The following is a 55,227-nucleotide window of genomic DNA, read 5'->3' as shown; positions in this document are numbered from 1 at the left end:
CTGCGCATCGCCGTCTCGTTCCGGACGGCGTTCGGGGTCAGCGGCAAGCTCGATCCGGAGATCCGGGCGGCGGTCGAGCGGCTGGCCAGGAGGCTGACCGACCTCGGGCACAAGGTGTTCCCGGCGGACCCCGACTACGGGCTCGTCGGGCTCGGGCTCATCCCGCGCGGGACGTCCGGCGTCGCCGACTGGCTGGACTCGCTGCCGAACCCGAGGCCCGAGCCCCGGACGGAGGTCGAGGCGCGCATCGGGCGCGTCGTCGGGAAGCGGCTGCTGCCGCTGGCGAAGAGGATGGACCCCTACCTGCGGCGGAAGGTCGGCCGCATCTTCCAGATCGCCGACGTGGTGCTGACGCCCACGACGGCGAAGCCGCCGCTGCGGGTCGGGGCGTTCGACGGAGCCGGCTACCAGAGGACGCAGTCCGGGGTCGCGGCCGCCTGTCCCTACGCGTGGACGTGGAACGTGCTCGGCTGGCCGGGAGTGAACGTCCCGGCCGGGTTCACCAAGCGGGGCCTGCCGATCGGGGCGCAGCTCCTCGGGCACGACTCTGACGAGGCGACGCTCATCTCGCTGGCCGCGCAGTTGGAGGCCGTGGAGGGGTGGGTCGAGCGGCGCCCGTAGGCGGGGCGGCGGGCCGTCCGGAGGCGGCCCGCCTCCGTGTCAGTAGCCCGCGCCCGTGAGCATCCCGCCGTCGACCAGCACCTCGCTGCCGGTGCAGTAGGACGAGTCGTCCGAGGCCAGGTAGACGACCAGGCCCGAGACCTCCTTGGACTTGGCCATGCGGCCGAGGGGGAGGGAGTTCAGGAACGCGTCGGCGCTGTCGGCCTTGGCCGCGATGATGTCGTCCTGCATGAACAGCGGGGTGACCACGCCGCCGGGATGGATCGAGTTCACCCGGATCCCGTACTTGCCCAGCTCGCGAGCGGCGGACTTGGTGAGGCCGCGGACGCCGAACTTGCTGGCGCTGTAGGCGGCGAGGCCGGACGCGCCGATGAACCCCTCGGTGGACGACACGTTGACGATCGAGCCGCCGCCGGCCTCCCGCATCGGCGCGGTCACCGACTTCACGCCGAGCCACTGGCCGACCAGGTTCACGTCGAGGATGCGGCGGAACTCGTCGAGGTCCATGTCCTCGATGGTCTTGTGCCGGATGATCCCGGCGTTGTTGACCAGGACGTTCAGCGCGCCGAACGCGGACGTCGCGGTCTCCACGGCCGCCTGCCAGTCGTCCGGCGAGGTGACGTCCATCCGGACGAAGCGGGCGCCGTCCCCGAGGTCGGCGGCGAGCTTGGCGCCCTCCTCCTCCAGGACGTCGCCGAACACGACCCTGGCCCCCTCGTCCAGGAACCGGCGGACGTGCGACTTGCCCATCCCGCGCGCACCACCGGTGATCAGCGCCACCTTGCCGTCCAGCTGACCCATCAACGCTCCTCGTCGCCGCGTAGCCTGCGGCTAACCTAGCGAACGCTTGGTCAACGGAACAAGGCGGCCCCGGGCCGGAGATCAGGCGCGCAGGCCCGCGAAGAGCAGCGCCAGCATCCGGTCGGCGTACGCGGCCGGGTCGGGGGTGCGCTCGGACGCGACCCCGATCGCGTTGGTGAGCCGCAGCAGGTCGCGCGGGTCGACGTCGGCGCGGACCGCCCCCTCCCGCTGCGCCCGCTCCAGCAGCCGGCCGAGCGCGTCGCAGATGGCCGCCGCGGCGGCGCCGAGCCCGGTGTCGGCCCACTCCGCCGACATCGCCTCGATGATGACGGTGGAGGTGCCGCGCGGGGTCGCCGCGCCCGCGAGGTAGCTGCGCAGCCAGCGGCCGAGGGCGGCCTCCGCACCGTCCGGGCCGGGGTCGGCGAGCAGCCCGGCGGCATGCGCGAGGAGCCCGTCGATCCGCTCCCGCAGGACGGCGTGCAGCAGCGCGTCGCGGGTCGGGAAGTGCCGGTACAGCGTCCCGGACCCGACGCCCGCGCGCTTGGCGATGTCGTCGAGGGAGGCGCCCGTGCCGTGCTCCATGAACGCGGTCCGGGCGGTCGTGATGAGGCGCTCGTAGTTGCGGCGGGCGTCGGCCCGCATCGGGCGGGTGTCCATGGGCACCGTCCAGCGATCTGGCGGATGACCTGCGGTGGTCACCGCCTTGCGTTGGGACGAGCCTGCCACCTTCCAGGGTGGACGCGCTACCCGTGGCCGCCGCGGGACAGCGCGTCCCGCGACAGCCGGTCGGCGCGGCGGGTGGTCTCCGGCAGCCGGTATTCGGGCGTGAGGGCCAGGACGTTCCGGCACGCCGTGTCGAGATCGATGCGGTGCCCGACGGACACGAACACCGGCTTCACACCGTCCCGCGTGCGCAGTATTCGCCCCACGACCTCGCCGCCGTCCACCAGGGGGCTCGTGTCGCCGCGCTTCTCGCCCGGCTGCTCGTGGCCGCCGACGAACGCGGTCTTGCCGACGCCGATGGACGGCAGCCCGGTCAGCACGCCGAGATGGCACGCGAGCCCGAACCGGCGGGGGTGGGCGATCCCGAACCCGTCGCAGACCAGCAGGTCGGGCGTGGTCGCGAGGCCGCGCAGCGCCTCCAGCAGGGTCGGCAGCTCGCGGAACGCGAACAGGCCCGGGACGTAGGGGAACGCGGCCGTCCCGACGGCCACCGACTCCTCCAGCACCTCCAGGGTGGCGCCGTCCAGGACGACCGCGGCGGCGGCCAGCCGCGTCCCGGTTCCGCCGCCGTCGCCCGCGTAGGAGACGTCCAACCCCGCGACCGTGCGCGGCGCGGACGGGCCGGGGACGTCCAGTTCCAGCAGCGGGCGCAGCCGGTCCTGGATCGCCTCGGCCTCCTCGGCCGTGGCCGGCCAGTCGTGCAGGTCCCGTACCTCCATGCCCGGGACGCTACCGCCCGTCCGCTGAGAAGAGGGACGCGTTTTCAGGCCGGGGACGCGCCATCAGGCCGGGGACGCGCCGTCAGGACAGGGACGCGTAGGCCGCCTCGGTCAGCCGGAAGGCGCGCAGGTCGCCGGTCGCCTGGTCGCCCATCAGGTTCGGCAGGTAGGCGAGCGCGAGCCCGGCGTCCGGGTCGCCGAGGCCGATGGACCCGCCCGCGCCGGTGTGCCCGAACGCCGTCGCCCGCGCCGCCTTCGGGACGTAGTAGGTCTGCGCGGGGCGCATGAAGCCGAGCCCGAACGAGCTGTCGACGAGCAGCGTCCGGTCCGGGCCGCTGACGCGCGGGCGCATCGCCTCGCGCAGCGTGTCCGGGCGCAGGATCCGGCCCGCGACGAGGTCGCGGTAGAACGCGGCGAACGCGGGCGCGGTGGCGAGCATCCCGGCGGACGGCCAGCCCGCCCGCAGCACGACCGGGTTGTTGAAGCCGCCCTTGCCCGGGCTCGGGTTGCCGAGCGACCGGTTCATCGCGCTCTGCGGGTCGCCGTACGCGGCGGCGAGCCGGGTCAGCAGGCCGCGGTCGGTCGTCCGGGGCGCGTCGGCGGCGCCGCGCCGTCCCGCCGACAGCTTCGCGGCGCGCTCGATCACCTCGTCCGGTGCGCCGATCCACAGGTCGAGGCCGCCGGTGAACTCCTCCTTCACGAACGCGCCGACCGTCCGGCCGCCGAGCCGCCGGACGATCTCGCCGGCGAGCCAGCCGTAGGTCAGCGCGTGGTAGCCGTGCGCCGTACCGGGCTTCCACTCCGGCTCCTGCGCGGCCAGCAGCGACGCGAGCGCGGCGGGGTCCGCGGCCTCCTCGGCGGACACCGGGCGCGCGAACGCGGGCAGCCCCGCCTGGTGCGACAGCAGGTGCGCGGCGGTCGCGCCGTCCTTGCTCGCGGCGCCGAACTCCGGCCACCAGTCCGCGACCGGGCCGTCGACGTCGTAGGCGCCGCGCTCGGCGAGCAGCATCGCGGCGGTGGCCGTGACCGCCTTGGTGCAGGAGAAGCCGAAGCAGGGGGTGTCGGGCAGCCACGCGCGGCCGGTGCGGCGGTCGGCGGTGCCGCCCCACAGGTCGACGACCTTGCGGTCGCCCGCGTACACGGCGACGGCGGCGCCGAGCTCGCGCCCCTCGGCGAAGTTCTGCTCGAACACCTCCCGGACGCCGGCGAACGCCGGATCGCAGTGCCCCTGCACCACTGTGCTCATGCCGCTTCCTCTCCACGGGGACTCCATAGAATCACGTTCTAGGATCCCCGGCCGACCCCGCACCCGGTGCGCGTCCGGGGCCCGGCGTGCGCCGAGCGGCCCGGGTGCGCGTCAGCGGCCGAGGTGGTGCACGGGCTGGGGCAGCGGCTCCGCGGCCGGACGCGCCGGGCCGGTGCGGCCGAACTCCAGGGTGAGCAGGGCGGCGGCCAGCTGCACGATGTCGAACCACGAGCGGAACGCGACGTTGCGCGGCTTGTAGGACGGCCGGAACTTCTTGTTGAACAGGTACAGCGACTCGACGGCGATCCACGGGTCCAGCAGGTGCAGGGCCTGGTACCCGGCCTTCTCCAGCAGGCCGCGCTCGTCGTTGTCGAGCAGCTCCCGGAACGCGGCGAAGTTCAGCGAGACGACGCCGTGCCCGTGCTCGGCCGCGTACTCGATCATCTCGACGATGAGGCGCTCGTTCACGCCGTTCGGGCCGCCGGGGGCGCGGCGCATCGCGTCCAGGCTGATGCCCTGCCCGGCGGTGACGTAGCGCTGGAACGCGATGGGCTCCTTGTCCTCGCCGTAGGCGATCGCGACGACGGCCCCCGGGTGGTAGCCGGTGAGCAGCTCGTCGAGGTTCATGGAGAACCCGCGCTCCGCCGCGCCGCCGAGGGACCGGGACGCGACGTCCAGCAGCCGCTCGCGCAGGTCGGGGGTCAGCTCCCGCTCCAGGACGATCCGCGACGTGACGCCCGCGTTCCCGGTCCGCTTCACCGCCTGCCGGACGTTGCGCATCCGCCGTCCGGCCAGCGTGAACTCCCGCGGGCGGATGACCACCTCGTCGCCGAACCCGATCGTCCGGCACGGGCCCCAGGCGGGCAACAGCTCGTCGCTCGCGCCGAGCACGGCCGGGCGCCAGCCCGTCGTCCGGCACATCGCGAGGAACGCGCGGACGGCGTCGCCGTGCGAGGCGGCATCGCCGACCGGGTCGCCGCCCGCCACCGCGACGCCGAACAGGACGCGGTAGCCGATCGCGGCGCGCCCGTCCGCGCTGAACACGTACGACTTGTCGCGGCGCAGCGCGAACGGGGCCAGGGTGTCGGACCCGGGACGCGCGACCAGGCCCGCGACGCGGCGGCGCTCGGCCTCGTCGCCGGGCGGCGGCGCGGGGTCGGCCGCGAGCAGCGTGGTGAGCAGGACGAGCAGCCCGGCGGCGCCCGCGAGGCCGAGCACGCCGGGCAGCCAGGACGCGCCGTCCAGCGGCGCGCCGGTGGCGCCGAGCCCGGCGGCGACGGCGCCCACCGACCGGACCGACACGCCGCCGAACAGCAGCGAGCCGGCGATCGCGGCGGCCACCAGCAGTGCGCCGGTCTTCACCGCGGTGCGGACGCGCTCCTGGTGCGGCCGCACCGGGAAGCGGTCGCGTTCCAGCCACAGCGCGCCGAGGACGGCGGCGAGCAGCGGCAGCCGCCACAGCGGGTCCTCGCCGGTGACGACGGCGAGCAGGCCGAGGGCGACCAGCACCGCGAGGCCGTACCAGGCGGCGCGGCGGCGCAGCAGGACGCCGCGGGCGAGCAGGGCGAGCGCGAGCGCGACGACGACGGCGTGCGCGGGGGCGAGGGGGCTGCCGGTGACGATCCGGGACAGCCGGCCGAGCCACGGCGGCGTGCCGTGCAGGGCGGGCACCGCGACGAGCACGGCGACGAGCGCCGCGGCCGCGGCGAGCGGCCAGACGGGCCGGGCCGACGCGGGCACGGCCGATTTCCCTGGTTCCACGAAGGACACCTCCGCTGAGCCCCCAACCAAGATCCTTTGGAACTCATTCCCCTGGCCGGACGTTCTTCATCCCTCACTGCGCAGACTACGGCCCCCGCCGCCGCGCCGGAATGGCCGGACTCCGCCGCGGGCGGGCGGCGATCCGCGCCCCGGAGGCCGGGGTCTATAGGCTCGTGGTGATGAAGAGGCTGCTGCTCGTCCATCACACACCGTCACCGTCCGTCCAGGCGATGTACGAGGCGGTGCGCGCCGGGGCGTCCACCGACGAGATCGAGGGCGTGGAGGTCGTGTCCCGTCCGGCGCTGACGGCGTCCGCCGTGGACGTCCTGGAGGCGGACGGCTACCTGCTCGGCACGCCGGTGAACCTGGGCTACCTGTCCGGCGCGCTCAAGCACTTCTTCGACCAGATCTACTACCCGTGCCTGGAGGTGACCGTCCGCCGCCCCTTCGGCGCGTACCTGCACGGCAACAACGACGCGACCGGCGCCCTGCGCGCGCTCGACTCGATCACCACCGGGCTGCGCTGGAAGGCCGTCCAGCCGCCGGTCGTGGTGACGGGGGAGCCCGGCAAGGCCGACCTGGAGGCGTGCTGGGAACTCGGCGCGGTCACGGCGGCGGAGCTCGGCCGCTTCTGACCCGCCGGCCGGTAGCTTTCCCGCATGAGTGGTTTCCGGCATGTGGTGATGTTCAAGTGGGTCGCGGGCACGACGACCCTCCAGCAGGACGAGGTCGCGGCCAGGCTGCGCGAGCTGCCGGGCCGCATCCCGGAGATAGCGGCGTACAGCGTCGGGGCCGACGCGGGCGTGAACCCGGGCTCCTACGAGTTCGTGGTCGTCGCGGACTTCGCCGACCGCGACGCCTACCTCGCCTACCGCGACCACCCCGACCACCGCGCGGTGGTGGACGCCCACATCACGCCGATCACGGCGGAGCGCGCCGCGATCCAGTACGAGATGTGACGGAGAGTAAAACCGAGCAAGCGCTTGTGCCCGAATCGTTTTCGGGTTAGTTTCAGCAGAGACGCCCGCTGGGAACGGATCGCGCCCCGTTCCCGGCGGGCGGCATGCCTCCGCCCGGAGCCCGCCCGGAGCCCGCCTGGAGCCCGCGCGGCGGCGTTCCCGCACGGGCCGCCGGCGTCAGCCCCGGTGCCGCAGATTCATGATCTCGTCGCGGAGCTGCTGCGGCGTCGGCGCCTCCAGCAGTCGCGGACCGTCACGCAGCGGAACCAGTGCCCACCACGACCCGGTGGCCTCGCCGAACCAGACGCGCACCCCTGGAAACTGCTCCTGGAGGCCGCGCGCGGTGGCGGCGCGCATGGCCGCGGGCGTGGGCTCGTCGCGGCCCGCGGCGCCCCGTTGAGCCGTCATGCCCCCCTCCCCCCGTAGATGTCTCCAGTAACAGCGTCCCCACGGCCCAATGCGCCACCCCTACTCGGCAATTTGTGACTAAGCACACTATGGGGGTTGGCGCCCCCGCACGGTGGGATACCGCGCCGGATGTGCTCCAACGGATGTATTCGGGGGTGAACCGAACGCCCTCGCCGCACGCATGACCGGCGCGGACCGCGCGATGGCCAGGGGAGACGGCGGGGGAGGGCGGCACCGCCGCGGCGACCCGTGCCCGGACGCGGCGCGGCGCGGCGGGCGGCGTCTAGTGCAGGTTGATGCCGTCGAACATGACCTTGAGGTAGTGCTCCGCGAGCCCCTGGGCGTTCAGGCGGCCGCCCGGCCGGAACCAGCGCACCGCGACCCACACGGTGTCGCGGATCATCCGGTAGGTGAGCTTCGGGTCGAGGTCGTGCCGGAACAGCCCCTGCTCCTGGCCGGCCCGGAGCGTGTCCACCCACATCTTCTCGACCTCGTCCTCGGACTTGATCAGGTAGGCGAACCGGTCCATGCCCTTGAGGTAGTTCCAGTCGTTCTGCATCACCGTGATGGCGGCGCGGTGCGGCTCCAGCGTGCCGAAGGCGACGCGGACGAGTCCGGCGATGGTGTCGCGCGGGTTGCGGCCCTCGGCGATCACCGCCTGGTAGGAGGCCATGATCTCGTCGAAGAAGCCGGACAGGATCTCGTCCACGATCGACTCCTTGGAGTCGAAGTGGTGGTAGAGGCTGCCGGACAGGATGCCCGCCTCGTCGGCGATGTTGCGGACGGTGGTGGCCTGGAAGCCCTTCTCCGCGAAGAGTTCGGCGGCGAGTCTGACCAGGTGCTCGCGCCGTTCCGACGCCAAGGCGGGCGAGCCCCTGCCACGGCGGCGGGCACCGCCCTCGCCCGCGGCACGGGTTCGGGATCGTCCGGACTTAGCGCTCGTGGTCGTCACCCTCTCATTATGCCGTGCCCGCCCAACCGCTTGCTCGATTGCGCCGCCGCCCCAGGTTACGGCGAACACCAAGCGCTTGCTACGTCTGCGGGCGGGGCATCGGCGGCGGGCCGCATAGGCTCGGGCCCATGGCCGATGTGATCGTGTTCGACCTGTACGGAGTGATCGCCCGCACCCAGACGCCCGCGGCGGTCCGGCGGATCGAGGGGATCGCCGGGGTGCCCGGCCCCGCGTTCTGGGAGGCCTACTGGGCCTGCCGCCCCGCCTACGACGCGGGGCAGGAGGGCGCGGCCTACTGGGCGGAGGTCGCCGCCCGGCTCGGCGTGTCGTTCCCCGACGTCCCCGCGCTGATCGAGGCCGACCTCGACAGCTGGACGGACGTGGACGACGTGATGGCCGGCCTCGTCGGCGAGCTCGCCGACTCCGGCCGCAGGCTGGGCCTGCTCTCCAACATCATCGGCGACCTGGTGCCCCGCATCGAGGCCCGGCACGGCGCGCTGCTCGACCGCTTCGACGCGCTCGTCTACTCCTGCCGCATCGGCGTCGCCAAGCCCGACCCGCGCGCCTTCGAGATCTGCGCCGAGCGCCTCGGCGTCGAGCCGGGCGACGTCCTGTTCTTCGACGACACCGAGCGCAACGTCCTCGCCGCCCGCGAGGCCGGGATGCGCGCCGAGGTCTTCGCCGGGCCCGACCAGGTCAGGGCCCTCGCCGGCTGAGCCGCCGCGCCGGGCCCGCGGCACCGCGCCCGTCGCGCGGGTGCCCGGGAAGGGCGGCCGCGACCGCCGCCGTCGCCACCATGAGGCCCGCCATCACCGCGAACGCGGCGGTGTGGTCGTCCGCCACGGCGACCAGTGCGGCGAGGCCCAGCGCGGCGCCGGTCTGCTTGGTCGTGTTCATCAGGCCGGACGCGGCGCCGGCGTCCTCCCGCGGGACGCCCGCGGTGACGGCGTTGGTGATCGGCGTGTTGAGCAGCCCGCCGCCCGCCGAGATGAGGACCGCCGGGCCGAGGACGTCCGGCAGGTAGGCGCCGCCGGGGGACAGGCGGCTCTGCCAGGCGAACCCGGCCGCGGCGATCAGGGACCCGGCCGCGATCAGCGCGCGGTCGGGCAGCCGCCCCATCAGGCGGGGCGTGACGCGCAGCGCGACGGCCATGGTCAGCAGCGTGTGCGGGAGGAAGCCGAGCCCGGTCTCCAGGGCGCTCAGCCCCAGGACGTCCTGCATCGACAGCGCCAGGAAGTACCACATCGGGTTCAGGCACGCCCCGGCGAGCAGCATCGCCGCGTTCCCGGCCGCGACCGCGCGCAGCCGCAGCAGCCCGAGCGGCAGCAGCGGCGTCCGGGCCCGCGACTGCTGGACGGCGAACGCCCCCAGCGCCGCGGCGCCCGCGATCAGCGCGGGTGCGTTCCAACCGCGCGTGACGCCGTAGGTGAGCGACGCGACGCCCGCGGTGGCCAGCACGGCGCCCGGGACGTCCAGCCGCCGCCGCTCGCCCTTCGCGTTCTGGACGAGACGCGCCGGGAGCAGCGCGAGGACGCCGACCGGGACGTTGACGAGCAGCGTCCAGCGCCAGGACAGCACGTCGGTGAGCAGGCCGCCGGCGAGGTTGCCGGCCGTCCCGCCCGCGAGGCCGACGGCGGTCCAGGCGGCGAGCGCGCGGGGCCGGACGTCCTCGTCGAACGCCGTGGTGAGGACGGTCAGCGTCGCGGGGGCCAGGAGGGCGGCGCCGATGCCCTGAAAGGCGCGCGCCGCGATGAGCGGGCCGGGCGCGCCCGCGAGGCCGCCGGCCAGGCTCGCCAGCGTGAACAGGGCCAGCCCCGCGGCGAACACGCGCCGCGGCCCGTGGACGTCGGCGAGCCGTCCGCCGAGCAGCAGCAGTCCGGCGAAGGCGAGGGCGTAGGCGTTGACGACCCACTGGAGGTCGGCGGGCGCGAAGCGCAGGTCCGCCTGGATGGACGGCAGCGCGACGTTCACCACCGACACGTCCAGCACGACCATGAACTGCGCGGCGCACGCCAGGGCGAGCACGGCTCGCTGCCGCGATGTCATGGGACTCCTCTGGTACGGATGTATCATTATGGTACATCGGTACCATGAAGGCATGCCGAGGACCGCCGACCACGACGCCCGCCGCGCGCAGATCATCGACGGGCTCGTCCGCGTCGCCGGGCGCGACGGCCTGCACGCCGTCACCATGCGCTCGGTCGCGGCCGAGGCCGGGGTCTCGCTGCGGCTCGTCCAGTACTACTTCGAGACCAAGGCACGGCTCATGAACGCGGCGCTGGAGCGGCTCGAACGGCAGAGCAACGAGCGGTGGGCGGCCCGCCTCGCCGACCTGCGCGACCCGGCACCGCGCGAGACCGTCGAGGCGCTGCTCGCCGAGGCACTGCCGACCGACCCGGAGAGCCGCCTGTTCCACCAGGTCTGGACGTCCTACGCCGTCCTCGCCCTGACCGAGCCGTCGCTCGCGGCGCAGCCCTTCGTGGATGGCCCCGACCGTCTGGAGCGGCGCTTGGCGGAGATCCTCACCGGCACGTGCGAGGACCCGGCCACGGAGGCGGCGCGCCTGCTCGCCCTCGCCCACGGGCTCGGTACGAGCGTCCTGGTCGGACGGCGGAGCCCGGAGTCGGCGATGGAGATCCTCCGCCACCACCTGGACGAGATCTTCTAGCGCGGCCGCCCTGCGGGCGGCGGCCGGTCAGTGCGGGCCGGTCAGTGCGGCGGGGGGAGCTCGCTGGCGGCCTCGGCGGCCTTGGTGAGGCGGTCGCGGAGGGTGCGCAGCAGCTCGTCGCCCTGCTCGGTGAGGCGCTCGATCGCGGGCAGGGCCAGGTCGTCGCGGACGGTCGCGGCCAGGAGCTCGTCGTACTCGCCTGCCTTCTCGGCGATCGCCTCCAGGTGGCGCTGGGCGCGCAGGACCTCGTCCGCCTCCCTGGCGCGCTCCGCGTAGCGTTCGAGCGCCTCCACGCGGCGGGTCACCGCCCTGACGGAGATGTCCAGCTTCTCGCGCAGCGGGCGGAGCGCCGCCTCCACCTCGGGCAGCGTGCTCTCCCCGGCCATCTCGGCGTGGTCGGCGCGCAGCTTCGACTGCTTGGCCAGGACCTGGGCGATCTCCCACTCCTGGCGGGGCAGGGTGACCGCGTTGTCCACGGCGTCCAGCAGCCCCTCGCGGTTCACCGCGGAGTCGCGGACGGCGTCGATCGCCGCCTGGACGCGGGCCAGCAGCGCGCGGCCGTCGGCGTCGAGGTCCTCGGGGGTGAGGTAGCGGTCGCGGCGCCGCTCCAGCTCGCGGGCGCGGCGCAGGTCCAGCGACAGCGACGGGGTGCCGAGCGCGACCAGCACCGCGAGCATGCCGAGGCCGATCAGCCACAGCGAGCCGAGGAGCGGCGAGCCGAGCAGGCCGAGGGCGAGCACGGTCAGCGGCGCCAGCCACAGCAGCGGGCGGTGGCGGTCGACGATCGTGTCGAGTTCGGCGCGCAGGGTAGGGTCGGCGACCGGGCGCGGCTCCGCGGCCGAGCCGTCCGAGGGGGCGCTCGGGGGCGCGATCCGCCGCCAGTCCGTGGAGACGTGCGTCTCGAACGCGAAGTCGGTCCGCGCGATCTCGATCTCGGTCGGGCCGGCGGGCAGCGGCCACGAGCCGACGGGGTCGCCCCCGCCGGGCCCGGTGAAGCGGACCCACCAGCCGCCCTTGCCGTCGTCGCATCGGTAGCGGCCGGGGGCGACGTCGATGCCGACGAAGTACGTCCCGATACCCGGTATGGAATCACTCCACGAGCCACTGGTCACCGGTGACCTCCCGTACCTGAACGACGTCCGGGGGACGGTAAGAGTTGCATTACCCACATCCGCCCAGGGGAAGCCGCCTCGGGTTTGGAATACTCCAGCGGGTGCGACCTGACTACGACCCTCTCGATGATCCCCCCTGGGCGATGCAGTTGGTGGTACGGGCCGAGAAGGCCGATCCGCCCGGCCACGGCGCGGTCTGCGAGGCGGCCGCGACCGCCGTCGTGCGGCTGCTCACCGACCCCCGCGCGGTCGAGGGCGAATGGCGGGACGCCGTGCGCGAGTGGGAGTCCCGGCGCATACGGAAGGTGACGCGGCGGGCGCGGGGCGTGCGCTGGCCGGAGGTGGAGGCGCTGCCCGGCGTCACCGTCGAGCACGCGGGCGCGCAGGTGCGGGCGTTCCCGCCGGGCCCGGTGTCGGACGTCCCGCCGCAGCTCGCGAAGCTGCAGGTCGCGGGCCTCGACCTCGCGGACGGCGAGCCGGAGCCGGCGCCGGAGCCGCCGTACGCCGCGATCGCCCTCAATCCGGATGTGACGATCACGACGGGGAAGGCCGCCGCGCAGTGCGGGCACGCCGCCCAGCTGCTGCTGCGCCAGGGCCGCCGCAAGGACGTGGCGGCGTGGGTCGAGGCGGGGGCGCCCGTCCGGCTGGCCCGGGACGTCCCGTGGCGCGACTGCGTGAAGAAGGCGACCGTCGCGGTGCGCGACGGCGGGTTCACCGAGGTGCCGCCGGGCACGATGACCGCGATCGCGTGGATCGTCCGCAAGTAGCCCTTGCGCGGCGCGGCGTGCCGGGCGTTCCGGCACGCCGCGCCGCCGGTCAGGGCAGGGTGACGGCGATGGGCGCGATGCCCGCCGCGCGGATGGCGGACGGCAGGCGGCCGGCGAACGGGTGGTGGTCCACCGGCAGGCCCCGCGGGTTGTCGACCACGTAGTGGACGGTCCCGCCGGCGCGGCTCTCGGCCCACGTCGCGCCGAGCGACCGCAGCACGGAGGCGGCCTTCGCGGCGTCCGCCGCCTTCACCGACACGCGGATCGGCGACTCGTAGGACGGCAGCTCGGCGGCCTCCCGCACCGCCTTCGCCGTGCCCTGGGGCGCCGGTGCCGCCGCCGGGTCCGGGCCGAGGATCGCGTTGTAGAGCAGCTTGGCCGTGCCGTCGCTGAACGCGCGGAAGTTCGGCTCCGCCGCGAACAGCACGGAGCGTCCCGCGCCGACCGGCTGGTCGACGACCGCGGCGGTGCCGCCCAGCTCGGCCGCGCCGCGCTCGAAGCCGGAGGTGAACCAGTCGGGCGAGTCCACCGGCGGGTACGCCACGGCGACGCCGCTGGAGGCGTGCATCACCAGGTCGTAGGAGGTGAAGTTCCACGCCGTCGGGCCGACGCCCTTCGCCAGCGGGCTCGACCCGTCCACCTTCACCCGGAACAGGGTGCCGGGGATGTCGGACGTCGGCTCGGCCAGCGTCGCGGTCGTCAGGCCGAGCCGCGCCGCGAGCTGTGTGCCGCCCTGCCAGCCGATGTAGCGGCCGCCGTCGCGCGTCCACCGCTGGAGCGCGGCCCGGCCCGCGTCGCCGAGCGCGGTGTAGGCGGACGACGCCGGGCCGTCGGGCGTGACCAGCACCTCGATGCCGTCCAGCTTGCCCGCCGCGACGTCCGCCGGGGTGAGCAGGGTGAACGGCAGTTCCCAGTCGCGGTCCAGGCGGTGCCGCAGCCAGCCCGCCGACTGGCGGGCGGCCGACGACGTCGCCGACAGCTGCAGGACGCCGAGCTTCGGCGCCTTCCCGTCATGGCCCGGACGCGGCGCGGGCAGCGGCGGCACCGGGACGGCGCGCGGGCGCAGCACGGCCCCGGACGACCCGCCCGCCACGTTCCCGAGCAGCGGCAGGCTCCACGCCGTCACGTCGTAGAAGTACGGGAACGGCGTGTAGGAGTCCTCGTTGAGCATGGCCTGGATCCAGTGCTTCTGGCCCTGCGCCATCGAGATCCAGTACGTGCCCGCAGGAAGGGTCGTCTTCGCCTCGGCGCGCCCGTACGCCTTGAAGTCCGGGACGGCCAGCGGCCGGACGAGCCTCTTCACCTGCACGCCCATGCGCTGCAGCCGCCGCACGACCAGCCGGACCTCGGCGCGCTTGGCCGGGTCGTCGTCGCGCAGGAAGTAGCTCCGCACCTTCCGGTCGGGTACCGGCCGGTCGATCGTGTTCGGCGGGTTGTAGATCTGGTTGGGCTCCAGCTTCCCCGCCTCGCCCTGGGCGTGGGCGTCCACCGTCATCCGGCGCCACTCGGCCAGGACGCGGTGCCGGTTGCGCGCGGCGGCCGACAGCGCCGTCCACTGGGTGAGGTACTGCTCCTTCACCCGCTCCGGGTACGGGCTCCCGTCGCCCTTCTCGAAGGTCATGCCCGCGGCGTGGAACGCGCTGGTCGGGACGGAGTCCCCGTAGCCCTGGTAGAAGAGGTCGTAGACGTCGCGGTTGAAGAAGTCGATGCCCTGCCGCGTGAACTCCGCGGCCAGCGCGCCGCCGTACAGGTCGTTGATCCAGCCGACGGCCTGCTCGGGGGTCTCGTGGTAGACCGGGTCGGCGTTCGGCGGGAAGAAGTACGACGTCCCGCCCATCTCGTGCGCGTCGATGTAGAGGGCCGGCGGGTACTGGTTCAGCATCGCCAGCTTGCCGTCGGTCTCCGGCTGGGTGCGCGCGAACCAGTCCCGGTTCATGTCGAACCCGTAGGCGTTCTGGCGCGTGTTCAGTTCCCGCCCGTCCGGGTTCTGCGTCGGCAGGACGACGACGAGCGCGTTGTCGAGGATCGCCGTCGCGGCGCAGTCGGCGCGGTCGCCGAGGTCGCGCAGCACCCGCAGCGCCGCGTCGGTGCCGCTCGGCTCGTCACCGTGGACGTTGCCGCTGATCCACAGGATCGGGACGCCGCGCTCGGTGATCCGCTCCGCGAGCGCCCGCGGGGTGCCCGGGTCGCGGAGCAGCGCCGCCTCCCGCCGCACCTCGGCCAGCCCCGCCTTGGACATCAGCGCGGGACGTCCCGCTATCGCGTACTTGAGCGGGCGCCCCTGCGCGGACGTGGCGAGCGTCCCGGACACCACGCGCTCGCTCTTGGCGGCGACCGCCTCCAGGTAGGCGTCGGACTCGGCGGCGCTGACGGGCCGCTCGCCGAGCTCGAAGCCGAGGACCTGCTCCGGAGCCGGGACCCTGCCCCGGTAGACCGGTGCGGTTCCGGTCGGGTCACAGGCCGCCGCGGGGGCGGCGGGACGTGCCGATGCGGGTGCCGCGAGGGCCGCGGGCACCGCGAGGGACGCCGCCAGGACCACCGGCAACGCCAGTTCTCGGGCTCTCATGAGCCACAACGTGGCATCGTGCGGGGGCCGCACCAACGGCAAGATCTGCCAAGATCAGTCGCGCTGCCCGTCGTGCTCCGGCGCCTGCGGCGGCTCCGGGACGGGCGACGGCTGCGTGGCGTCCTGTGACCCGGCCTGGGGCGCGTCCTGCTGGGTGGCCTGAGGCGCGTCCTGCGGCCCGGCCTGCGGGGCGGCCTTGGGCGCCGCCTTCGGGGCCGGGCGCGGGCGCGGGCCGGTCAGGGCGACGGCGCGCTCGATCGCCTGGAGCGCGAACTCCTGCGTGCGGGTGAGGCCGCGCGGGCCGACGGGGGAGGAGCCCGGCTCGGCCGCCTTGCGGCGCGCGCCGGCGAGCTGGGCCTTCGCGCTGAGCCCGTAGGACAGGAACAGCAGCACGACGAACGCCGCCAGGTAGACCAGGTGCTGGATCAGGCCGCCCCACCGGCCGGTGAACACGTCCAGGACGGCGAACATCGCGAACCCGGCCATCCAGCCCGCCAGCGGCGGCACGAACAGCATGTCGCGGCGCAGCGCCACGCCCGCCGCCGCGCAGAGCAGCAGCAGAACCTCGGCCGCCTTGACCGCGACGAGGACGCCCGTCGCCGGGCCCGAGCCGAAGTAGCCCTCGGCCTCGTCCACCCGGTCGCCCCACAGCAGCACGCCGCTGGCCAGGACCGCCACCCCGTAGGCGAGGAGGAAGACGCCGACCGCGTAGTGGAACCGGTGCCAGGTCCGCGCGCCCCGTCCGAGGCCGCCCGCCGGTGCGGCGGCCGGGCCGGCTCCTGGCTGGGCACCAGCGCCCACCGTCATAGTCGCCCCCATGTTCCCGGTTCATGTACTACGCGCAAGATATCCCGGATAGGGTCCCCTGGACCTCCGAACGCGGGCCGCCCCCGCCGCCCGTCCCGCCGCCGCACCGCGCTGACCAGGCGATGTGCTTGCACCCGGGCCGGTGAAGCGGGAGGGTGAGTACCGTACACGTCGGGCCGCGCGGAGTCCGTGAGGAAGCAAGGATGACGCCTGACGATACGGGAACGGCCGCGCCGTCGAAGACGCGGATCGAATATCTGGAAGAGCTCGGGGGCGAGCTGACCAAGCGCGGGCTCCGGGTCCGGCTCACGCTGCCCCGCGGCCAGTCGCCGAGCCTGCACGTCCTGAACCCGGACGCGGCCGCGCTCACCGAGAACATCATGGCCGAGCAGGGCGCCGACGGCTGGTGGTACTGGTGGTCGTGGTCGGAGCGCATCGCCGCCGCCGACGACGTCGCCACCGCGGCCGACCGCGTCGCCGCCGTCCTGGCCGCCCGCTGATCCGCCGTACGCAGAACAGCCGCACGCGCCGGTCTCCCGCCGCGCCCTGACGCGCGGCCCCGCGCCGCGCCCTGGCCGTGGCGCCGTGTCCGCATGCCATGTGCCGTGCGACGTGCCGCCTGTACCGCAGCACCGCACGCCGTACCTTTGTGCCTTTGTGCCCTGCGCTCGGTGAATGTTGGCCCGCGAAACATTTCGGTGGCGCCGCGCGGCCCGCTCCCGCCGGAGGACGCCCGCGCCGGGCCGCCGCCATGTCCCGGCCGTCTCGCGCCCCACCCTTGTTGATCTCGTGTTACGTGATTGTTACCGCTGACAACAAATCAACATGCTGACAGGTCTGGCGTGACGGGCAAGCGCGACATAAGTTGCGGGACACAACATTCAGCCCGGCGGGCGTGTGATCTCGCTCACCGGCTCGAGAGACCCCCTCGGCCGCGGCACGGCGGCCGCCCCCCAGAAAGGACCCGGGCAATGCGCAAGGGCATCCTCGGCCTGATGGCCCTCACGACGGCCGCGGCGCTCAGCCTCACCGCGTGCGGGGACGACGGCAACGACTCCGGCGGAGACGCGGCGAAGGGCAAGGTCGGCGTGATCCTGCCCGACACGGCCTCGTCCGCGCGGTGGGAGAACTTCGACCGCCCCTACCTCGAGCAGGCCTTCAAGGCGGCCGGCATCCAGAGCGACATCCAGAACGCCGAGGGCTCCGCCCAGCGGTTCCAGACCATCGCCGACCAGATGCTGACGAGCGGCGTCACCGTCCTGCTCGTCACCGGACTCGACTCCAACTCGGCGGCCGCCGTGCAGCGCAAGGCGCAGGCGCAGGGCGTCAAGACCATCGACTACGACCGGCTCACCCTCGGCGGCGTGGCCGACTACTACGTCTCCTTCAACAACGTGAAGGTCGGCGAGACGATGGGCGCCGGCCTGCAGAAGTGCCTCGGCGAGAAGGACGCCAACATCGTCTACCTGAACGGCTCGCCGTCCGACAACAACGCGACCCTCTTCGCCAAGGGCTCGCACAACGTGCTCGACAAGGTGTCCACCTACAAGAAGGTCGCCGAGCAGCCCGTCCCGGACTGGGAGGCCGAGAAGGCCGCCACGCTGTTCGAGCAGATGTGGACCGAGCAGCACGGCAAGATCGACGGTGTGCTCGCCGCGAACGACAACCTCGGCAACGCGGTGATCTCGATCCTGAAGAAGAACCAGCGCGCGGGCAAGGTGCCGGTCACCGGCCAGGACGCCACCGTCCAGGGCCTGCAGAACATCCTCGACGGCACCCAGTGCATGTCGGTCTACAAGCCGTCCAAGCTGGAGGCCGACGCGGCGGTGAAGCTGGCCGTCTCCCTCATCAAGGGCGAGAAGGGCGAGACCACCGCCACCGAGCACGACCCGATCGGCAAGCGCGACGTCCCGTCGGTGCTGCTCGAGCCCATCGGCATCACCAAGGAGAACGTCAAGAAGGTCGTCGACGACGGCGCGGTCAAGGCGGCCGACCTCTGCAAGGGGGCGTACGCGGCCAAGTGCGAGGCCGCCGGCATCACGGTCCAGTAACGCCCCGCCGACCTCGTGGCGGGCCCCGACCGCTGAGGGCGTCCCGGGCACCCGGAAGCCCGGGGCGCCAGGGGCCCGCCACGGGCGCGCGACACACAGTGGAAGGAACCACGTGGCTGAAAACGGAGACCCCGTCCTCCGCCTGACCGGGCTCAACAAGAGCTTCGGTGCCGTCCACGTCCTGCACGACGTGGACTTCACGCTGCGGCTGGGCGAGGTCATGGCCCTCGTCGGCGACAACGGAGCGGGCAAGTCGACCCTCATCAAGTGCATCGCCGGGATCCACCCGATCGACTCGGGGCGGATCGAGTTCGACGGGCGCGAGGTGACGATCGACGGGCCGCGCACCGCGGCCGACCTCGGCATCGAGGTCGTCTACCAGGACCTCGCGCTCGCCGACAACCTCGACATCGTGCAGAACATGTTCCTCGGCCGCGAGCGCAAGCACGGCCTCATCCTGGACGAGGCGTCGATGGAGGAGTCCGCCCGGGAGGTCCTCGCCCGGCTGTCGGTCCGCACCGTCAAGTCCGTCCGCCAGCAGGTGTCGAGCCTGTCCGGCGGGCAGCGGCAGACGGTCGCCATCGCCAAGGCCGCGCTGTGGGAGTCCAAGGTCGTGATCCTGGACGAGCCCACCGCCGCGCTCGGCGTCGCCCAGACCCAGCAGGTGCTCAACCTCGTCCGGCGCCTCGCCGACAGCGGCCACGCCGTCGTGCTGATCTCGCACAACATGAACGACGTCTTCGAGGTGGCCGACCGCATCACCGCGCTCTACCTCGGCCGCGTCGCCGCGGACGTCGCCCGCTCCGAGGTCACCCACGGCCAGGTCGTGGAGCTCATCACCGCCGGCCGTTCCGGTGATCTCGGCCTCGCGCCGACGACCGCCGCAGAGAGCATCTGAGGGGGGACCACGACGTGTCCACCGACATCCCGACTCCGAAGGACACCGCCATGAAGCTGGCGGACGCGGACTTCGCGAACGACCGGCGCGAGCACGACATGAGGTCGGCGGCGCGGGACTACTGGAACAAGATCAAGGCCGGTGAGCTGGGCGCGCTCCCCGCCATCCTCGGCCTGATCTCCCTCGTCGTCCTGTTCACCGCGCTGAAGCCCGACACGTTCCTCAGCAAGGCGAACATCGCGAACCTGTCCACCCAGGCGCTCCCGATCACCATCCTCGCGATGGGGCTGGTGTTCGTCCTGCTGGTGGGCGAGATCGACCTCGCCGCGGGCGTCGCGAGCGGCCTGAGCGCCGCCGTCATGGCCAAGCTCCTGGTGGACGGCGGCCAGCCCTGGTACGTCGCGATCATCAGCGCGGTGGCGACCGGCGTCATCATCGGCACCGTGATCGGCTGGCTCGTCTCGGTGCTGCGGATACCGTCGTTCGTCGTCACGCTCGCGTTCTTCCTCGGCCTGCAGGGCATCACGCTGCGGCTGATCGGCGAGGGCGGCACCGTGCCCGTCCGCGACGAGGTCATCGTGGCGATCGCCACCAAGAACATGCCGATCTGGCTCGGCTGGACGCTCGCCGTCGCCTGCTCCGTCGGCTACACCGCGACGCAGGTGCTGCGCTGGCGCCGGCAGCGCGCCCGCGAACTGCACTCCAAGCCGCTGGAGTTCGTGCTCGCGCAGTCCGGCGTCGTCGCCGCCGCGCTGCTGATCAGCACCGCCGTGCTCAGCCAGGACCGCGCGCCGAGCCCGCTGATCACGCTCGGCGGCATCCCGTGGGGCGTGCTGCTGGTCGGCATCCTGCTGATCGTCTGCACGTTCGTGCTGGGCCGCACCGCCTACGGCCGGCACATCTACGCCGTCGGCGGCAACGCCGAGGCCGCGCGCCGGGCCGGTATCAACGTCGTCCGCATCCGGATCTCCGTCTTCATGATCGGGTCCGGGCTGGCGGCGGTCAGCGGCATCGTGGCCGCGTCCCGGCTGAACTCGGTCGCCGTCAACGCGGGCGCGGGCAACACGCTGCTGTACGCGGTCGGCGCCGCCGTCATCGGCGGGACGAGCCTGTTCGGCGGGCGCGGCAAGGCCCGCGACGCCGTCCTCGGCGGCCTGGTCATCGCGATCATCGAGAACGGGCTCGGCCTGCTCGGCACCAAGGCGTACCTGAGCTTCCTCATCACCGGGGTGGTGCTCCTGCTCGCCGCCACCATGGACGCGCTGGCCAGGCGGCGGCGCACCGCCGCCGGGCGATGAGCCCGCGGGCGCGGTGACCCCGTGAACGCGGCCGGAGGCGCCTGGGAGCCGGTGGCCCGCACCATCGGCTCCCCGGCGTGGCCGGGCGCGGATTCCGCGCGTACCGGCGCCGCGAGCGCTGCTGATACGCTCACGGATCACGACCGCCTGGCGCGCGGCGGCGGTGTGGCACGGTGGGAGCCCCTCGGCATGTCAGTGACGCCAGCCATCGACCTGCGCGGCATCGAGAAGAGCTTCGGTTCCGTGAAGGTCCTGCACGACGTCTCGTTCTCCGCCTACCCCGGCGAGATCACCGCACTGGTCGGCGACAACGGCGCCGGCAAGTCGACGCTGGTCAACTGCATCGGCGGCATCCACGCGTTCGACCGCGGCGAGTACCGGTTCCAGGGCGAGCGGGTGCGGATCTCCAGCCCGCGCGCCGCGGCCCGGCTCGGCATCGAGATCGTCCACCAGGACCTCGCGCTCTGCGAGAACCTCGACATCGTGCAGAACCTCTTCCTCGGCCGCGAGCGGCGCAGCGGGCCCGTCCTCGACGAGGACCTGATGGAGGAGACGGCGCGCGCCGCGCTGTCCGAGCTCGCCGTCCGCACGCTGGGCTCGGTCCGCCGCCGGGTCGCCACGCTGTCGGGCGGGCAGCGGCAGATCGTCGCCATCGCCCGCGCCGTCCTGCAGGACGCCAAGGTCGTCGTGCTGGACGAGCCGTCCGCCGCGCTCGGCATCGCGCAGAGCCAGCAGGTGCTGGAGTTCGTCCGGCGGCTCGCCGACAAGGGCCTCGCGGTGGTGCTGATCTCGCACAACATGAACGACGTCTTCGCGATCTCCGACCGGATCGCCGCGCTCTACCTCGGCCGGATGGTCGCCCAGGTGAGGACCGCCGACGTCACCCACCGGCAGGTCGTCGAGCTGATCACCTCGGGCACCGGGGGAGAGCTGGGGCTGCGCCGATGATGAAGGCGGGCCCGTCACAAGAGGACATCCGGCGGCACAACCTCGGCACCCTGCTGCGGTTCGTGCACCTGCGCGGCCCGGCGTCGCGGGCGACGCTGGCCGAGTCGCTCGGCCTCAACCGCAGCACGATCATGGCGCTGACGTCCGACCTCACCGCGGCCGGGCTCGTCCGCGAGGAGCTGCCGCGCGGTCCCGGGCGCCGCGCCGGGCGGCCGTCCCTGGTCGTCCGGCCCGAGTCCACCCGCGTGTACGTGCTGGCGTTCGAGGTCGGCGTCGACCGGCTCGTCGTCGCCCGCGTCGGCCTCGGCGGCGTCGTGCTGGACCGCCGGGAGGGCGTGCGGGCCCGCGACTCCGACCCCGCCGACCTGCTCGGCGTGCTCGTCGCGGGGGCCCGCTCGCTGGTCCGCAAGGCCGAGCGCGACGCCGTCTGCGTCGGCGCCGCCCTCGGGTTCCCCGGCACCGTCCGCCGCGCCGACGACACCATCATGTTCGGCCCGAACCTCGACGTCGGCGACCTGCGGCTCGGGGACGCGCTGTCGCGCCGCCTCGGCCTCGGCATCCCCGTCTCGGTGTGCAACGACGCCAACCTCGGCGCCCTCGCCGAGCACGAGCGCGGCGCCGGGGTGAGCTGCGACAACCTCATCTACCTGCACGGCGACGTCGGCGTCGGCGGCGGCATCATCGCGCACGGCCGGCTGCTCGGCGGCGACGAGGGCTTCGGCGGCGAGATCGGCCACATGATCATCAACCCGGGCGGGCGGCGCTGCGCGTGCGGCTCGAAGGGCTGCCTGGAGGCCGAGGTCGGCGAGCGGGCCCTGCTGCACCACGCGGGCCAGGAGGAGCACCCGGGGCAGTCGGGCCGGGACGCGGTCCGCGCCGTCCTCGCGTCCGCCGACGCGGGCGACATCGTGGCGCGGGAGGCGCTGCACCGGGTCGGCACCTGGCTCGGCGTCGGCGTGGCCAGCCTCGTCAACGTGTTCAACCCGGGCATGATCGTCTTCGGCGGGACGCTCCGCGACATCTACCTCGGCGCCGCGGCGCAGATCCGCAGCGTCCTCGCCACCGGCGCGCTCGCCGCGCCCCGGGAGAAGGTCAAGCTCCGCACGGCCGCGCTCGGTGACGACACCACCCTCGTCGGCGCCGCCGAGTTCGCCTTCGCCGAGGTGCTGTCCGACCCGGTCCAGGTGCTCACCAGGCTGCGGGCCCCTGAGGACAGCCCCGTCTGAGCGTCCCCGTCCGGCCTCCCGCTAGGGGCGCCGGGCCTCCGGAGCGTGCAGGGGCACCGTCGTGTACGGAGTGACGAACGCGAAGGCCGTCACGCCGTCCATCAGGAGACCGCCGGCGCCGGCGAGGCGCGACTTCAGGCGCTCGCCGAGGCGGGCGTGCTCGTGCAGGCCCGCCCACGCCAGCCAGCCGACCGCGACGACGGCCCAGTAGGACACCAGGCGGTACAGGCCCACGGCCGCGGCGGCGGGGGAGAGGGCCGCACCGAACGCCACCAGGGACGCCGCCATGCTGCCCTCGATCGCGCCGAGGCCGCCCGGCAGCAGCGGCAGCGCGCTGCCCGCGGCCTGGGCGGCGAAGTAGGTGAGCGCCACCCCGTTCGGGGAGACCTCGATCCCGACCGCGTTCGCCGCCGCGAGCAGCGCCAGGATGTCGAACACCCAGTTCAGCAGCGCGAGCGCGGCGAGCGCGGCCCAGTCGCGGCCGGTCGGGCGCAGCACGTCGCGGACGCCCGCCAGCCGCTCGGCGTACGGGGCGATCCGCGGATGGGCGACCGCCCACCGGTGGGCGCGGCGCAGCGGCGCCACCAGCAGGGTGCGCGCCCGCCGCCACAGCAGCGCCGGGACGAGCAGCACCGCGAGGGCCAGCGGGACGGCCAGCCCGGCCAGCGCCGGTCCGCGGGCGTGCGGGTCGGCGAGCAGCGCGAGCAGGCCCACCAGCGAGTAGGCGGAGGTGGTGATCACCCCGCCCACCAGGATCACCGCCGTCGCCAGGGGCGCCGACGCCCCGCCGCGGCGGAACTGCCGGAACGAGTAGACGACGCTCACCGCGGGGCCCGCCGGCAGCGTCGTGGACAGCGCGTTGCCCGCGTAGGTGATCGCGAACGCGCGGCGCAGCGTCATCCGCAGGCCGCCGACGCGCAGCAACCGGCGCTGGAGCCGGGCGAACGCGCCCATGGACCCCGCCACGCCCAGCACGACCAGGGTGAGCCAGCCCGGGTCGGCGTGCGCGGCGGCCGTCCAGATCGAGCCGAGGTCGGGCAGTTCGTCGCCGTAGAGGGGGAAGGCGGCGAGCGCTCCCAGGAGCAGCGCCCACTGGACGAGCAGGCCCGCCTTGCGCCGCCACCACGGGCGCTCCGCGGCCGCAGGGTCGTCCCGCTGGCCGGCGAGCGGGAACGGGGCATCGGCGTCCGCGTATGCGGGCTGGGCGGCCGCCGATGCGGACCGGGCGTGGGGAACAGGCGCCTCGGGGGCGGTCGGCGGCGGCCCGGAATCGGCCGGAGGGCGGACCGGTGCCGCGACTGTCTCATGCATGTCCCGGTCACCTCGCAAGCTCGCCCGCACAGCGCAACCTATGGCGCGCCTATGACATTCCCCTGGGTCCGGAAACGAACCGCAAAGAGACCCCTGCCACACGCGTCACCGGGCCGCGCCCCCGCGGACGGGCGGTCAGGGCCGGCGCGTCGGGTTGACGGCGTCGGATTCGGCGGCGGTGTTCGGGTGGGGGCGCTCGTCGTCGCCGTCCCGCGCGGTCTGCCGCTCGTACTCGGTGATGCCGAGCCCGTCCCGGCTCTGCTCGGGCTCCTCGATCACCAGGTCCTCGGGCGGGTCGTTGACGTACTCCTCGGTCAGGCCGATCTCCTCGTCCTGATCGTCGTCGCCCATGTCGTCGATGTCGTCGCGGAAGTCGCGTGTCTCACCGGGCCTGCGTGCCCTCATCCATTCCTCCCGGTTCGTCTGCTTTCTTGCTGATCGAACCGGTATCCCCGCTGACCGGGCCGTTACTCGTGACCCCGGCCGCCCTACCCATGGTCGCGGACTGCCCTACCCCCCGTCGCGGACCGCTCTATCCCCGGTCGCGGACGGCGACGAGCCCGCCGATCACGCCGATGTACGCGCTCCCGTTCGGGCCGATCGTGATGGGCGCCCAGTTGTTGTCGAACCACTTGCCCGTACCCGTGAGCACCTTGTAGACCGTCCTGCCCGTGTGGACGTCCACCGCCGTCAGGTACCAGGCGTCGATGAGGTCCCGCCGGGGCTCCTTCGTGTACAGGTACAGCAGCCCGTTCGGCACCGACACCTTCGGCACGGTGGAAGGCGAGCGCTCGGGGCTCGTCCAGACGGTCTCGCAGCCGTTCCCTCCGGGCTTCACGTCCACCCGGCTGACCCCGCCCGTGGACGACCCTCCCGCCGGGAGCTCGAAGAAGTTCCGGTAGCCGTAGTTGTTCTCGACGAACAGGCTGTCGCCGTAGCCGATGAGGGAGTTGTCCGTCGCGCCGGCACCGCTGCCGAACACGGGGATCTGGCAGACGAGCCCGCCGTCGGCCCGGCGCCGGACTATGACGTGCATGCGGTCGTCGGCGTTGTCGGTGATGGCCACATAGCCGTCACCGAAGAACGTCGGAGTCGTCCCCGAGCCCTGGTCGATCTGGCCGGGCTTGCGTCCGGTACCTCTGTCATAGGCACGGCGCCACACGATCGCCGGCATGCCGCTCGCGTCCGCCCTCATCTGGTACAGCGCGTGGTCGGAGACGATGGAGACGCCGTCCTCGGCGGCGGCGAAGGAGTTCTGGATGCTCTCCCCGGTCAGGCGCGTCATCCGGACGGTGCCCGACTCCGGGTCCACCGTGCCGACCCGCCCGTTCCGGGTGATCCACCAGATCAGGCCGCCCCAGTCCGGCCCGACCGCGGTGATCGGGTCGCACTCGCCCTTCGGCCACGGATTCGTCCACGTGGCGCAGTCATGGGGCAGGTGGCCGCTCAGGTCCCAGTCGTCGGTCACCGTGAAGCGCCATTTCCCGTCCGGCCCCTTCCCGTGCGCGAACCGGCGCAGGTGGAACGCCGAGTCGGCCAGGACGGCCCGGTCCTGCGGATCCAGGTAGTAGTACGCCCCGCCCGAGGTGTCGGTGAGCACCTTGTCGAGGCTCAGCGAGAACACCGCCTGGACGGTCGACGGCCTCGGCGGCAGGTCGTAGGTCGCGAGGTCCTTCAGCGTCCTCGGGTCGATCAGCCGCAGGACGAAGTTCTGCCCGCGCGTGCACTGCGCGACGATCAGGCCCGTCCGGCGCGCGAACGTCACCGTCGAGCACAGCCCCGGCAGGCCGCCGCCCTTCGCCTCGTTCAGCACCTCGGGATCGCGCCCGAGCGGACCGGGGAACGGGTAGGCGTCGGACGCGTAGCTGTCGGCGTGCATCGACGACGTCCCCACCGGGCCCTGGTGCGGGTTGGCCGGAACAGGCCGCCCGGCGAGCGGCCGCGGCGTCGCCGGCCCGCCCTCGTACGCCGGGACGAAGCCCCGTCCGGGCCCCTCCGGGACCGGGTCGGCCGCCGCGGGGGCCGCGAGGGCCGCGGCGAGGCCCGCGGCCAGGAGGGCGGCGATGAGGGGTCTGCGCATGGCGGGCTCCAAGACGGGACGTCGGCGGCCCGGTCGCGCCCTCCGGGTGATCCACAGCGTAAACGGTGATCGTCGATCGCGCCCGGATGGTTACCATCCGGTCATGGGCGTACAAGCAGTGATCTTCGACTGGGGCGGCACGCTGACCCCGTGGCACGATCTCGACCTCACCGACATGTGGCGCGCGATCTGCTCCGCCCACCTGCCGCCGGACGACGTCGAGAAGGCCGCCGCCGCGCTCGCCGGGGCCGAGCTTGAGCTGTGGCGGCGCGGCACCGAGGAGCACCGCAGCGCCACGCTCGCCGAGGCGTTCGAGATGGCCGGGGTGGAGCCCACCGAGGACCTCCTCGCCGCGCACTTCGAGACCTGGACCCCGCACACCCACACCGACCCCGCCGTCCCCGGCCTCTTCCACGCCCTCCGCGAGCGCGGCATCAAGATCGGCGTCCTGTCCAACACCATCTGGAGCCGCGAGTGGCACGAGCGCGTCTTCGCCCGCGACGACGTCCTCGGCCTGCTCGACGGCGCGGTCTACTCCAGCGAGATCCCCTGGACGAAACCGCACGCCGAGGCGTTCCGCGCCGCCATGGACGCCGTCGGCGCCACCGACCCCGCCTCCTGCGTCTTCGTCGGCGACCGCCCCTACGACGACATCCACGGCGCCAAGTCGGCCGGCCTGCGCGCCGTCCAGATCCGGCACCAGACCACCCACGCCTTCGAGCGCCCCGGCCTCACACCCCCCGACGCCCTCATCCACACCCTCGACGAGCTGCTCCCGCACGTGGAGCGCTGGTACTCCTGACCGGCGCGAGCACCGGAGCGCCGGCTGAACCGGCGGTGCCGGTCAGGGGCGGCGGGCGACGATCAGGTCGCGGCTGATGGCCTGGTCCACGCGGTGGCGGAAGCTCCGGTAGGCGTCGGAGTCCTGGACGTCCAGGCCGGCGCCCCGCAGGATCTCGGCGAGCTGCTCGCGGCGGCCGACGAAGGTGTTCCAGGAGATCCCGATGGCGCCGCCGGGGCGCAGCAGCCGCGCCCACTCGGGGACGGCCGCCGCCAGCAGGTCGACCGGGCTGCGCGACAGCTGCGGCTTCCCCTTGCGGCCCGGCTGCGCGCCTTTGGCCCTGCTGCCGTGCTGGACGCCGTACGGGGCGTCGGTGACGATCAGGTCGAACGAGGCGGGCCGGAAGAACTTGCCCGCGCCCACCGAGTCGGCGTTCACGACGGTGATCTCCATCGTCTCGCCGCTCTTGTAGCGCTCCTTGGACGCCCCCAGCGTCACGTGGAGGCGGCGCCCGAGGACGGCCTTCTCCCGCCGGATGCCGGCCGTCTCGGCCTGGTGCTTGACCCGGTTGTTCTTCAGCCAGGTCTTGATGAAGGCCGCGTAGGCGTCGAAGTCCTTGCCGTCGATGTCGATGCCGGCGGCGTCGAACCCGTACATCATGGCCTGGTTGAGGGTGGTGCCCCGACCGCACATGGGGTCCAGGACGCGGGGGCGGCCGTCCACCAGGTCCATGGGCGAGTCCATCGCCATCGCGGTGACGTTCAGCAGCAGCTTGGTGAAGTACTCGTTCGTCTTGCCGGAGTACTTCTGGATGGTCAGCAGATCGCTGCCGAACAGGTCGAGGGGCTGGAGCGTGACCGGCCGGAGCAGCTCGCCCTCGATCTGGAACAGCGCGTAGAGCCCCGACAGGTTCGACAGCAGGCGGACGTCCCGCTCCGTCAGCTCGTCGGCGGAGAACGTGATGTAGGGGACGCCGCCCATGGCCGTCTCACGGATGTCGCTCAGGCGCCCGTCCAGGGCCCGCTCGCTGAACACGGTCAGCTCCGCCTTCAGCAGGTCGGCGGCGGCCTGGGCGTAGACGCGGTTGTGCGAAGGGGTGACGAGGAGGCCGTACGCGGTCATTCGCAGAACCCTATTGGAAGGTCGGAGCGGAGACCGCCCGGACGACGCCCCGGCGGTCTCCGCACCGCCCTTGCGGGTCGCTCCCGCCGGTCAGGCCGCCCGCGCGGGACGTTCCTCCCGCGCGGGGTCGTCGGCGGTGCCGTCCGGAGCGGCTGGCAGCGCCCGTGCGGTTTCGTCCGCTCCCGCCCGTGCGGCATCGCCCGGCTCCTCAGCGGCGGGCAGCGCCCGCGCGCTCTCGTCCGGGCCCTCGGCCGCGGGCAGGTCCGGAAGGTGCCGCGCGGCCGCGGTCAGCAGCTCCTGCACCCGGGCCTTCAGGCTCGCGAGATCGGCCCGCGCCACGTCCGCCTGCGCCTGGGCGATGCGTGCCTGGCGCCGCGCGGCGTCGCGCTCGGCCGCGAGCCGGTCGAGCTGTTCGCGGTAGGTGTCCCGCAGCTCGTCGAGGGCGGTCCGCCCGCCCTCCCGCGGAGTGGTGGTCACGTCTGGGCTCCTCCCCCGAGTCGTCCCTGCAGCGGGATCAACGCGATCGGTGCCGCGCTTCGTTCCCGCCGTGCGCAAGATCACTCACCCGGTTCGGGGCGGGGCGCGAGGGCCGCCGGCGGCAGCCCGGGGAACGCCTCCGCCGGCGGAGCGGCGCCCGCCCGCGCGCGCCAGCGGGCCGACCGCGCCATCGCCCGCTGCGCGCTGTCGGCGGCGAACGCCCGCAGGTCGGGGGCGGAGAGGCCGGCGAGGCCGACGTAGGCGGCGGCGAGGCCGTCCTCCAGCGCCGAGGCGAGCCGGGCGGCGCTGCGGGCGTCGGTGACCTGGACGGGCAGCCGGTACGCGGCCGCCGCCGGATCGGGATCGCCGGACAAAATCGACACCAGTTCGTCCCGCTGCGCCCGGTGGTCGTTCCACATGTCCTTCGCGGTCTGCCGCAGCGTCCCGCGCAGCCGGGCGCCGAGCACCCCGTACCCGTACACGGCCGCGTGCTCGGCGGACAGCGCCGTCCGGACGGCCTCCGCGCCGGACGTCGAGCGGACGGCCGGAACCTCCCCTTCGACCGTCCTGGCATGGCCCGCTTCGCACGCGCCGATGCTCGCGACCAGCTGCGCCAGCGCCGGGCCCGCCTTGGCGGCATCGGCCGTCCGCGCGCTCGCCGCGTCCACCTCGGCGTCGCGCAGGAAGGCGAGCGCTCGCGCGGCGCCCGCCGGGACCGGGGGAGCGGGACCGGCGGACGGCATGGCGCCGCCCTCGTCCGCCCTGTCGCCCGAACCGGGCACGTAGTGCCGCCGGAGCACCTCGAGGTGCCGGCGGTGGTGCGCGAGGGCCGGTTCGAGCCGGTCCGCCGGCGCGGCGCCCGCGGACCGCACCGCCTCGTAGGCCGCGATCAGGTGCTGCTCGGACGCCATCGCGGCGACCAGCACCGCGACGTCGGTACGCCCGGCCGGGGACGACGCCGACGACTCCGCGGCACAGCCCGCCAGCCACGGCAGCAGCAGCGCGCCGCCGCCGATCGCCGCGCCCAGCACGGCCCCCCGCCGCAGCAGGGCGCGCCGCGACATCGCCGCCGCGGGCGGGAACGTCCCCTCGGGCGAGCGCGGCAGGGCGTTCGGCAAGGGAGTCTCCTCACCCGGTGGCGTGGTGGTGGCGGCCCGCCGCGGTCGCGGTTGCGGTCACGCTCCCCGGACACGTCCATCGGGCCAGCTCAAGCATTCCATATCCGCCGCGCCGGTGAGCCTCCGGAAAGACCGACGCGGTCCTCCGCTGTCGATACCCTTGAGATGTCGACGGACTTACGGCGGCATCCGCGATCGCAGGCGTGACAACAGAGGGAACACGAGGAGGGCCCATGAGCGTCGAGTCCAGCGGTGGCCGCGCTCAGGGCGGGCGCGGCCCCGGCAGGCGCGCCGACGCCTCCGGGCGCCCCACGCGCGACACCGCCATCGCCCGGCTGACCCGGCTGGTCGCGCCCGCCGTCGAAGAGGCGGGCCTCGACCTGGAGGAGGTCGACGTGCGCCCGGCCGGGCGCCGCCGGCTCGTGAAGATCGTGGTGGACGGCGACGACGGGGTCGACCTCGACGCCGTCGCCCGGGTGAGCGAGGCCGCGTCCCGGCTGCTCGACGAGTCCGACGTGATGGGGACCTCGCCCTACGTGCTGGAGGTGACCTCGCCCGGCGTCGACCGACCCCTCACCGAGCCGAGGCACTGGCGCCGCGCCGTCGGCCGGCTGGTCGTCGCTCCGCTGGCCGAGGGCGGCCAGGTCGAGGGCCGCGTGGTCGCGGCCGACGACGGCGGCGTCGAGATCGACGTCGTCCAGAAGCGGCGCGGCAAGGGAGCCGGGACGCAGACCGCGCGGCGCAGGTTCGGCCTCGACGAGCTGGGGCGCGGCCGGGTCCAGGTGGAGTTCAAGCCCCTGGAGCGGACGGCCGACGATAAGCGTTCTCCGGCTGAGCCGGACTAGAGGGGGGAACCTCGTGGACATCGACATGACCGCCCTGCGGGGCCTGGAGAGCGAGAAGGACATCTCGCTCGACGTGGCCGTCAAGGCCATCGAAGACGCCCTGCTGATCGCCTACCACCGGACGGAGGGCGCGGCGCCGAAGGCGCGCGTCGAGCTGGACCGGCAGAGCGGGCACGTGACCGTCTGGGCGACCGAGACCGACGAGGAGGGCAACGACCTCCTCGAGTACGACGACACCCCGACCGGTTTCGGCCGCATCGCGGCGACCACGGCCAAGCAGGTGATCCTGCAGCGGCTGCGCGACGCCGAGGACGAGCTGACCTTCGGCGAGTACGCCGGCCGCGAGGGCGACATCGTCAGCGGCATCATCCAGCAGGGCAAGGACCCGCGGAACGTGCTGGTCGACCTCGGCCGGATCGAGGCCGTCCTGCCCCCGCAGGAGCAGGTGCCCGGCGAGCGCTACGAGCACGGCGAGCGGCTGCGCGCCTACGTGGTGCAGGTCCGCAAGGGCCACCGGGGCCCGTCGGTGCAGCTGTCGCGCACGCACCCGAACCTCGTCCGCAAGCTGTTCGCGCTGGAGGTCCCGGAGATCGCCGACGGCACCGTGGAGATCGCCGCGATCGCCCGCGAGGCCGGCCACCGCACCAAGATCGCGGTGCGCTCGCGCAAGTCCGGCGTGAACGCCAAGGGCGCCTGCATCGGCCCGCTCGGCGGCCGGGTCCGCAACGTGATGGCCGAGCTGCACGGCGAGAAGATCGACATCGTCGACTGGTCGGACGACCCCGCCGAGCTCGTCGGGAATGCGCTGTCGCCCGCGCGGGTTTCCCATGTCGAGGTCGTCGACCCCGACGCCCGGGTCGCCCGGGTGATCGTCCCCGACTACCAGCTGTCCCTCGCCATCGGCAAGGAGGGGCAGAACGCGCGGCTCGCGGCCCGGCTGACCGGCTGGCGGATCGACATCCGGTCCGACACCGAGCCGGTGCGGCCCCCCGCGGAGTCCGCCGAGCCCGGCCAAACCGGATCTTCTACGTCAGGAGAGCATGCGACAGGCCCCGCGGACGCCTCGGCGCGGTAGACTCATGAAGCGTGGCCGGGCGGCCCCTGTTCGCACGTGTGTGGGCTGCCGGGTTCGCACGGCCAAGTCCGGCCTGCTGCGCCTGGTGGTGGTCGAGGGCGTCATCGTCCCCGACCCTCGTGGGCGGCTGCCGGGACGGGGTGCGCATCTGCACCCCGACCTGGAGTGTCTCGAGCTCGCAGAGCGGCGTCGGGCGTTCCCGCGGGCGTTCCGCCTGCCGGGTCCGCTCGGCACTGATGTGCTGCGGGCACGGCTTGCGGCGCACGCCGCGCGGCAGCAGGATGGCCGAAGTGAAAGCGACGTCTAGTCGGAAGCAGGTCGAGATTGCTATGAGCGCTCGATGAGCACGCCGCGATGAGTACGGCAAGTTAGCGACGGTCCGGAGGCCGCACCCCCGGACCGAGTAGGGAGTGCAGTGGCGAAGGTCCGGGTTTACGAGCTCGCCAAGGAGTTCGGTGTAGAGAGCAAGGTCGTCATGGCCAAGCTCCAGGAAATGGGCGAGTTCGTACGTTCGGCGTCCTCCACGATCGAGGCGCCGGTCGTTCGCAGGCTCACAGAAGCCTTCTCAAGTTCTTCGTCCCCCAAGCAGGGGGACAAGCGGGGCGCGCCGAAGCGACCTTCGGGTCCGCGTCCCGCCGCGCCGCGTCCGGGTCCGCCCGGCGGCGGCGCCTCCGACGGGCAGGGAGCGCGCCCGCAGGCCCCCCGGCCCGCCGCGCCGCGCCCGCCCGCGCCCAAGCCGGGTCCGACCGGACCCGGCGGCCAGGGCGGCGCGCCCAAGCCGGGCCCGCGCCCGCCCGTCCCGCCGGCGCCGAGCACGCCGGTGAACGCGCCCGCGGCGCAGGGCCCGAGCGCCCCGCCCGCGGCGGGCCCCGCGGCCGGCAACGGCGCGGGCACCCGCGCCCCGGGCGGCCCGAAGCCGGGTCCCCGCGCGCCCAAGCCGGGCCCGCGTCCCGGCCCGCGCCAGGGCGGCGGAGGCGGCGGCCGGCCGCGTCCGGGCAACAACCCGTTCAGCTCGACCAACACCGGCATGGGCCAGGCGCCCAAGCCGGGCCCGCGTCCCGGTCCGCGTCCGGGCGGCGACCGTCCGGGCGGCGACCGTCCCGGCGGCGGTCCCGCCGGCGGCCCGCGTCCCGGCGGCCGCAGCGGCGCGCCCGGTGCGGGCGGCCCGCGGCCGAGCCCGGGGAGCATGCCGCCCCGGCCGGGCGGCCCGCGGCCGAGCCCGATGAACATGCCGTCCTCGCGGCCTGCCGGCGCCCCCGGGCGCGGCGGTCCCGGTGGCGGCGGCCGCGGTCCCGGTGGTGGCGGCGGCCGTCCGGGTGGCGGCGGCCGCGGTCCCGGTGGTGGCGGCCGTCCCGGCGGTGGCGGCGGCTTCGGCGGCCCGCGCGCGGGCGGCGGCGGCCGTCCCGGCGGCGGCTTCGGCGGACCCCGCCCGGGTGGCGGCGGTCGCGGCCGCGGCGGCACGCAGGGCGCGTTCGGACGTCCCGGGGGCCGGCCGGCCCGCGGGCGCAAGTCGAAGCGCGCGCGCCGTCAAGAGTTCGAGAACATGCAGGCGCCCGCCGCCGGCGGTGTCTCGGCTCCGCGCGGCAACGGCAAGACCATCCGGCTGCCGCAGGGCGCGACCCTGACCGACTTCGCCGAGAAGATCGGCGCCAACCCGGCGTCGCTCGTCGCGATCATGATGCATCTCGGCAAGATGGTCACCGCGACCCAGTCGGTCGACCCCGACGACCTCATGGCGCTCGGGCTCGAGCTGGACTTCGACGTCCAGGTCGTCAGCCCCGAGGACGAGGACCGCGCGCTGCTCGAGTCGTTCGACATCGAGTACGGCGAGGACGAGGGCGGCGAGGAGAACCTCCAGCCGCGTCCGCCGGTGGTCACCGTCATGGGCCACGTCGACCACGGTAAGACCAAGCTGCTGGACGCCGTCCGGCACGCCAACGTGCAGGCGGGCGAGGCCGGCGGCATCACCCAGCACATCGGCGCCTACCAGGTCGAGACCGAGGTCGACGGCGAGGAGCGCAAGATCACCTTCATCGACACCCCGGGCCACGAGGCGTTCACCGCCATGCGCGCCCGCGGTGCCGACACCACCGACCTGGTGGTGCTGGTGGTCGCCGCGGACGACGGCGTCAAGCCGCAGACCACCGAGGCGATCGACCACGCCACCGCGGCCGGGGTGCCGATCGTCGTCGCGGTCAACAAGATCGACGTCGAGGGCGCGGACCCGAACCGCGTGCGCGCGCAGCTGACCGAGTACGGCCTGGTCGCCGAGGAGTTCGGCGGTCAGACGCAGTTCGTCGACGTGTCCGCCAAGCAGGGCACCAACATCGACGGGCTGCTGGAGGCGATCATCCTGACCGCCGACGCCGAGCTCGACCTGAAGGCCAACCCCGACATGCCCGCCCAGGGCTCGGCCATCGAGGCCCACCTGGACAAGGGCCGGGGCGCCGTGGCGACCGTGCTGGTGCAGCGCGGCACGCTGCGGGTCGGCGACTCGATCGTCTGCGGTGTGGCCAACGGCCGCGTCCGGGCGATGCTCGACGAGAACGGCAACAACCTCGAGGAGGCGGGCCCGTCCCGTCCGGTGATGGTGCTCGGCCTCGCGGCCGTGCCCGGCGCGGGCGACAACTTCCTGGTCGTCGACGACGACCGGATCGCCCGGCAGATCGCCGACAAGCGGGTGGCCCGCAAGCGCAACGCCGAGCTGCTCAAGAGTCGCAAGAGCAGCTCCCTGGAAGAGCTGTTCAAGGACTTCCAGGAGGGCAAGCGCCAGGAGCTGCTGCTCATCCTCAAGGGCGACGTGTCCGGTTCCGTCGAGGCGCTGGAGGACTCCCTCCTCAAGATCGACGTCGGCGAGGAGGTCAGCCTGCGGATCATCCGGCGCGGTGTCGGCGCGATCACGCAGGACGACGTCAACCTGTCGCTGGCGTCCGAGGAGGGCGCGGTCATCATCGGCTTCAACGTGCGGCCGGAGCGCAACGCGCAGGAGCTGGCCGACCGCGAGGGCGTCGACATCCGGTACTACTCGGTCATCTACCAGGCGATCGAGGAGATCGAGGCGGCCCTCAAGGGCATGCTCAAGCCGGAGTTCGAGGAGGCCCAGCTCGGTACCGCGGAGGTCCGCGAGATCTTCAAGGTGCCGCGGATCGGCAACGTGGCCGGCTCGATGGTCACCTCGGGGATCATCCAGCGCAACGCCAAGGCCCGCCTCGTCCGCGACGGCGTCGTGGTCGCCGACAACCTCACGGTGTCGTCGCTGCGCCGCTTCAAGGACGACGCGACCGAGGTCCGCGAGGGCTTCGAGTGCGGCATCGGCGTCGGCTACAACGACATCAAGCTCGGCGATGTCATCGAGTGCTTCGAGATGCGGGAGAAGCCCCGCGTCTGAGGCCCGGCGGCCCGCCCGCGCGGCCCCGCCCTCCGGGCGCGGGCCGGGCGGGCGGCCGGCTCGTCGCCGATGATCGTTAAATCGGATGACAGGACGCCAGGCGGATCTTCTAGCCTGGCGTCCGTCATGTCCGGCCCCGTCCGCCCGCCCGGCGGCGCGGGCCGGGAACCCGGCGGGTGATCCCCGTCGTTCCAACCAGACAGATCCCGAGGTGATCGACCAGGTGTACGTGGGTGCGCTGACGCTCGACCTGCTGCTGGGGGACGTCCGCTCGCTGAAGCAGAAGCGGTCCGTCGTCCGGCCCATCATCGCCGAGGTGCACAAGCACTTCCCGGCGGTGGCCGTCGCCGAGACCGGCGGCAACGACCTGCACCGCAGGGCGGAGATCGGGGTGGCGGTGGTCTCGGGCACCGCCGCGAACTGCACCCAGGTGCTCGACCAGTGCGAACGCCTGGTGGCCGGACGGCCGGAGATCGAACTGCTGTCCGCCCGCCAGCGGATCTTCCACGACGAAGACTGAACGGCGTCCGGAACGGAGCGCCAGCGGAGTGGAGGACGACGCTCAGTCTCCCGTTCGGGGGTGTGGGGGTCGTCCCCCACAAATGAGCCCGACTGCACTGGGGTTCGGCGGCGGGGGAGTGTGGGGGTGGCCCCACAATGGAACTCCGGCGCCGGCGCCGGACCACAGCGGGGTCGGCAGACCATAGAAAGGGAGTGCGATCATGGTGGACGCAGCTCGGGCGCGCAAGCTCGCCGACCGCATCCAGCAGATCGTGGCCGAGATGCTGGAGAGGCGGATCAAGGATCCGCGGCTCGGCTTCGTGACCGTGACGGACACCCGCATCACCAACGACCTGCGCGACGCGACCGTCTACTACACGGTGTACGGGTCGGACGGCGAGCGCGCCGAGACGGCCGCCGCGCTGGAGAGCGCCAAGGGCGTCATCAGGTCGGAGGTGGGCAGGAAGACGGGCGTGCGGCACACGCCCAGCATCACCTTCGTCATGGACTCCCTGATGGAGAACGCGGCGCACATCGACGACCTGCTCGCCAAGGCCCGCGCCCGGGACGCCGAGGTGGCGCGCGCCGCGCAGGGCGCGTCCCCGGCCGGTGAGGCGAACCCGTACCGGGAGCCCGCGGCCGAGGAGGACCTCGACGAGGACGCCGACGACGAGGACGGCCGTTCCGGGCCCCCGTCATCGTGAACGGCCCCGAGGGCCGTGCGCACGCCGCGGCCACCGGGGGGCCGCAGGAGTGCCGGCTGCACGACGCCGAGGGCCACGCTACGGGCGGCCACGACATCGTTCCGCGGGGCGGCGGGGGCGGTGGGGCGCGCGGCGCGATGCGCGGCGGGTCCGCCGCGCCGGCCGTGCCCGCGGGGGCTGCCGCCGATCTCGAATGGGATCGCGCGGTCCAGCTGATCCGGGCGGCGGAGGAGATCTGCCTGGCCTGCCATGTGGCCCCGGACGGTGACGCGCTGGGCTCCATGCTGGCGCTCGCCCAGGCGCTCCGGTCGCTCGGCAAGCGGTGCGTGGCGTCGTTCGGGGAGCCGTTCACGGTCCCGGCGATCCTGCGCTTCCTGCCGGGCCAGGAGCTGCTGGTGGAGCCCGCGCGGGTGCCCGCCGCCCCGGAGCTGATGATCTCCCTGGACGCGGCGGGCCGGGCGCGGCTCGGCGGGCTGGCCGGGCACGCCGACCGGGCGGGGGCGCTGGTCGTCGTCGACCACCACGCGTCCAACACCGGGTTCGGCGGCGTGCGGCTCGTCGACCCGGACGCCGCCGCCACGGCGGTGCTGGTCGAGGAGCTGATCCGCAGGCTCGGCGTGCCGCTGGACCGCGACATCGCGCAGGGCCTGTACGCGGGGCTCGCCAGCGACACCGGCTCGTTCAAGTACCCGTGCACGACCCCGGAGGTGCACGACCTCGCGGGGCGGCTGCTGACGGCGGGCGTCCGGCCGGACGCGGTCAGCCGCGAGCTGTGGGACCGGGCGCCGTTCGGCTACCTGCAGGTCCTCGCGGGCGCGCTGGCGCGGGCCCGGCTGGAGCGGGACGCGGCGGCCGGCCTCGGCCTGGTGTGGACGACGGTCGCCCGCGCCGACCGGGCCGCCCGCGACGTCGAGTACGACCAGCTCGAAGGGGTCATCGACCAGCTCAGGCGCACCGACGAGGCCGAGGTCGCGGTGGTGTGCAAGGAGAACGACCGGGGCGAGTGGTACGTGTCCACCCGCTCCAAGGGCGCGGTCGACGTCGGCCGCGCCTGCGTGGAGCTCGGCGGCGGCGGGCACCGCACGGCCGCCGCGTTCACCATGGGCGGGGAGCCCGCCGCCATCATCGACCGGCTGCGCGCGGCGCTGCGCGCGCCCGGTGACCCCGACGACGACTGATATTCGGAGCGCGCGTGGACAACTCGGGACTCGTCATCGTGGACAAGCCCGCCGGCTGGACGTCGCACGACGTCGTCGGGAAGATGCGGCGGCTGGCGAAGACCCGGCGGGTCGGGCACGCGGGCACCCTCGACCCGATGGCGACGGGCGTGCTGGTCCTCGGCGTCGGCAAGGCCACCCGGCTCCTCGGCCACCTCGCGCTGACGGAGAAGGGGTACGACGCGACGATCCGCCTGGGGCAGTCGACCAACACCGACGACGCGGAGGGCGAGACCACCGCGACCGCGTCCGCCGCCGCGGTCTCCGACGAGGCGCTGGCCGCGGGCGTCGCGGCGCTGACCGGGCCGATCCAGCAGGTTCCGCCGCAGGTCAGCGCGATCAAGGTGAACGGGGAGCGGGCCTACAAGATGGCCCGCAAGGGCGAGGACGTGGCGCTCGCCGCCCGCCCGGTGACGGTGCACTCCTTCACGATCACCGGGGTGCGCCGCGAGGGCGACCTGATCGACGTGGACGCGTCGGTCTCCTGCTCGTCCGGCACCTACATCCGGGCGCTGGCCCGCGACCTCGGCGCGTCCCTCGGCTGCGGCGGCCACCTGACCGCGCTGCGCCGCACCCGGGTCGGGCCCTACGACCTGTCCATGGCGCGGACCCTCGACCAGCTCGCCGGGAAGCTGGAGATCCTCCCGATGGGCGAGGCGGTCTCCGCCGTGTTCCCGCGCCGGGACGTCTCGGACGGCGAGGCGCGCAGGATCGCGCACGGCGGGCGGCTTCCGGCGGCCGGGCTGGGCCCGGGACCGGTCGGCGTCTTCGCGCCGGACGGGACGCTGCTCGCCCTCGTCGAGGAGAAGGGCGGGCTGGCCAGGCCCCTCGCCGTCTTCGTGGCCTGAACCGCCTCGTCTCTCGAACTTTCCGCCTCCCGGCCCCGCGGCCGATGCCTGCCTCGGTCCCGAGTGGGCAATACACCCGTGGTGCGCATCACCGGGAGAAAATGCTGCGCGGGAACCTACGGTCGCGTAACCTACGAGAGAGTAAGTTAGTGAGGCAGGAGGTGTCCGTGACCACTGTGAAGGACCACCCCCCGGTGGCGTCCCCCACCCGGCCGCGGCTGCGCGGCTGGCTGCACCTCGGCGCGTTCCCCGCGGTGCTGGTCGCCGGGCTCGTGCTGGTGGCGCTCGGCCCGAGCGCCCAGGCGCGGCTCGCGTCGGCGGTGTACGTGGCGACATCGGGGATGCTGTTCGGGATCTCGGGGACGTACCACCGGCAGCGGTCGCACCGGCTGCTGGAGGTGCTGCGCCGCTTCGACCACGCCAACATCTACCTCATCATCGCGGGGACGTACACCCCCTTCGCGGTCGTGGCCCTGGACGGCGGAGTGCGGCTCGCCGTGCTCATCACGGTCTGGTCGGGCGCCGTCGCCGGCGTCATCTTCCGCACCACATGGATCGGCGCCCCGCGCGCGCTCTACGTGACCCTCTACATCGTCCTCGGATGGGTCGCGGTGTTCTTCCTGCCGCAGTTCCTGGACGGCGCCGGCGTCGCCGCGTGCGCGCTGGTCGCGGCCGGAGGCATCTGCTACAGCGTCGGAGGCGTCGTCTACGGGCTGCGCCGCCCCGACCCGTCGCCGAGCTGGTTCGGCTTCCACGAGGTCTTCCACGCCTGCACGCTCGCCGCCTACGTGCTGCAGTACATCGCGGTGTCGCTGGTCGTCTACCGGTCGGGCTGACGGGTACCCCCTGGGTGCGACCTCGCGGCCCGGGGCATGGCACCCTTGAGGGCGGCAGGAGAATACCGGCAGGCATGCCCTACACGGGGAGAGAATGGTGCGGCGTTGGAATGGCCTCGACGAGGTTCCCGCGGACTGGGGCCGTTCAGTGATCACCATCGGGGTGTTCGACGGCGTTCACCGCGGCCATCAGCGGATCGTCGGCGCCGCGGCGCGGGAGGCCCGGCGCCGCGGCCTGCGCTCGGTGGTCATCACGTTCGACCCGCACCCTGACGAGGTCGTCCGGCCGGGCACCCACCCGCCGCTGCTCACCACGACCCGGCGGCGCGTCGAGCTGCTGGAGGGGCTCGGCACGGACGCGGTCGCGGTCGTCCCGTTCACCCTCGAGCTGTCGAAGGTGCCGCCGGACGAGTTCGTGCAGTCGGTCCTGGTCGACCGGCTGCACGCCGCCCACGTCATCGTCGGCGAGGACTTCCGCTTCGGCCACAAGGCCAAGGGCGACGTCGCGCTGCTGCGCGAGCTCGGCGAGAAGTACGACTTCACCGCCGAGGGCATGCCGCTCGTGGCCAACGGCGGCACGATCTCCTCCACCTACATCCGGGAGCGCCTCGACGCGGGCGACGTCGAGGCGGCGGCGCAGGCCCTCGGCCGGCCGCACCGCGTCGAGGGCGTCGTCGTGCGCGGCCACCGGCGGGGCCGCGCGCTCGGCTTCCCGACGGCCAACCTGGAGACGGCCGTGAACACCGCGATCCCCGCCGACGGCGTCTACGGCGGCTGGCTGGTCTGCGACTCCGAGCGCTACCCGGGTTTCCGCTGGCCGGCCGCGATCTCCATCGGGACGAACCCGACGTTCGAGGGCGCCGGGGAGCGGACCGTCGAGGCGTACGCGCTGGACCGCGACGACCTCGACCTGTACGGCGAGCACATGGCCGTGGACTTCACCGCCCGCATCCGCGACACGCTGAAGTTCGACTCGATCGACGCGCTGATCGAGGAGATGCGCCGGGACGTGGACCGCGCCCGCGAGATCACCTCCGGCTGATCCGGGCGGAGCGTCCGTTTCGCCGCGTACCCTGCGACAACACCGGATGTCGCTTCGTGACGGGGCGGGTTTCCGGCATGGTACGGTGAATAGTCGCCGGGAAGGGCCCCGGCGCGGCGAGCTGCACCCTCATGCGGCCCGCCACCCTCTGAAACGCACCATGCGGACCCGTGTGCTCTCCGGGCCCGGATCTGCGGGTGACGATCCCATCGAAGGAGCCACGTGTCGCTCGACACCGCCACGAAGAACCAGATCATCGCCGAGTACGCGACCACTGAGGGTGACACCGGATCCCCGGAGGTCCAGGTCGCGCTGCTGACGCGCCGCATCAACGATCTGACCGAGCACCTCAAGGAGCACAAGCACGACCACCACAGCCGCCGCGGACTGCTGCTGCTGGTCGGCCGTCGCCGCCGCCTCCTGAAGTACCTGAGCAACAAGGACATCAACCGCTACCGGCAGCTGATCGAGCGACTCGGCCTGCGCCGCTAGCACGCTGGGGGAGTGGCCCGTCCGGGCCACTCCCTCACTTGTACCGGCCGGCGCCCCGCCGGCCGGTGACCGGCCGCCCGGCCCGCCCAGGCCGCGGCCACAACTGCAGAGCAGACAAGCCTCGCGGACACCGCTGGTGCGGGCCGGTCCTCGGTAGTGGCTTCCGGATCAGTTCCGCCGCGCACGGCGGGGGTCTCGATCCGGGTGCTTCGATCGAAGACCGGCAGCGTGACAAGCCACGGGAAACGGCCGCGAGGACCGACATGGAACCCTGAGGAGGTTTCCCGTGACAGAAGCCGTGCGCATCGACGGAGCGCAGAGCACCGAGGCCGTGATCGACAACGGCGCGTTCGGCACCCGCACCATCCGCTTCGAGACGGGCCGGCTGGCCCGGCAGGCGGCCGGCTCGGCCGTCGCCTACCTCGACGACGAGACGATGGTGCTGTCGGCGACCACCGCGTCGAAGAAGCCCAAGGAGAACCTGGACTTCTTCCCGCTGACCGTGGACGTCGAGGAGCGGATGTACGCGGCCGGGCGCATCCCCGGCTCGTTCTTCCGCCGCGAGGGCCGGCCCTCGGAGGACGCGATCCTCACCTGCCGGCTGATCGACCGGCCGCTGCGCCCGTCGTTCACCAAGGGCCTGCGCAACGAGATCCAGATCGTCGAGACGATCATGGCGCTGCACCCCGACCACCTGTACGACGTCGTGGCGATCAACGCCGCCTCGATGTCCACCCAGCTGGCCGGGCTGCCGTTCTCCGGCCCGATCGGCGGCGTCCGCGTCGCGCTGATCGAGGGCGAGTGGGTCGGCTTCCCGACGCACCCCGAGCTCGAGCGCGCCACGTTCGACATGGTCGTGGCCGGCCGCGTGCTGGCCGACGGCGACGTCGCGATCATGATGGTCGAGGCGGAGTCCACCCGCGACACGCTCAAGCTCGTCGCCGAGGGCGCCACCGCCCCGACCGAGGAGATCGTCGCCGCGGGCCTGGAGGCGGCCAAGCCGTTCATCAAGGTGCTGTGCAAGGCGCAGAGCGACCTCGCCGCCGTCGCCGCCAAGGAGACCGCCGAGTACCCGATCTTCCTGGACTACCAGGACGACGTGCTCGCCGCCGTCACCGACGCCGTCAGCGGCGACCTCGCGCAGGCGCTCACCATCGCCGGCAAGCAGGAGCGCGAGACCCGGCTCGACGAGATCAAGGCGGCCGCCGCCGAGAAGCTCGCCGAGCAGTTCGAGGGGCGCGAGAAGGAGATCTCCGCCGCCTACCGCGCCGTCACCAAGAAGCTGGTCCGCGAGCGGGTCATCCGCGACGGGCTGCGCATGGACGGCCGCGGGCCGAAGGACATCCGCCAGCTCACCGCGGAGGCGCACGTCGTCCCGCGCGTGCACGGCTCGGCGCTGTTCGAGCGCGGCGAGACCCAGATCCTCGGCGTGACGACGCTGAACATGCTCCGCATGGAGCAGACGATCGACACGCTGAACCCCGAGCGCACCAAGCGCTACATGCACAACTACAACTTCCCGCCGTACTCCACCGGTGAGACCGGCCGGGTCGGCTCGCCGAAGCGGCGCGAGATCGGGCACGGCGCGCTCGCCGAGCGCGCGCTGATCCCGGTGCTGCCGTCCCGCGAGGAGTTCCCGTACGCGATCCGGCAGGTGTCGGAGGCGCTCGGCTCCAACGGCTCGACCTCGATGGGCTCGGTCTGCGCGTCCACGATGTCGCTGCTGGACGCGGGCGTCCCGCTCAAGCAGATGGTGGCGGGCATCGCGATGGGGCTGATCAACGAGGGCGGCGAGTACGTCACCCTCACCGACATCCTCGGCGCCGAGGACGCCTTCGGCGACATGGACTTCAAGGTCGCCGGCACCCGCGACCTGATCACCGCGCTGCAGCTCGACACCAAGCTCGACGGCATCCCCGCCTCGGTGCTGGCCGCCGCGCTGCGGCAGGCCAAGGGCGCGCGGCTGGCGATCCTGGACGTGATGCAGGAGGCCATCGAGGCGCCCGCCGAGATGAGCCCGAACGCGCCGCGGATCATCACGATCAAGGTCCCGGTCGACAAGATCGGCGAGGTCATCGGCCCCAAGGGCAAGATGATCAACTCGATCCAGGACGACACCGGCGCCGACATCACGATCGAGGACGACGGCACCATCTACGTCGGCGCCACCGACGGCCCGTCCGCCGAGGCCGCCCGGCAGGCGATCAACTCGATCGCGAACCCGCACATGCCGGAGGTCGGCGAGCGGTTCCTCGGCACCGTCGTCAAGACCACCACGTTCGGCGCGTTCGTGTCGCTGCTGCCCGGCAAGGACGGCCTGCTGCACGTCTCGCAGATCCGCAAGCTGCACGGCGGCGCCCGGATCGAGAACGTCGAGGACGTCATGGGCGTCGGTGAGAAGATCCAGGTCGAGGTCACCGAGATCGACCAGCGCGGCAAGCTGTCGCTGGTGCCGGTCGAGGTGGTCGAGCGCGAGGCCGCCGAGAAGGGCGACGCCGGCGACGGCGCTGCCCCGGCCGCCGCCGACGACGGCGACTCCGGCGAGCGCCGGGAGCGCCGCGACGAGGGCGACCGCCGCCCGCGCCGCCGCCGCACCCGCCGCGGCGACGAGTCCGGCCAGCGCAACTCCTGACCCGTGCGACGACCGACCGGCCGTCCCGCAGCGTCCGCTGCGGGACGCGCCGGTCGGTCGCTTTCTCCGACCTTCCACCAACCGGAATGCGAGCGACACGTGACGCTGCCGGCGCGGGCGCAGGAGCCCGGCACCACCACCACGATCCACACCGACGGGGCCGGCGCGGTGCGCCGCACCGTGCTGCCCGGCGGGCTGCGGATCATCACCGAGACGATGCCGACCGTGCGGTCCGCCGCGTTCGGCATCTGGTCGGCGGTCGGCTCCCGTGACGAGGCCCCCGCCGACGCGGGGGCCAGCCACTACCTGGAGCACGTGCTGTTCAAGGGGACGCGGCGGCGCTCGGCCCTGGAGATCTCCGCGGCGGTCGACGCGGTCGGCGGCGACCTCAACGCGTTCACCGCCAAGGAGTACACCTGCTACTACGCGCGGGTCCTGGACAGCGACCTCCCGCTCGCCGTGGACGTGGTGTCCGACATGGTGGCCGACTCGGTGAACCGGCCCGAGGACGTCGAGGCCGAGCGCGGGGTGATCCTCGAAGAGATCCACATGCGCGACGACGACCCGGGCGACCTCATCCACGACGAGTTCTCCACCGCGCTGTACGGCGACACCCCGCTCGGCCGCCCGATCCTCGGCACCGAGGACTCGATCAACGCCCTGTCGCGGGACCGGATCCACGGCTACTACCGGGAGCACTACGTCCCGTCCAAGCTGGTGGTGTCGGTGGCCGGCAACATCGACCACGACGAGGTCGTGCGGCTGGTGTCGGAGGCGTTCGCCGGTCACCTGGCCGGCGAGGGCGAGCCGGCCCCGCCGCGGCTGGACGGGGCGCCCGCGCCGGTCGACCCGCGCAGCGTGGTGATCGACAAGGACACCGAGCAGGCGCACATCATCCTCGGCGGCGCCGGGGTCTCGCGCACCGACGACCGCCGGTTCGCGCTCGGGGTCCTGAACGCCGCGCTCGGCGGGGGCATGTCGTCCCGCCTGTTCCAGGAGATCCGGGAGAAGCGGGGCCTGGCCTACTCGGTCTACAGCTACACCGCCCAGTACGCCGACTCCGGCATCTTCGGCGTCTACGCGGGCTGCCAGCCCGCCAAGGCCGAGGAGGTCCTGTCGATCTGCCGGGACGAGCTGGGCCGGGCCGCCGACGAGTGCCTCACCGACGAGGAGCTGGAGCGCGGGAAGGGCCAGCTGCGCGGCGCGATGGTGCTCGGCCTGGAGGACACCGGCTCCCGCATGAGCCGCATCGGCAAGAGCGAGCTGGTGTACGAGTCGCTGCTGCCGGTGGACGAGGTGCTGGCCCGCATCGAGGCCGTGACCCTCGACGACGTCCGCGCCATCGCCCGCGAGGTGCTGTCGGCGCCGCAGGCCCTCACGGTGATCGGCCCAGTCGGCGACCGGGACTTCACCGCCTGACCCGTCCGCCCGCCGCGGGCGTCCGGCGGAGACTTGTCAAGCGGACCGCAGTCCGTTACCGTGCCACGGGTAACCGGACTGCGGTCCGCATGTCTTCGTCGGAGAGGACCCCCTCATGTCCCGCCTGCTGCACATCTCCGCGTCCCCCCGGGGCGCCGCGTCCGAGTCCCTGGCGATCGCGGAGTCCTTCCTGGACGCCTACCGCGAGGTCCACGGCGACGCCGTCGACCACTTCGACCTGTGGGACGGCACCCTGCCCGCGTTCGGCCCGGCCGGCGCCGGAGCCAAGATGACCGTGCTCGCCGGGGACGACCCGTCCGGCGACCAGGCCGCCGCTTGGCGGGCCGCCCGCGCCGTGTTCGAGCGCTTCGACTCCTACGACCGCTACCTGTTCAGCGTCCCCATGTGGAACTCCAGCGTGCCGTACGTCCTCAAGCAGTTCATCGACGTGGTCTCCCAGCCCGGCTGGGTGTTCGCGTTCGACCCCGAGAAGGGGTACAGCGGCCTGCTCCAGGGCAAGAAGGCCGCCGTCGTCTACACGAGCGCCGTCTACGGGGAGGGCCGCCCGCCGGCGTTCGGCCGCGACCACCAGGCGCCCTTCCTGGAGGGCTGGCTGCGCTGGACGGGGATCACCGAGCTCAGCACGGTCGAGTTCCGGCCCAACCTCGCCACCGCCGACGCCGAGACCGGCCGCCGCGCCGCCCACGCCGAGGCGCGGGAGCTGGGCAAGCGCTTCTGACGATAGGCTCGGGCGGGACGCCAACCGGGAGGAACACGTGACAAAGGTCGGGGTGCTGGGCGCGCGGGGCCGCATGGGGGCCGAGGTGTGCCGTGCCGTGCAGGGAGCCGGCGACATGGAGCTCGTCGCGGCCGTCGACCAGGGCGACGAGCTCGACGCGCTCGCCGCCGCCGAGGTCGTGGTCGACTTCACCCACCCCGGCGTCGTCATGGACAACCTCAAGTGGTGCGTGGAGCACGGCCTGCACGCCGTCGTCGGCACCACCGGGTTCGACCCGTCCCGCCTCGACACGGTCCGCTCCTGGCTGACCGACGACTCCTCGGGGAACGTCCTCATCGCCCCGAACTTCGGGATCGGCGCGGTCCTGATGATGCACTTCGCCCAGCGGGCCGCGCCGTTCTTCGAGTCCGTCGAGATCGTCGAGACGCACCACCCGAACAAGGCCGACGCCCCCTCCGGCACCGCCTACCGCACCGCCGAGCTGGTGGCCGCCGCCCGCGCGGAGGCCGGGGTGGCCGCCTCCCCGGACGCGACGGTCTCGGAGGTCGCGGGCGCCCGCGGCGCCGACGTGGACGGCGTGCGCGTGCACGCGGTCCGGATGTCCGGCGCCGTCGCCCACCAGGAGGTCGTCCTCGGCGGCCACGGCGAGCTGTTCACGATCCGGCACGACTCGATGAACCGCGAGTCGTTCATGCCGGGCGTGCTGCTCGCCGTCCGCAAGGTCCCCGAGCTGGATCGCCTCACACTCGGCATCGAGTCGCTGCTCGGCCTCTGACGGCCTTCGGATCGTGATGGACTCCGGATCGTGATGGACTTCGCCGCCGAGCCCTGGGACTACCTCGCTGCGTCCGAGGCGATCGACATCGAGCACCCGCTCGTCCAGTCGATCGCCTCGGAGCTGCGCACCGGCGACGACATCGCCTACGCCCGCGCCGCGTTCGAGCACGTCCGCGACAAGGTGGCCCACTCCATGGACGCCGGCGACACGCGCGTCCCCTGGCGGGCCTCCGACGTCCTCGACCAGCGGACGGGCCTCTGCTACGCCAAGTCCCACGCCTACGTCGCCCTGCTGCGCGCGGGGGGCGTCCAGGCCGGGCTGTGCTACCAGGAGTCGGCGGGCATCCTGCACGGGCTCACCGCCGCCCTGGTGGACGACCGCTGGGTCATGCTCGACCCCCGGGGCAACAAGCCGGGCATCGACGTGCAGTTCTCCGCGTCCGAGCACTGCCTGGCGTTCCCCGACGACCCGGTGCTGCCCACGGTCTACGCGGCACCACCGGAGTCCGTCCTGGAGGGACTCAAGGCCATGCCGAGGCCCGCCGCCCTCCCCGCACCGCTCCGATGAACCTCCGCGCCGCCACGCCCGCCGACTACGACCGCATCATCGAGGTCGTGGACGACTGGTGGGGCCGCGCGGTGCGTCATATCCTGCCCCGCCTGTTCCTCGACCACTTCCACCGCACCAGCCTCGTGGCGGAGACCCCGGACGAGCTCGCGGGCTTCCTCGTCGGCTTCCTGTCGCCGTCCCTGCCCGACACCGCCTACATCCACTTCGTCGGCGTGAACCCCGCGTTCCGCGGCACCGGCCTGGCCCGCCGCCTGTACGAGACGTTCTTCGACTTGGCCCGCGCGGACGGCCGCACGAGCGTCCGGGCGCTCACGTCCCCGCAGAACACCGGTTCCATCGCCTTCCACAAGGCCATGGGCTTCACCGCCGCGCTGACCCCCGCGCACGACGGTCCCGCGACCGACCGGGTGCTGTTCCACCGACTCCTGACCTGAGCGCCGGCGGGGTTGTGCCGGGAGCGGCGGCGGCTTAGCGTTCGCCGGGTGGATGCGACGTTCGCGCGGGACATGTGGAAGGTCGTCGAGCCGCTGCACGCGGTGACGTACTTCGCCGAGGAGTGCCTGGCGGCCAACAAGGACGCCGGGTTCAAGGGCTTCTGGATGGGCTACTTCGGCAGCCGGGCCGCACCGCTCGGGGCGGTCTCGGCGGGGACGGTCGAGGCCGCGTTCTACGGCTTCCACCCGGCACGGGTACGGCGGGCCGTCCCCGACGCGTGGAGCTTCGTGCCGCCCGAGAACATCCTGCGGGTGCGGGGCGCGGCGGCGGCGCGCGCACTGCGCCGGCTCTTCCCCGGGATCGACGGCGTCGCGGTGACGGCCGCGCCGCTCCTGCACGAGGTCGTCCTCGCGGCGGACGCGGGAGGCCGCCCACTGTTCGCGGCCAACCGCGACCTGGACGTCCCGGACGATCCCGTGGAGGCGCTCTGGCAGGCGGCCACGGCGCTGCGCGAGCACCGGGGCGACGGGCATGTCGCCCTGCTCGCCGCCGAGGGGCTGAGCGGCCTGGAGGCGAACGTCCTGGCGTCCGCCATCGGCGCCGTCCCGGCGGAGCGGATGCAGCAGAGCCGCGGATGGTCGCCCGAGGAGTGGGACGCGGCGGCCGAAGCGCTGGCCCGCCGCGGTCTGCTGGCCCAGGGGGAGGCGACCGAGGAGGGACGGGCGCTCAAGGAGCGCATCGAGCTGCGCACCGACGAGCTGGCCGCGCGTCCGTACGGCGTCCTGGCAGACCCGGAGGCGCTCCGCGCGTCGCTGGTCCCGGCGGCGACGGCGGCGGCGGGCGAGATGCCCTTCCCCAACCCGATCGGCCTGCCCCGCGTCGGCTGAGCCCGTGCGAAGGCTGGCCCGTGCGGGTGGGCTCAGCGCGGGGAAGCGGGGTTGGGGAACCCGTACTTGTGGAACAGCTTCTGCGCGGTGGGCTTGAGCAGCCAGGTGACGAACGCCGCCGCCTCCTCGGGGTGCTCGGAGTCCACCACCGGCACGGCGGGGAAGGCGGCGGTGACGTTCTGCTTCGCGGGGATGGCCACGCTGCTCGCCGCCACGCCCGCCGAGCGCAGGTCGGTGATGTAGACGATCCCCGCGTCGGCCTCCCCGGAGCGGATCTGGTCCAGCACGGCCCGGGAGCTGATCTCCTCGGAGTTCCAGCGGACGGTCAGCGCCGACTTCGCCAGGACCCGGCGGGTGTAGCGCCCGACCGGGACCGAGCCCGCGCCGACCACCACGCGCAGCCCCGGGCGCCGCAGGTCGCGCAGGCCGCGGATGCGCTTCGGGTTGCCGGGGGCGACCGCGATGGTGAGCGTGTCGTGCGTGACGATCCGGGGGCGTCCGGCCAGGTGGCCCTCGGCACCCTCCAGAGCCGTCTTGTCGGCGGTCACCAGGACGTCGGCGGGGTCGTGGTCCGACAGGCGGTCGACGATCTCCGGGGAGCCGCCGAACACGAACCGCAGCCGGACGCCCGGATGCTCCTGGTGGTAGGCCGTCCCCATCTCGCCGAAGACCTCGGTCAGGGCGGAGCTGGCGAGGACGGTCAGCGTCACCGGCCCGGACGAGCCGCCGCAGCCCGTTCCGAGTGCGGGCACGGAGAGCGCGGCGAGCAGCACGGACGCGCGGAGGCGCCGCCTACGGGGGGTATGGGGCATATGGCGTCATCCTACGGTCGGGCCCTTCGCGGGCCCGTGATTCGGCCCTGGCGTGTCAGTGCCGCGCACTAGTGTTTCCGGCAACTGGAGATCACGTTCTCGGAGGCCCGACGATGTCCCTCGACCTGATGGAACTGCTGCCCGGCGACTGGCGGGAGCGGCTCGACCCGCTGCTCGACCCGATCGCCACCGCCGCGCTGGGCGCGTTCGTCGCGGGGGAGTACGCGGAGCAGACCGTCTACCCGCCGCGCGAGGACCTCTTCAACGCGTTCCGGCACTGCTCGTTCGCGGGCACCCGGGTGCTGATCCTCGGGCAGGACCCCTACCACGGCCCCGGCCAGGCGCACGGGCTGAGCTTCAGCGTCCGGGACGGGGTGCGGCTGCCGCCGTCGCTGCGCAACATCTACAAGGAGCTGGCCGCCGACCTCGAGGTCCCGGTGCCGGCGTCCGGCGACCTCACCCGCTGGGCCGACCAGGGCGTGCTGCTGCTGAACGCGGTGCTGACCGTCCGCGCGGGCGAGGCGGGCTCGCACGCCGGCAAGGGCTGGGAGGACTTCACCGACGCCGCGATCCGCGCGCTGAACGACAAGACCGAGCGGGTCGTGTTCGTGCTCTGGGGCGCCTACGCCCGCAAGAAGGCCCGCCTGATCACCGGGCCGCAGCACACCGTGATCGAGTCCGCGCACCCGAGCCCGCTCAGCGCGAAGAAGTTCTTCGGGACGCGCCCGTTCAGCGCGGTCAACAAGGCCCTCGTCGACGCGGGCCTGGCCGAGATCGCCTGGGGGTAGGGGGCGGGCTCCGTCCGCCGGGGGAGCCGGTTCCCCCGGCGGCGGGAAGCCCGCGGCGGCCGTCCTGGAGCATCGTCGGGGCATGACCGTTACAGCCCCTGCACTCACCGGGCGGACGCGGGCGGCGCGCGGCGGGCCGGGCCGCCTGCGCCTGGCCGTGTGCGCCGCGACGATCGCCGCGTGCGTCCCCTACCTCACCATCAAGACCGCCTGGCTGGCCGGCAGCACGATCGGCTGGAACGACGCCGAGGCGGCGCGGGACTCCGCGCTCTACGTCGGCAACGCGATCACCATGGGCCTGGACGCGGTGGCCGTGCTGGTCGCGCTGGCGTTCACGTTCCCGTGGGGGCGGCGCGTCCCGGCGTGGCTGGTGCTCGCGCCCATCTGGATCGCGGTCGGGCTGCTCGCGCCGATCGTCCTCGCCGTCCCGCTCGGCACGCTGCTGCAGGCGCTCTTCGCGCCCGGCTCGCTGTCGGTGGGCGACAACGGGCTCCAGGGCTGGGTCTACGCCGTCGTGTACGGGGGGTTCACCGGGCAGGGGCTCGGGCTGCTCACGGCCTTCGTCCTGTACGCCCGCGACCGGTGGGCGGACGTCTTCACCGTCCGCACCCGGGACGTCCCCAGGGGCGCGACCCATCCGCTGCAGGTGCTGCTGGCGGGCACGGCGAGCGTGTTCGCGGCGGTCTTCGCGGCGGTCCACCTCTTCTGGGCGTTCGGCGGGACGGCCGGGCTCCGCGAGGCCGAGCTGTCCGACCGGCACCTGACCCAGCACCTGAGCGACGGCGTGTGGGGCGGGCTGGCGCTCGCCGGGGCCGCCGCCCTGCTCGCGGTCGTCCGGCGCCGCGGCCGCCCGGAGCGGTTCGTCCTACCGCTGGCCGCCGCCTGGGTCGGTGCGGCCACCACGTTCTCCTGGTCGCTCTACATGCTGGTGCTGATGCTCGGCCGCCCCGCCGCGATGGCGTCCGACACGACCGCGGGCGCCGGCCTCACCGCGCTCGCCGGGCTGTTCGCCGGGCTGCTCATGGCGGTCGCCGGCGCGGCCCTGCTCACCGAGCGTCAGAGCGCGAGGCCGATCGCGAGCAGCGCGCCGTAGGCGATCTGGAGCCGGCCGGTCTCGCCCAGCACGGGGATCAGGGCGGGGCCGGTCGCGCCGTTCAGCACCTTCTGCGTCGGCGGCAGCGACAGCGGCGCGGCGAGCAGCGCCAGCAGCGCCCACGGGTGCGGCGCCGCCAGCGCCAGCACGACCATGAACGGCAGCGCGGCGCACGCCGCGTACAGGATGCGGGTCCAGGGCCCGCCGAGCAGCACGGCGAGGGTCCGCTTGCCGGACTCCCGGTCGGTCGGGATGTCGCGCAGGTTGTTCGCGACGAGCAGCGCGCAGGCCAGCAGCCCGACCGGGACCGCCGCCGCCCACGCCTCCCACGGCAGCGCCTCGACCTGGACGTAGACCGTCCCGACGACGGCGACGAGGCCGAAGAACACGAAGACCGACACCTCGCCGAGGGCGCGGTAGCCGTAGGGCGTCTTGCCGCCGGTGTAGAACCAGGCGGCGAGGATGGCGACCGCGCCGACCAGCAGCAGCCACCAGGTGGTCACGGCGGCGAGCACGAGCCCGGCGACCGCGGCGGCGAGGAAGCAGCCGAGCGCGGCGGCGAGGACCTGCTTGGGCGGCGCCGCCTTCGACCCGACGAGCCGCAGCGGGCCGACGCGGTCCTCGTCGGTGCCGCGGACGCCGTCGCTGTAGTCGTTGGAGTAGTTCACCCCGATCTGCAGGGCGAGGGCGACGAACCCGGCGAGGACGGCGCGCCACCAGACGGGTTCGCCCTCGCCGACCGCGACGCCGGTGCCGACGACGACGGGAACGAGGGAGGCGGGCAGGGTGCGGGGCCGGGATCCGGCGACCCATTGGGAGAGCGTGGCCACAGTTACCGCTTGTTCTCGTGGGACGACAGGGGGACTACCGCTTCGATTCTCCCCGATGGGGATCACCGCCCGGACGCAGCCGCAGCGACGCGGCGAGGCCGAGCGCGAGGATCGCCGCGGTGGTGAGCGCCGCGTGCCGGGTGGCGGTGGCGAGCCCGGCGTCGGCCGCGCGCGCCTCCACCGCCAGCTCCGGCGCGGCGTGCAGGTCGCGGCCGTAGGTCCCGGCGCTCTCCCGCAGCTCGTGCGCCATCGCGGCCTGCCGCGCGGGCGGCAGCGCCGACTCCGCGGCGAGCCGGTCGGCCATCGCGTGCCCGAGGCTGGTGGCGAACACCGTCCCGATCGCGGCGATGCCGAGGGCCGCGCCCACCTGCCGCGCCGTCGACTGGGTGCCGGACGCCTGCCCGGACCGCTCCGGCGGGACGTCCGCCAGGGACACGTTCGTGAGCTGCGCCGACGTCAGGCCGAGGCCGATCCCGTACAGCAGCATCCAGGGCGCGAGCCCGAGCCCGCCCGTCGTCGGCGACACGGTGAGGGCCAGGCCGAGGACCGCGCCGACCTCCAGGACCATGCCCCCCTGGACGACCCGGTGCGGGCCGCGCCGGTTCGCGAGCCGCCCCGCGTACCCGCCGGACAGGAACGCCCCGACCGCGAGCGGCAGGACGGCCAGGCTGATCTGCACCGGCCCGGTGCCGTGCACGCCCAGCAGGAACAGCGGGAGGACGAACAGCAGCCCCAGCTCGCCGACGTTGATGAGGGCGGACGCCAGGTTGCCGCGCCGGAAGTTCGGGATGCGGAACAGGTCCATGTCGAGCATCACCGGACGCCCGGCCGCCGCCCTGGAGCGCTCCACGACGACCAGCGCGGCGATGAGCACCGCGCCGAGCGCGAGGACCACCGGGACGGGCGACAGGCCCGTCTCCGGCCAGTGGAACCCGGCCATCGAGAACGGGCGGGTCGCGGCCCACCAGCCGTACGTCTGCCCCTCGATGATCCCGCAGACGAGCGCGCCGAGCCCGAGCGCCGACAGCAGCCCGCCCGCCCAGTCGATCTCGCGGCGGGCGCCTCCGCCGCCCGGCCGCCGGGTCTCCGGCAGCAGCCGCAGCGCCGCGGCGGTGAGCGCGGCGCCGAGCGGCAGGTTGATCCCGAACGCCCAGCGCCAGCCGCCGCCGGCCGCGACGGCGCCGCCGAGCAGCGGGCCGAGCGCCGCCATGCCGCTGATCATCGAGCCCCAGACGGCGAACGCGACGGCCCGGTCCCGCCCGGTGAAGACGGTGTTCAGCGTGGACAGCGCGGCCGGCATGACCATCGAGGCGCCGACGCCCTGCAGCGCCCGCGCGCCGATCAGGGCCGACCCGCCCCCGGCGAGCGCGGCGGCGACGCTCGCCGCCGCGAACACCGCGGTGCCGAGCACGAACATCCGGCGCCGCCCGAACAGGTCGCCGGCCCGGCCGCAGGGGATCAGCAGCGCCGCGAACACCAGCGCGTAGACGGAGGTGACCCACTCGGCGTCGGTGGTGGTGAGGCCCAGGTCCGCGACGATCCGGGGGAGCAGCACGCCGACGATCGTGGCGTCCACGATGATCAGCGAGACGCCGAGGCTGATCACGGCCATGACCAGCCGGCGGTGCCGGACGGCGGGCGCCGCCGCGGCGGGGCGCGGCGGGGTCAGGGAAGGGGACTCGGGCACGACCTCAAAGATATTGCCGAGCCGGGAGTGCACCTCACCGACCCCTGCTTAGCGGGCGGAGGCGGCGCGTCCCGCGGCCGCCGGGCACCGTCGCCGGGCACCGTCGCCGGGACCGGTCGCGGGGAACCGGGCCGTCAGGCGCTGATGTCGGTGTGCAGCCGGATCTGCCGGACGGGCTCGCCCATGTCGAGCGTCCGGGCGGTGCCGTCGGGACCCCAGCCGGCCGAGCCGAGGAACGTCCGGGTGACCTCGTCGTCCTCGAAGACCCAGCTGACGAGGGTGGTGAAGCCGTCCTCGCGGAGCAGGTCGGCGGTCGCGGCGAGCAGCCGGCTGCCGTGCCCGGCGCGGGCGTGCGGCGGGTCGACCAGCAGGGTGATCAGCTCCGCGGTGGCGGCGGCGTCGAGGTCGGCGTCCTCGGCGGGGCCGTGCGCCGCGAACCCCACGACCAGGTCGGACGCCACCGCGACCAGCAGCCGGTGCCGGGGGGTCGGCGGCGCCTCGGCGGCCTGCGCCCACCGCTCCCGCCACGCCTCGACGGCCTCGTCCGAGGTCACCCGGTCGAGGACGCCGGCCGGCAGCAGGTCGCGGTACCCGTGCCGCCACGCCCGCACCTGGACGGCGGCGACGGCGGCCGCGTCCGCGCGGCGCGCGGGCCGCACCCCCACATCGGCCATGCCGTCCCCCCGTCCTCGCTCGGAAATCCGCCGCCCACCCTAGCGAGCCGGGGTGCGGCGCCGGGCCCGGTAGGCGCGGGTCTTGGTGCGGTTGCCGCAGACGCGCATCGAGCACCAGGCGCGGGAGCGGTTCTTGGACGTGTCGAGGAACGCCCAGCGGCAGGTGTCCTCCTGGCAGACCTTCAGCCGGGGCCACGTCCCGGCGGCGACCGCGTCCATGATCGCGGCGGCGACGCGGGCGAGGCCGGCGGCGGCCGTGCCGGCCGGGTCGACCGGGACGAGGGCCGGGCGCGGCCCGGTGAGCGCGACCCGCAGCGGCAGGGCGGCGAGGGCGCCGTCGAGGCCGGCGGGGAAGTCCGCCTCCAGCGGCCCGTGGTGCGCGGACATGGCCTCGCGGAGCCCCTCGCGGAGGGTGGTCGCCGCGTCCACGTCGGCGTCGCCGGCCGCCGTCCCGGCGGGTACGAGCCCCCGTTCGGCCAGCCAGGCGGCGAGGCCCCCGGGCGCGGCGATCGCGTCCGCCCCGGAGTCGATGTCGAGCGTGTTGACGAAGTCCGCCAGCAGCAGCGCGGGGTCGGGTGCGGGGTGCGCGTCGGTCATGACTTCTCCTGCTCGTCCAAGGAGAACTCTATCCGAGTTTCGACACCGTCATTCCCGTTTGACTGGTTGCACTGTGGAGACACCGGCGTTACGGTTTAGGTGGTGTCAACGTCAGGAGGACGAGATGAACGAGCTGCCGTACTTCGCGGGGCTCGCCATGCGGCATGCCTGGGCGGAGCGGGAGGTCGCGCGGCTGCAAGCAGACATCGTGGAGGCGCGGCTGAAGGCCCGCGCCCGCGACGCCGAGCGGGCCGCCCGGATCCGCCGGTGGCTGCTCGGCGGCGTGCCGGAGCGGATCACCGCCCGGCGCCGGCCCGCCCCGCCGCGCCCGGTGCGCGGCTGCCGGCGCGCGGCCGCCCGCTCCGCCGCCCCGCGCCCCGCCGCCCGCACAGTCCCCGCCCGCTCACTCAGTGTCCCGAGAACCGCTGGAGGAACCCGATGACCGATGCGACCCCGAAGGTGACCACGCTCGTCTTCGACTGCGCCGACCTCGACGCCATGGCCGCGTTCTGGGGCGGGCTGCTCGGCATGAAGACGACCTCGCGCGAGGACGACTGGCTCGACCTGGAGCCGCTCGCCGGGGAAGGACCGGTGCTGGCGTTCCAGCTCGTCCCCGAGGGCAAGGCGGTGAAGAACCGGCTGCACCTCGACCTGGAGGTACCCGACATCCGCGCGGCGGGGGAGCGGGCGCGACGGCTCGGCGCCGTACCGGACGGGGAGCCGATGGGCGACCCCGGGCGTCCGTTCCAGGTCTGGCACGACCCCGAGGGCAACGAGTTCTGCCTCTGCACGGCCTGACCGCCGCACGGGCCGGCCGCGCCGCCTGACAGTGATGATGTAGGTGAGCGCCTCCCGCTGGGGTCTGGCCCAACGCCTGACTGGCCTGGTGCCTTCAACGGGATCTGCCGACCCTGCGCG

57 protein-coding genes (1 of these 57 only partly in view) are annotated in these 55,227 nt (G+C 73.8%); 35 read left to right on the top strand and 22 right to left on the bottom strand.

Annotated features, from left to right (window positions below):
• Positions 1–621 carry the final stretch of an amidase gene (locus CHF16_RS04835; RefSeq protein ID WP_089324679.1) on the top strand. Its footprint begins 753 nt before the window's first position, so only the last 621 of its 1,374 coding nucleotides appear in the window; its start codon lies off the left edge, out of view; the stop codon is at positions 619–621.
• 39 nt (positions 622–660) lie between these two features.
• On the opposite strand, the gene CHF16_RS04830 is transcribed toward CHF16_RS04835, so the two are convergent.
• The 5 genes from CHF16_RS04830 to CHF16_RS04810 all read right to left on the bottom strand — a co-directional run bounded on the left by CHF16_RS04830 (position 661) and on the right by CHF16_RS04810 (position 5,871).
• Positions 661–1,422, bottom strand: a complete 762-nt coding sequence (locus tag CHF16_RS04830) for a glucose 1-dehydrogenase (RefSeq protein WP_089324678.1) — start codon at positions 1,420–1,422, stop codon at positions 661–663.
• Positions 1,423–1,503: 81 nt separating this feature from the next.
• A complete protein-coding gene (locus CHF16_RS04825; RefSeq protein WP_218826528.1) occupies positions 1,504–2,079 on the bottom strand; it encodes a TetR/AcrR family transcriptional regulator in 576 nt (191 codons plus the stop codon).
• 86 nt (positions 2,080–2,165) lie between these two features.
• Positions 2,166–2,864: an endonuclease V gene (locus CHF16_RS04820; protein WP_089324677.1), complete on the bottom strand. Its 699-nt coding sequence runs from the start codon at positions 2,862–2,864 to the stop codon at positions 2,166–2,168.
• A gap of 82 nt (positions 2,865–2,946) precedes the next feature.
• The gene (locus tag CHF16_RS04815; RefSeq protein ID WP_089324676.1) at positions 2,947–4,110 is read right to left on the bottom strand and encodes a serine hydrolase domain-containing protein; all 1,164 of its coding nucleotides are present in this window, start codon (positions 4,108–4,110) and stop codon (positions 2,947–2,949) included.
• Between the two features lie 111 nt (positions 4,111–4,221).
• Entirely contained in the window at positions 4,222–5,871 is a 1,650-nt protein-coding gene (locus CHF16_RS04810) for a bifunctional lysylphosphatidylglycerol flippase/synthetase MprF (protein ID WP_143227876.1), read from the bottom strand.
• Positions 5,872–6,050: 179 nt separating this feature from the next.
• On the opposite strand from CHF16_RS04810, the gene CHF16_RS04805 reads away from it, so the two are divergent.
• Together CHF16_RS04805 and CHF16_RS04800 are read left to right on the top strand one after the other, a co-directional pair.
• Positions 6,051–6,506 (top strand): flavodoxin family protein, encoded by a 456-nt coding sequence (locus tag CHF16_RS04805; protein WP_089324892.1) that lies wholly within the window; start codon positions 6,051–6,053, stop codon positions 6,504–6,506.
• 24 nt (positions 6,507–6,530) lie between these two features.
• Positions 6,531–6,830, top strand: coding sequence for a Dabb family protein (locus CHF16_RS04800; RefSeq protein ID WP_089324674.1), 300 nt, complete (start codon positions 6,531–6,533; stop codon positions 6,828–6,830).
• 177 nt (positions 6,831–7,007) lie between these two features.
• Here the strand turns inward: CHF16_RS04800 and CHF16_RS04795 are convergent, their stop codons facing one another.
• Both CHF16_RS04795 and CHF16_RS04790 read right to left on the bottom strand, forming a co-directional pair.
• Positions 7,008–7,238 carry a hypothetical protein gene (locus CHF16_RS04795; protein WP_089324673.1) on the bottom strand — a complete coding sequence of 77 codons (231 nt, stop codon included), beginning with the start codon at positions 7,236–7,238 and terminating at the stop codon, positions 7,008–7,010.
• Between the two features lie 283 nt (positions 7,239–7,521).
• Complete coding sequence (locus CHF16_RS04790; RefSeq protein ID WP_089324672.1) at positions 7,522–8,190, bottom strand: TetR/AcrR family transcriptional regulator; 669 nt, start codon at positions 8,188–8,190, stop codon at positions 7,522–7,524.
• A gap of 128 nt (positions 8,191–8,318) precedes the next feature.
• Between CHF16_RS04790 and CHF16_RS04785 the strand changes: the two genes are divergently transcribed.
• Entirely contained in the window at positions 8,319–8,906 is a 588-nt protein-coding gene (locus CHF16_RS04785; protein ID WP_089324671.1) for an HAD family hydrolase, read from the top strand.
• Here the strand turns inward: CHF16_RS04785 and CHF16_RS04780 are convergent.
• Entirely contained in the window at positions 8,887–10,236 is a 1,350-nt protein-coding gene (locus CHF16_RS04780; RefSeq protein ID WP_089324670.1) for an MFS transporter, read from the bottom strand. The two genes, CHF16_RS04785 and CHF16_RS04780, sit on opposite strands and share 20 nt — an antisense overlap.
• A gap of 52 nt (positions 10,237–10,288) precedes the next feature.
• Here CHF16_RS04780 and CHF16_RS04775 point away from each other — a divergent pair, with 52 nt between their 5' ends.
• On the top strand, positions 10,289–10,858 hold the full coding sequence (locus CHF16_RS04775; protein ID WP_089324669.1) for a TetR/AcrR family transcriptional regulator: 570 nt from the start codon (positions 10,289–10,291) through the stop codon (positions 10,856–10,858).
• A gap of 41 nt (positions 10,859–10,899) precedes the next feature.
• Here the strand turns inward: CHF16_RS04775 and CHF16_RS04770 are convergent, their stop codons facing one another.
• Positions 10,900–11,970 (bottom strand): Rv1352/Rv1906c domain-containing protein, encoded by a 1,071-nt coding sequence (locus CHF16_RS04770; RefSeq protein WP_089324668.1) that lies wholly within the window; start codon positions 11,968–11,970, stop codon positions 10,900–10,902.
• A 143-nt stretch (positions 11,971–12,113) separates the two neighbouring features.
• On the opposite strand from CHF16_RS04770, the gene CHF16_RS04765 reads away from it, so the two are divergent.
• Positions 12,114–12,737 (top strand): aminoacyl-tRNA hydrolase, encoded by a 624-nt coding sequence (locus CHF16_RS04765; RefSeq protein WP_245868220.1) that lies wholly within the window; start codon positions 12,114–12,116, stop codon positions 12,735–12,737.
• A gap of 49 nt (positions 12,738–12,786) precedes the next feature.
• Here CHF16_RS04765 and CHF16_RS04760 read toward each other — a convergent pair whose 3' ends face one another.
• Both CHF16_RS04760 and CHF16_RS04755 read right to left on the bottom strand, forming a co-directional pair.
• A complete protein-coding gene (locus tag CHF16_RS04760; RefSeq protein WP_089324666.1) occupies positions 12,787–15,303 on the bottom strand; it encodes a M14 family zinc carboxypeptidase in 2,517 nt (838 codons plus the stop codon).
• 54 nt (positions 15,304–15,357) lie between these two features.
• Entirely contained in the window at positions 15,358–16,110 is a 753-nt protein-coding gene (locus CHF16_RS04755) for a single stranded DNA-binding domain-containing protein (protein ID WP_089324665.1), read from the bottom strand.
• A gap of 203 nt (positions 16,111–16,313) precedes the next feature.
• Here CHF16_RS04755 and CHF16_RS04750 point away from each other — a divergent pair, with 203 nt between their 5' ends.
• From CHF16_RS04750 to CHF16_RS04725, 6 genes are all read left to right on the top strand, one after another.
• Positions 16,314–16,610 (top strand): hypothetical protein, encoded by a 297-nt coding sequence (locus tag CHF16_RS04750; protein WP_179271385.1) that lies wholly within the window; start codon positions 16,314–16,316, stop codon positions 16,608–16,610.
• 471 nt (positions 16,611–17,081) lie between these two features.
• Positions 17,082–18,161 carry a sugar ABC transporter substrate-binding protein gene (locus CHF16_RS04745; protein WP_089324664.1) on the top strand — a complete coding sequence of 360 codons (1,080 nt, stop codon included), beginning with the start codon at positions 17,082–17,084 and terminating at the stop codon, positions 18,159–18,161.
• Positions 18,162–18,273: 112 nt separating this feature from the next.
• Positions 18,274–19,059: an ATP-binding cassette domain-containing protein gene (locus CHF16_RS04740; RefSeq protein WP_089324663.1), complete on the top strand. Its 786-nt coding sequence runs from the start codon at positions 18,274–18,276 to the stop codon at positions 19,057–19,059.
• Between the two features lie 14 nt (positions 19,060–19,073).
• The gene (locus CHF16_RS04735; RefSeq protein WP_245868219.1) at positions 19,074–20,357 is read left to right on the top strand and encodes a sugar ABC transporter permease; all 1,284 of its coding nucleotides are present in this window, start codon (positions 19,074–19,076) and stop codon (positions 20,355–20,357) included.
• Between the two features lie 189 nt (positions 20,358–20,546).
• Complete coding sequence (locus tag CHF16_RS04730; RefSeq protein WP_089324889.1) at positions 20,547–21,305, top strand: ATP-binding cassette domain-containing protein; 759 nt, start codon at positions 20,547–20,549, stop codon at positions 21,303–21,305.
• Positions 21,305–22,531, top strand: coding sequence for an ROK family transcriptional regulator (locus CHF16_RS04725; RefSeq protein ID WP_089324662.1), 1,227 nt, complete (start codon positions 21,305–21,307; stop codon positions 22,529–22,531). Before CHF16_RS04730 ends, CHF16_RS04725 begins: the two co-directional genes overlap by 1 nt.
• Positions 22,532–22,552: 21 nt before the next feature.
• Here CHF16_RS04725 and CHF16_RS04720 read toward each other — a convergent pair whose 3' ends face one another.
• The 3 genes from CHF16_RS04720 to CHF16_RS04710 all read right to left on the bottom strand — a co-directional run bounded on the left by CHF16_RS04720 (position 22,553) and on the right by CHF16_RS04710 (position 25,922).
• Entirely contained in the window at positions 22,553–23,842 is a 1,290-nt protein-coding gene (locus CHF16_RS04720; protein ID WP_089324661.1) for a lysylphosphatidylglycerol synthase transmembrane domain-containing protein, read from the bottom strand.
• A gap of 135 nt (positions 23,843–23,977) precedes the next feature.
• The gene (locus CHF16_RS04715) at positions 23,978–24,247 is read right to left on the bottom strand and encodes a hypothetical protein (protein WP_089324660.1); all 270 of its coding nucleotides are present in this window, start codon (positions 24,245–24,247) and stop codon (positions 23,978–23,980) included.
• Positions 24,248–24,374: 127 nt separating this feature from the next.
• Positions 24,375–25,922 carry a PQQ-binding-like beta-propeller repeat protein gene (locus CHF16_RS04710; RefSeq protein ID WP_089324888.1) on the bottom strand — a complete coding sequence of 516 codons (1,548 nt, stop codon included), beginning with the start codon at positions 25,920–25,922 and terminating at the stop codon, positions 24,375–24,377.
• A 103-nt stretch (positions 25,923–26,025) separates the two neighbouring features.
• Between CHF16_RS04710 and CHF16_RS04705 the strand changes: the two genes are divergently transcribed.
• Positions 26,026–26,724 carry an HAD family hydrolase gene (locus CHF16_RS04705; RefSeq protein ID WP_089324659.1) on the top strand — a complete coding sequence of 233 codons (699 nt, stop codon included), beginning with the start codon at positions 26,026–26,028 and terminating at the stop codon, positions 26,722–26,724.
• A gap of 42 nt (positions 26,725–26,766) precedes the next feature.
• Here CHF16_RS04705 and CHF16_RS04700 read toward each other — a convergent pair whose 3' ends face one another.
• The 3 genes from CHF16_RS04700 to CHF16_RS41215 all read right to left on the bottom strand — a co-directional run bounded on the left by CHF16_RS04700 (position 26,767) and on the right by CHF16_RS41215 (position 29,420).
• A complete protein-coding gene (locus CHF16_RS04700; protein ID WP_089324658.1) occupies positions 26,767–27,825 on the bottom strand; it encodes a TRM11 family SAM-dependent methyltransferase in 1,059 nt (352 codons plus the stop codon).
• Positions 27,826–27,915: 90 nt separating this feature from the next.
• Positions 27,916–28,302 carry a hypothetical protein gene (locus tag CHF16_RS04695; RefSeq protein WP_089324657.1) on the bottom strand — a complete coding sequence of 129 codons (387 nt, stop codon included), beginning with the start codon at positions 28,300–28,302 and terminating at the stop codon, positions 27,916–27,918.
• Between the two features lie 80 nt (positions 28,303–28,382).
• A complete protein-coding gene (locus tag CHF16_RS41215) occupies positions 28,383–29,420 on the bottom strand; it encodes a ferritin-like domain-containing protein (protein WP_245868218.1) in 1,038 nt (345 codons plus the stop codon).
• A 233-nt stretch (positions 29,421–29,653) separates the two neighbouring features.
• Between CHF16_RS41215 and rimP the strand changes: the two genes are divergently transcribed.
• The 18 genes from rimP (at position 29,654) to CHF16_RS04600 (ending at position 47,828) form a co-directional block, all read left to right on the top strand.
• A complete protein-coding gene (rimP, locus tag CHF16_RS04685) occupies positions 29,654–30,265 on the top strand; it encodes a ribosome maturation factor RimP (protein WP_089324656.1) in 612 nt (203 codons plus the stop codon).
• Between the two features lie 25 nt (positions 30,266–30,290).
• Positions 30,291–31,340, top strand: coding sequence for a transcription termination factor NusA (gene nusA / locus CHF16_RS04680; protein ID WP_218826535.1), 1,050 nt, complete (start codon positions 30,291–30,293; stop codon positions 31,338–31,340).
• Positions 31,306–31,647 (top strand): YlxR family protein, encoded by a 342-nt coding sequence (locus CHF16_RS04675; protein ID WP_342750073.1) that lies wholly within the window; start codon positions 31,306–31,308, stop codon positions 31,645–31,647. The genes nusA and CHF16_RS04675 overlap by 35 nt, the downstream gene beginning before the upstream one ends.
• A 108-nt stretch (positions 31,648–31,755) precedes the next feature.
• A complete protein-coding gene (gene infB / locus CHF16_RS04670; protein WP_089324654.1) occupies positions 31,756–34,728 on the top strand; it encodes a translation initiation factor IF-2 in 2,973 nt (990 codons plus the stop codon).
• 211 nt (positions 34,729–34,939) lie between these two features.
• Positions 34,940–35,248 (top strand): DUF503 domain-containing protein, encoded by a 309-nt coding sequence (locus CHF16_RS04665; protein WP_245868217.1) that lies wholly within the window; start codon positions 34,940–34,942, stop codon positions 35,246–35,248.
• A 202-nt stretch (positions 35,249–35,450) separates the two neighbouring features.
• A complete protein-coding gene (gene rbfA, locus CHF16_RS04660; RefSeq protein WP_089324653.1) occupies positions 35,451–35,933 on the top strand; it encodes a 30S ribosome-binding factor RbfA in 483 nt (160 codons plus the stop codon).
• Positions 35,930–37,111 carry a DHH family phosphoesterase gene (locus CHF16_RS04655; protein WP_342750072.1) on the top strand — a complete coding sequence of 394 codons (1,182 nt, stop codon included), beginning with the start codon at positions 35,930–35,932 and terminating at the stop codon, positions 37,109–37,111. Before rbfA ends, CHF16_RS04655 begins: the two co-directional genes overlap by 4 nt.
• Positions 37,112–37,125: 14 nt before the next feature.
• A complete protein-coding gene (truB, locus tag CHF16_RS04650) occupies positions 37,126–37,998 on the top strand; it encodes a tRNA pseudouridine(55) synthase TruB (protein ID WP_089324652.1) in 873 nt (290 codons plus the stop codon).
• Positions 37,999–38,165: 167 nt separating this feature from the next.
• Positions 38,166–38,834, top strand: a complete 669-nt coding sequence (gene trhA / locus CHF16_RS04645) for a PAQR family membrane homeostasis protein TrhA (protein ID WP_245868216.1) — start codon at positions 38,166–38,168, stop codon at positions 38,832–38,834.
• Positions 38,835–38,931: 97 nt separating this feature from the next.
• On the top strand, positions 38,932–39,876 hold the full coding sequence (locus CHF16_RS04640) for a bifunctional riboflavin kinase/FAD synthetase (RefSeq protein ID WP_089324883.1): 945 nt from the start codon (positions 38,932–38,934) through the stop codon (positions 39,874–39,876).
• 222 nt (positions 39,877–40,098) lie between these two features.
• On the top strand, positions 40,099–40,368 hold the full coding sequence (gene rpsO / locus CHF16_RS04635; RefSeq protein ID WP_021599383.1) for a 30S ribosomal protein S15: 270 nt from the start codon (positions 40,099–40,101) through the stop codon (positions 40,366–40,368).
• 304 nt (positions 40,369–40,672) lie between these two features.
• On the top strand, positions 40,673–43,000 hold the full coding sequence (locus CHF16_RS04630; protein WP_089324882.1) for a polyribonucleotide nucleotidyltransferase: 2,328 nt from the start codon (positions 40,673–40,675) through the stop codon (positions 42,998–43,000).
• 99 nt (positions 43,001–43,099) lie between these two features.
• Positions 43,100–44,419 carry a M16 family metallopeptidase gene (locus CHF16_RS04625; RefSeq protein ID WP_089324650.1) on the top strand — a complete coding sequence of 440 codons (1,320 nt, stop codon included), beginning with the start codon at positions 43,100–43,102 and terminating at the stop codon, positions 44,417–44,419.
• Between the two features lie 115 nt (positions 44,420–44,534).
• A complete protein-coding gene (locus tag CHF16_RS04620; RefSeq protein ID WP_089324649.1) occupies positions 44,535–45,158 on the top strand; it encodes an FMN-dependent NADH-azoreductase in 624 nt (207 codons plus the stop codon).
• 37 nt (positions 45,159–45,195) lie between these two features.
• On the top strand, positions 45,196–45,933 hold the full coding sequence (gene dapB, locus CHF16_RS04615) for a 4-hydroxy-tetrahydrodipicolinate reductase (protein ID WP_089324648.1): 738 nt from the start codon (positions 45,196–45,198) through the stop codon (positions 45,931–45,933).
• A gap of 33 nt (positions 45,934–45,966) precedes the next feature.
• The gene (locus tag CHF16_RS04610) at positions 45,967–46,503 is read left to right on the top strand and encodes a transglutaminase-like domain-containing protein (RefSeq protein WP_089324647.1); all 537 of its coding nucleotides are present in this window, start codon (positions 45,967–45,969) and stop codon (positions 46,501–46,503) included.
• Positions 46,500–46,940 carry a GNAT family N-acetyltransferase gene (locus CHF16_RS04605; RefSeq protein WP_089324646.1) on the top strand — a complete coding sequence of 147 codons (441 nt, stop codon included), beginning with the start codon at positions 46,500–46,502 and terminating at the stop codon, positions 46,938–46,940. Before CHF16_RS04610 ends, CHF16_RS04605 begins: the two co-directional genes overlap by 4 nt.
• Before the next feature lie 48 nt (positions 46,941–46,988).
• Positions 46,989–47,828 carry an SCO6745 family protein gene (locus tag CHF16_RS04600; RefSeq protein WP_218826525.1) on the top strand — a complete coding sequence of 280 codons (840 nt, stop codon included), beginning with the start codon at positions 46,989–46,991 and terminating at the stop codon, positions 47,826–47,828.
• A gap of 32 nt (positions 47,829–47,860) precedes the next feature.
• Here CHF16_RS04600 and modA read toward each other — a convergent pair whose 3' ends face one another.
• The gene (modA, locus tag CHF16_RS04595; protein WP_089324644.1) at positions 47,861–48,640 is read right to left on the bottom strand and encodes a molybdate ABC transporter substrate-binding protein; all 780 of its coding nucleotides are present in this window, start codon (positions 48,638–48,640) and stop codon (positions 47,861–47,863) included.
• 113 nt (positions 48,641–48,753) lie between these two features.
• Between modA and CHF16_RS04590 the strand changes: the two genes are divergently transcribed.
• Positions 48,754–49,428, top strand: a complete 675-nt coding sequence (locus CHF16_RS04590) for a uracil-DNA glycosylase (protein WP_089324643.1) — start codon at positions 48,754–48,756, stop codon at positions 49,426–49,428.
• A gap of 82 nt (positions 49,429–49,510) precedes the next feature.
• Positions 49,511–50,521 (top strand): hypothetical protein, encoded by a 1,011-nt coding sequence (locus CHF16_RS04585; RefSeq protein ID WP_143227874.1) that lies wholly within the window; start codon positions 49,511–49,513, stop codon positions 50,519–50,521.
• Here the strand turns inward: CHF16_RS04585 and CHF16_RS04580 are convergent.
• The 4 genes from CHF16_RS04580 to CHF16_RS04565 form a co-directional block, all read right to left on the bottom strand.
• Entirely contained in the window at positions 50,485–51,351 is an 867-nt protein-coding gene (locus CHF16_RS04580; RefSeq protein ID WP_089324641.1) for a 1,4-dihydroxy-2-naphthoate polyprenyltransferase, read from the bottom strand. The genes CHF16_RS04585 and CHF16_RS04580 overlap by 37 nt on opposite strands.
• Before the next feature lie 34 nt (positions 51,352–51,385).
• Positions 51,386–53,038: an MFS transporter gene (locus CHF16_RS04575; RefSeq protein ID WP_245868215.1), complete on the bottom strand. Its 1,653-nt coding sequence runs from the start codon at positions 53,036–53,038 to the stop codon at positions 51,386–51,388.
• Positions 53,039–53,172: 134 nt separating this feature from the next.
• Positions 53,173–53,712: a GNAT family N-acetyltransferase gene (locus tag CHF16_RS04570; RefSeq protein ID WP_089324640.1), complete on the bottom strand. Its 540-nt coding sequence runs from the start codon at positions 53,710–53,712 to the stop codon at positions 53,173–53,175.
• Between the two features lie 39 nt (positions 53,713–53,751).
• A complete protein-coding gene (locus CHF16_RS04565; RefSeq protein ID WP_089324639.1) occupies positions 53,752–54,309 on the bottom strand; it encodes a CGNR zinc finger domain-containing protein in 558 nt (185 codons plus the stop codon).
• A 124-nt stretch (positions 54,310–54,433) separates the two neighbouring features.
• On the opposite strand from CHF16_RS04565, the gene CHF16_RS04560 reads away from it, so the two are divergent.
• Together CHF16_RS04560 and CHF16_RS04555 are read left to right on the top strand one after the other, a co-directional pair.
• Positions 54,434–54,751 carry a hypothetical protein gene (locus CHF16_RS04560; protein WP_089324638.1) on the top strand — a complete coding sequence of 106 codons (318 nt, stop codon included), beginning with the start codon at positions 54,434–54,436 and terminating at the stop codon, positions 54,749–54,751.
• A complete protein-coding gene (locus tag CHF16_RS04555; protein WP_089324637.1) occupies positions 54,748–55,107 on the top strand; it encodes a VOC family protein in 360 nt (119 codons plus the stop codon). The genes CHF16_RS04560 and CHF16_RS04555 overlap by 4 nt, the downstream gene beginning before the upstream one ends.
• Positions 55,108–55,227: the final 120 nt, after the last annotated feature.

It is taken from the genome of Actinomadura meyerae (assembly GCF_900188445.1).
Lineage (GTDB): Bacteria > Actinomycetota > Actinomycetes > Streptosporangiales > Streptosporangiaceae > Spirillospora > Spirillospora meyerae.
Note: the sequence above shows the minus strand (reverse complement) of the source record. Positions and strands in the feature narration are given on the sequence as shown.

What these genes read in the sequence shown, in the direction of transcription:
- CHF16_RS04555 (WP_089324637.1), top strand. Translation starts at nt 54,748, where the DNA reads ATGACCGATGCGACCCCGAAGGTGACCACGCTCGTCTTCGACTGCGCC.
- CHF16_RS04610 (WP_089324647.1), top strand. Translation starts at nt 45,967, where the DNA reads ATGGACTTCGCCGCCGAGCCCTGGGACTACCTCGCTGCGTCCGAGGCG.
- CHF16_RS04765 (WP_245868220.1), top strand. Translation starts at nt 12,114, where the DNA reads ATGCAGTTGGTGGTACGGGCCGAGAAGGCCGATCCGCCCGGCCACGGC.
- CHF16_RS04780 (WP_089324670.1), bottom strand. Translation starts at nt 10,236, where the DNA reads ATGACATCGCGGCAGCGAGCCGTGCTCGCCCTGGCGTGCGCCGCGCAG.
- CHF16_RS04730 (WP_089324889.1), top strand. Translation starts at nt 20,547, where the DNA reads ATGTCAGTGACGCCAGCCATCGACCTGCGCGGCATCGAGAAGAGCTTC.
- CHF16_RS04755 (WP_089324665.1), bottom strand. Translation starts at nt 16,110, where the DNA reads ATGACGGTGGGCGCTGGTGCCCAGCCAGGAGCCGGCCCGGCCGCCGCA.
- CHF16_RS04720 (WP_089324661.1), bottom strand. Translation starts at nt 23,842, where the DNA reads ATGCATGAGACAGTCGCGGCACCGGTCCGCCCTCCGGCCGATTCCGGG.
- CHF16_RS04820 (WP_089324677.1), bottom strand. Translation starts at nt 2,864, where the DNA reads ATGGAGGTACGGGACCTGCACGACTGGCCGGCCACGGCCGAGGAGGCC.
- CHF16_RS04710 (WP_089324888.1), bottom strand. Translation starts at nt 25,922, where the DNA reads ATGCGCAGACCCCTCATCGCCGCCCTCCTGGCCGCGGGCCTCGCCGCG.
- CHF16_RS04705 (WP_089324659.1), top strand. Translation starts at nt 26,026, where the DNA reads ATGGGCGTACAAGCAGTGATCTTCGACTGGGGCGGCACGCTGACCCCG.
- CHF16_RS04585 (WP_143227874.1), top strand. Translation starts at nt 49,511, where the DNA reads ATGACCGTTACAGCCCCTGCACTCACCGGGCGGACGCGGGCGGCGCGC.
- CHF16_RS04700 (WP_089324658.1), bottom strand. Translation starts at nt 27,825, where the DNA reads ATGACCGCGTACGGCCTCCTCGTCACCCCTTCGCACAACCGCGTCTAC.
- CHF16_RS04785 (WP_089324671.1), top strand. Translation starts at nt 8,319, where the DNA reads ATGGCCGATGTGATCGTGTTCGACCTGTACGGAGTGATCGCCCGCACC.
- rbfA (WP_089324653.1), top strand. Translation starts at nt 35,451, where the DNA reads ATGGTGGACGCAGCTCGGGCGCGCAAGCTCGCCGACCGCATCCAGCAG.
- modA (WP_089324644.1), bottom strand. Translation starts at nt 48,640, where the DNA reads ATGCCCCATACCCCCCGTAGGCGGCGCCTCCGCGCGTCCGTGCTGCTC.
- rimP (WP_089324656.1), top strand. Translation starts at nt 29,654, where the DNA reads ATGAGCGTCGAGTCCAGCGGTGGCCGCGCTCAGGGCGGGCGCGGCCCC.
- CHF16_RS04775 (WP_089324669.1), top strand. Translation starts at nt 10,289, where the DNA reads ATGCCGAGGACCGCCGACCACGACGCCCGCCGCGCGCAGATCATCGAC.
- CHF16_RS04745 (WP_089324664.1), top strand. Translation starts at nt 17,082, where the DNA reads ATGCGCAAGGGCATCCTCGGCCTGATGGCCCTCACGACGGCCGCGGCG.
- CHF16_RS04560 (WP_089324638.1), top strand. Translation starts at nt 54,434, where the DNA reads ATGAACGAGCTGCCGTACTTCGCGGGGCTCGCCATGCGGCATGCCTGG.
- CHF16_RS04620 (WP_089324649.1), top strand. Translation starts at nt 44,535, where the DNA reads ATGTCCCGCCTGCTGCACATCTCCGCGTCCCCCCGGGGCGCCGCGTCC.
- CHF16_RS04830 (WP_089324678.1), bottom strand. Translation starts at nt 1,422, where the DNA reads ATGGGTCAGCTGGACGGCAAGGTGGCGCTGATCACCGGTGGTGCGCGC.
- CHF16_RS04795 (WP_089324673.1), bottom strand. Translation starts at nt 7,238, where the DNA reads ATGACGGCTCAACGGGGCGCCGCGGGCCGCGACGAGCCCACGCCCGCG.
- CHF16_RS04715 (WP_089324660.1), bottom strand. Translation starts at nt 24,247, where the DNA reads ATGAGGGCACGCAGGCCCGGTGAGACACGCGACTTCCGCGACGACATC.
- CHF16_RS04815 (WP_089324676.1), bottom strand. Translation starts at nt 4,110, where the DNA reads ATGAGCACAGTGGTGCAGGGGCACTGCGATCCGGCGTTCGCCGGCGTC.
- nusA (WP_218826535.1), top strand. Translation starts at nt 30,291, where the DNA reads ATGACCGCCCTGCGGGGCCTGGAGAGCGAGAAGGACATCTCGCTCGAC.
- CHF16_RS04750 (WP_179271385.1), top strand. Translation starts at nt 16,314, where the DNA reads ATGACGCCTGACGATACGGGAACGGCCGCGCCGTCGAAGACGCGGATC.
- CHF16_RS04570 (WP_089324640.1), bottom strand. Translation starts at nt 53,712, where the DNA reads ATGGCCGATGTGGGGGTGCGGCCCGCGCGCCGCGCGGACGCGGCCGCC.
- CHF16_RS04760 (WP_089324666.1), bottom strand. Translation starts at nt 15,303, where the DNA reads ATGAGAGCCCGAGAACTGGCGTTGCCGGTGGTCCTGGCGGCGTCCCTC.
- CHF16_RS04825 (WP_218826528.1), bottom strand. Translation starts at nt 2,079, where the DNA reads ATGGACACCCGCCCGATGCGGGCCGACGCCCGCCGCAACTACGAGCGC.
- CHF16_RS04805 (WP_089324892.1), top strand. Translation starts at nt 6,051, where the DNA reads ATGAAGAGGCTGCTGCTCGTCCATCACACACCGTCACCGTCCGTCCAG.
- CHF16_RS04675 (WP_342750073.1), top strand. Translation starts at nt 31,306, where the DNA reads ATGCGACAGGCCCCGCGGACGCCTCGGCGCGGTAGACTCATGAAGCGT.
- CHF16_RS04605 (WP_089324646.1), top strand. Translation starts at nt 46,500, where the DNA reads ATGAACCTCCGCGCCGCCACGCCCGCCGACTACGACCGCATCATCGAG.
- CHF16_RS04725 (WP_089324662.1), top strand. Translation starts at nt 21,305, where the DNA reads ATGAAGGCGGGCCCGTCACAAGAGGACATCCGGCGGCACAACCTCGGC.
- CHF16_RS04800 (WP_089324674.1), top strand. Translation starts at nt 6,531, where the DNA reads ATGAGTGGTTTCCGGCATGTGGTGATGTTCAAGTGGGTCGCGGGCACG.
- CHF16_RS04565 (WP_089324639.1), bottom strand. Translation starts at nt 54,309, where the DNA reads ATGACCGACGCGCACCCCGCACCCGACCCCGCGCTGCTGCTGGCGGAC.
- CHF16_RS04590 (WP_089324643.1), top strand. Translation starts at nt 48,754, where the DNA reads ATGTCCCTCGACCTGATGGAACTGCTGCCCGGCGACTGGCGGGAGCGG.